General features: G+C 64.5%; 54 protein-coding genes (1 of these 54 running past the window's edge). 20 read left to right on the forward strand and 34 right to left on the reverse strand.

Annotated features, from left to right (window positions below):
- The 3 genes from dnaA (at window position 1) to recF (ending at window position 3,975) form a co-directional block, all read left to right on the forward strand.
- On the forward strand, window positions 1-1,473 hold the full coding sequence (gene dnaA, locus QAZ47_RS00005; RefSeq protein ID WP_278204918.1) for a chromosomal replication initiator protein DnaA: 1,473 nt from the start codon (window positions 1-3) through the stop codon (window positions 1,471-1,473).
- A gap of 175 nt (window positions 1,474-1,648) precedes the next feature.
- Window positions 1,649-2,767, forward strand: a complete 1,119-nt coding sequence (gene dnaN, locus QAZ47_RS00010) for a DNA polymerase III subunit beta (protein ID WP_278076118.1) — start codon at window positions 1,649-1,651, stop codon at window positions 2,765-2,767.
- A 68-nt stretch (window positions 2,768-2,835) separates the two neighbouring features.
- Window positions 2,836-3,975, forward strand: coding sequence for a DNA replication/repair protein RecF (gene recF, locus QAZ47_RS00015; protein WP_278232054.1), 1,140 nt, complete (start codon window positions 2,836-2,838; stop codon window positions 3,973-3,975).
- A gap of 159 nt (window positions 3,976-4,134) precedes the next feature.
- On the opposite strand, the gene QAZ47_RS00020 is transcribed toward recF, so the two are convergent.
- On the reverse strand, window positions 4,135-5,331 hold the full coding sequence (locus QAZ47_RS00020; RefSeq protein WP_278203348.1) for an IS256 family transposase: 1,197 nt from the start codon (window positions 5,329-5,331) through the stop codon (window positions 4,135-4,137).
- Between the two features lie 267 nt (window positions 5,332-5,598).
- Between QAZ47_RS00020 and QAZ47_RS00025 the strand changes: the two genes are divergently transcribed.
- Genes QAZ47_RS00025 through QAZ47_RS00040 form a run of 4 tightly spaced genes read left to right on the forward strand, consistent with a single transcriptional unit; the run spans window position 5,599 to window position 8,507 of the window.
- The gene (locus QAZ47_RS00025; protein WP_278232055.1) at window positions 5,599-6,354 is read left to right on the forward strand and encodes a molybdopterin-synthase adenylyltransferase MoeB; all 756 of its coding nucleotides are present in this window, start codon (window positions 5,599-5,601) and stop codon (window positions 6,352-6,354) included.
- Window positions 6,355-6,358: 4 nt separating this feature from the next.
- Window positions 6,359-6,847, forward strand: a complete 489-nt coding sequence (locus QAZ47_RS00030; RefSeq protein ID WP_278232056.1) for a GNAT family N-acetyltransferase — start codon at window positions 6,359-6,361, stop codon at window positions 6,845-6,847.
- Complete coding sequence (locus QAZ47_RS00035) at window positions 6,844-8,097, forward strand: aconitase X catalytic domain-containing protein (RefSeq protein ID WP_278232057.1); 1,254 nt, start codon at window positions 6,844-6,846, stop codon at window positions 8,095-8,097. The genes QAZ47_RS00030 and QAZ47_RS00035 overlap by 4 nt, the downstream gene beginning before the upstream one ends.
- A complete protein-coding gene (locus QAZ47_RS00040; protein WP_278232058.1) occupies window positions 8,094-8,507 on the forward strand; it encodes a DUF126 domain-containing protein in 414 nt (137 codons plus the stop codon). Before QAZ47_RS00035 ends, QAZ47_RS00040 begins: the two co-directional genes overlap by 4 nt.
- A 15-nt stretch (window positions 8,508-8,522) precedes the next feature.
- Here the strand turns inward: QAZ47_RS00040 and QAZ47_RS00045 are convergent, their stop codons facing one another.
- Window positions 8,523-9,524: a D-glycerate dehydrogenase gene (locus tag QAZ47_RS00045; RefSeq protein WP_278076112.1), complete on the reverse strand. Its 1,002-nt coding sequence runs from the start codon at window positions 9,522-9,524 to the stop codon at window positions 8,523-8,525.
- A gap of 169 nt (window positions 9,525-9,693) precedes the next feature.
- Between QAZ47_RS00045 and QAZ47_RS00050 the strand changes: the two genes are divergently transcribed.
- On the forward strand, window positions 9,694-10,251 hold the full coding sequence (locus QAZ47_RS00050; RefSeq protein ID WP_278076111.1) for an SH3 domain-containing protein: 558 nt from the start codon (window positions 9,694-9,696) through the stop codon (window positions 10,249-10,251).
- A gap of 201 nt (window positions 10,252-10,452) precedes the next feature.
- Here QAZ47_RS00050 and QAZ47_RS00055 read toward each other — a convergent pair whose 3' ends face one another.
- Window positions 10,453-10,812, reverse strand: a complete 360-nt coding sequence (locus tag QAZ47_RS00055; protein WP_278204924.1) for a DUF4260 domain-containing protein — start codon at window positions 10,810-10,812, stop codon at window positions 10,453-10,455.
- Between the two features lie 9 nt (window positions 10,813-10,821).
- Entirely contained in the window at window positions 10,822-11,253 is a 432-nt protein-coding gene (gene irrA / locus QAZ47_RS00060) for an iron response transcriptional regulator IrrA (RefSeq protein WP_278076108.1), read from the reverse strand.
- Between the two features lie 247 nt (window positions 11,254-11,500).
- Here irrA and fabA point away from each other — a divergent pair, with 247 nt between their 5' ends.
- From fabA to QAZ47_RS00080, 4 genes are all read left to right on the forward strand, one after another.
- Window positions 11,501-12,016, forward strand: coding sequence for a 3-hydroxyacyl-[acyl-carrier-protein] dehydratase FabA (gene fabA, locus QAZ47_RS00065; protein ID WP_278232059.1), 516 nt, complete (start codon window positions 11,501-11,503; stop codon window positions 12,014-12,016).
- Between the two features lie 127 nt (window positions 12,017-12,143).
- Window positions 12,144-13,364, forward strand: coding sequence for a beta-ketoacyl-ACP synthase I (fabB, locus tag QAZ47_RS00070; protein ID WP_278204925.1), 1,221 nt, complete (start codon window positions 12,144-12,146; stop codon window positions 13,362-13,364).
- Window positions 13,365-13,376: 12 nt separating this feature from the next.
- Entirely contained in the window at window positions 13,377-14,189 is an 813-nt protein-coding gene (fabI, locus tag QAZ47_RS00075) for an enoyl-ACP reductase FabI (protein WP_278232060.1), read from the forward strand.
- A 98-nt stretch (window positions 14,190-14,287) separates the two neighbouring features.
- Complete coding sequence (locus QAZ47_RS00080) at window positions 14,288-15,841, forward strand: bifunctional diguanylate cyclase/phosphodiesterase (RefSeq protein WP_278232061.1); 1,554 nt, start codon at window positions 14,288-14,290, stop codon at window positions 15,839-15,841.
- A 56-nt stretch (window positions 15,842-15,897) separates the two neighbouring features.
- On the opposite strand, the gene QAZ47_RS00085 is transcribed toward QAZ47_RS00080, so the two are convergent.
- The 11 genes from QAZ47_RS00085 to rimP form a co-directional block, all read right to left on the reverse strand.
- Window positions 15,898-16,113 (reverse strand): hypothetical protein, encoded by a 216-nt coding sequence (locus QAZ47_RS00085; RefSeq protein WP_278232062.1) that lies wholly within the window; start codon window positions 16,111-16,113, stop codon window positions 15,898-15,900.
- A 17-nt stretch (window positions 16,114-16,130) separates the two neighbouring features.
- Complete coding sequence (locus tag QAZ47_RS00090; protein ID WP_278232063.1) at window positions 16,131-17,138, reverse strand: class I SAM-dependent methyltransferase; 1,008 nt, start codon at window positions 17,136-17,138, stop codon at window positions 16,131-16,133.
- 72 nt (window positions 17,139-17,210) lie between these two features.
- Complete coding sequence (gene pnp / locus QAZ47_RS00095; protein ID WP_278232064.1) at window positions 17,211-19,361, reverse strand: polyribonucleotide nucleotidyltransferase; 2,151 nt, start codon at window positions 19,359-19,361, stop codon at window positions 17,211-17,213.
- Window positions 19,362-19,735: 374 nt separating this feature from the next.
- The gene (gene rpsO / locus QAZ47_RS00100) at window positions 19,736-20,047 is read right to left on the reverse strand and encodes a 30S ribosomal protein S15 (protein ID WP_347405196.1); all 312 of its coding nucleotides are present in this window, start codon (window positions 20,045-20,047) and stop codon (window positions 19,736-19,738) included.
- 148 nt (window positions 20,048-20,195) lie between these two features.
- On the reverse strand, window positions 20,196-21,290 hold the full coding sequence (gene corA / locus QAZ47_RS00105; protein WP_278232065.1) for a magnesium/cobalt transporter CorA: 1,095 nt from the start codon (window positions 21,288-21,290) through the stop codon (window positions 20,196-20,198).
- Between the two features lie 100 nt (window positions 21,291-21,390).
- Window positions 21,391-22,350 carry a tRNA pseudouridine(55) synthase TruB gene (truB, locus tag QAZ47_RS00110; RefSeq protein WP_278232066.1) on the reverse strand — a complete coding sequence of 320 codons (960 nt, stop codon included), beginning with the start codon at window positions 22,348-22,350 and terminating at the stop codon, window positions 21,391-21,393.
- Window positions 22,351-22,770 (reverse strand): 30S ribosome-binding factor RbfA, encoded by a 420-nt coding sequence (gene rbfA, locus QAZ47_RS00115; protein ID WP_278232067.1) that lies wholly within the window; start codon window positions 22,768-22,770, stop codon window positions 22,351-22,353.
- Between the two features lie 123 nt (window positions 22,771-22,893).
- A complete protein-coding gene (gene infB, locus QAZ47_RS00120; RefSeq protein WP_278232068.1) occupies window positions 22,894-25,467 on the reverse strand; it encodes a translation initiation factor IF-2 in 2,574 nt (857 codons plus the stop codon).
- Window positions 25,464-26,114 (reverse strand): RNA-binding protein, encoded by a 651-nt coding sequence (locus tag QAZ47_RS00125; RefSeq protein ID WP_278208013.1) that lies wholly within the window; start codon window positions 26,112-26,114, stop codon window positions 25,464-25,466. Before QAZ47_RS00125 ends, infB begins: the two co-directional genes overlap by 4 nt.
- Window positions 26,115-26,146: 32 nt before the next feature.
- The gene (gene nusA / locus QAZ47_RS00130) at window positions 26,147-27,742 is read right to left on the reverse strand and encodes a transcription termination factor NusA (RefSeq protein WP_278232069.1); all 1,596 of its coding nucleotides are present in this window, start codon (window positions 27,740-27,742) and stop codon (window positions 26,147-26,149) included.
- A 46-nt stretch (window positions 27,743-27,788) separates the two neighbouring features.
- Entirely contained in the window at window positions 27,789-28,421 is a 633-nt protein-coding gene (gene rimP / locus QAZ47_RS00135; protein ID WP_278232070.1) for a ribosome maturation factor RimP, read from the reverse strand.
- A 289-nt stretch (window positions 28,422-28,710) separates the two neighbouring features.
- On the opposite strand from rimP, the gene QAZ47_RS00140 reads away from it, so the two are divergent.
- Window positions 28,711-28,872, forward strand: coding sequence for a hypothetical protein (locus tag QAZ47_RS00140; protein ID WP_278232071.1), 162 nt, complete (start codon window positions 28,711-28,713; stop codon window positions 28,870-28,872).
- 49 nt (window positions 28,873-28,921) lie between these two features.
- Here the strand turns inward: QAZ47_RS00140 and QAZ47_RS00145 are convergent, their stop codons facing one another.
- From QAZ47_RS00145 to QAZ47_RS00230, 18 genes are all read right to left on the reverse strand, one after another.
- On the reverse strand, window positions 28,922-29,623 hold the full coding sequence (locus QAZ47_RS00145) for a tRNA (guanosine(46)-N(7))-methyltransferase TrmB (protein WP_278204936.1): 702 nt from the start codon (window positions 29,621-29,623) through the stop codon (window positions 28,922-28,924).
- Between the two features lie 20 nt (window positions 29,624-29,643).
- Complete coding sequence (gene metK, locus QAZ47_RS00150) at window positions 29,644-30,921, reverse strand: methionine adenosyltransferase (RefSeq protein WP_278232072.1); 1,278 nt, start codon at window positions 30,919-30,921, stop codon at window positions 29,644-29,646.
- Window positions 30,922-31,090: 169 nt separating this feature from the next.
- The gene (locus QAZ47_RS00155; protein WP_126086026.1) at window positions 31,091-31,513 is read right to left on the reverse strand and encodes a helix-turn-helix transcriptional regulator; all 423 of its coding nucleotides are present in this window, start codon (window positions 31,511-31,513) and stop codon (window positions 31,091-31,093) included.
- A gap of 140 nt (window positions 31,514-31,653) precedes the next feature.
- Complete coding sequence (gene lnt / locus QAZ47_RS00160; RefSeq protein ID WP_278232073.1) at window positions 31,654-33,243, reverse strand: apolipoprotein N-acyltransferase; 1,590 nt, start codon at window positions 33,241-33,243, stop codon at window positions 31,654-31,656.
- A 137-nt stretch (window positions 33,244-33,380) separates the two neighbouring features.
- Window positions 33,381-33,851, reverse strand: a complete 471-nt coding sequence (locus QAZ47_RS00165) for a VOC family protein (protein ID WP_278232074.1) — start codon at window positions 33,849-33,851, stop codon at window positions 33,381-33,383.
- A gap of 12 nt (window positions 33,852-33,863) precedes the next feature.
- On the reverse strand, window positions 33,864-34,940 hold the full coding sequence (locus QAZ47_RS00170) for a hemolysin family protein (RefSeq protein ID WP_278232075.1): 1,077 nt from the start codon (window positions 34,938-34,940) through the stop codon (window positions 33,864-33,866).
- A 28-nt stretch (window positions 34,941-34,968) separates the two neighbouring features.
- Window positions 34,969-35,466, reverse strand: coding sequence for an rRNA maturation RNase YbeY (gene ybeY, locus QAZ47_RS00175; RefSeq protein ID WP_278232076.1), 498 nt, complete (start codon window positions 35,464-35,466; stop codon window positions 34,969-34,971).
- 9 nt (window positions 35,467-35,475) lie between these two features.
- Window positions 35,476-36,468, reverse strand: coding sequence for a PhoH family protein (locus QAZ47_RS00180; protein ID WP_278076198.1), 993 nt, complete (start codon window positions 36,466-36,468; stop codon window positions 35,476-35,478).
- 133 nt (window positions 36,469-36,601) lie between these two features.
- Window positions 36,602-37,903, reverse strand: a complete 1,302-nt coding sequence (gene miaB, locus QAZ47_RS00185) for a tRNA (N6-isopentenyl adenosine(37)-C2)-methylthiotransferase MiaB (protein ID WP_278233926.1) — start codon at window positions 37,901-37,903, stop codon at window positions 36,602-36,604.
- A 182-nt stretch (window positions 37,904-38,085) separates the two neighbouring features.
- Window positions 38,086-38,898, reverse strand: coding sequence for a lysophospholipid acyltransferase family protein (locus QAZ47_RS00190; RefSeq protein ID WP_278232077.1), 813 nt, complete (start codon window positions 38,896-38,898; stop codon window positions 38,086-38,088).
- A gap of 119 nt (window positions 38,899-39,017) precedes the next feature.
- A complete protein-coding gene (gene rimI / locus QAZ47_RS00195) occupies window positions 39,018-39,512 on the reverse strand; it encodes a ribosomal protein S18-alanine N-acetyltransferase (RefSeq protein ID WP_278232078.1) in 495 nt (164 codons plus the stop codon).
- Window positions 39,512-40,219, reverse strand: a complete 708-nt coding sequence (gene tsaB / locus QAZ47_RS00200) for a tRNA (adenosine(37)-N6)-threonylcarbamoyltransferase complex dimerization subunit type 1 TsaB (protein ID WP_278232079.1) — start codon at window positions 40,217-40,219, stop codon at window positions 39,512-39,514. Before tsaB ends, rimI begins: the two co-directional genes overlap by 1 nt.
- 148 nt (window positions 40,220-40,367) lie before the next feature.
- Window positions 40,368-41,474 (reverse strand): DUF1513 domain-containing protein, encoded by a 1,107-nt coding sequence (locus tag QAZ47_RS00205; protein WP_278232080.1) that lies wholly within the window; start codon window positions 41,472-41,474, stop codon window positions 40,368-40,370.
- A 352-nt stretch (window positions 41,475-41,826) separates the two neighbouring features.
- The gene (locus QAZ47_RS00210; RefSeq protein ID WP_278232081.1) at window positions 41,827-42,906 is read right to left on the reverse strand and encodes an imelysin family protein; all 1,080 of its coding nucleotides are present in this window, start codon (window positions 42,904-42,906) and stop codon (window positions 41,827-41,829) included.
- On the reverse strand, window positions 42,906-44,495 hold the full coding sequence (locus QAZ47_RS00215; protein WP_278232082.1) for a di-heme oxidoredictase family protein: 1,590 nt from the start codon (window positions 44,493-44,495) through the stop codon (window positions 42,906-42,908). Before QAZ47_RS00215 ends, QAZ47_RS00210 begins: the two co-directional genes overlap by 1 nt.
- Before the next feature lie 12 nt (window positions 44,496-44,507).
- Window positions 44,508-44,993, reverse strand: coding sequence for a bacterioferritin (bfr, locus tag QAZ47_RS00220; RefSeq protein WP_278204948.1), 486 nt, complete (start codon window positions 44,991-44,993; stop codon window positions 44,508-44,510).
- A complete protein-coding gene (locus QAZ47_RS00225; RefSeq protein WP_278232083.1) occupies window positions 44,959-45,270 on the reverse strand; it encodes a (2Fe-2S)-binding protein in 312 nt (103 codons plus the stop codon). The genes bfr and QAZ47_RS00225 overlap by 35 nt, the downstream gene beginning before the upstream one ends.
- Before the next feature lie 60 nt (window positions 45,271-45,330).
- Complete coding sequence (locus QAZ47_RS00230) at window positions 45,331-46,632, reverse strand: imelysin family protein (RefSeq protein WP_278232084.1); 1,302 nt, start codon at window positions 46,630-46,632, stop codon at window positions 45,331-45,333.
- 72 nt (window positions 46,633-46,704) lie between these two features.
- Between QAZ47_RS00230 and QAZ47_RS00235 the strand changes: the two genes are divergently transcribed.
- The 4 genes from QAZ47_RS00235 (at window position 46,705) to QAZ47_RS00250 (ending at window position 48,911) form a co-directional block, all read left to right on the forward strand.
- Window positions 46,705-46,899 (forward strand): hypothetical protein, encoded by a 195-nt coding sequence (locus QAZ47_RS00235; protein ID WP_278232085.1) that lies wholly within the window; start codon window positions 46,705-46,707, stop codon window positions 46,897-46,899.
- A gap of 163 nt (window positions 46,900-47,062) precedes the next feature.
- A complete protein-coding gene (locus QAZ47_RS00240) occupies window positions 47,063-48,313 on the forward strand; it encodes an FAD-dependent oxidoreductase (RefSeq protein WP_278232086.1) in 1,251 nt (416 codons plus the stop codon).
- A 37-nt stretch (window positions 48,314-48,350) separates the two neighbouring features.
- Entirely contained in the window at window positions 48,351-48,581 is a 231-nt protein-coding gene (locus QAZ47_RS00245; protein WP_278232087.1) for a type II toxin-antitoxin system ParD family antitoxin, read from the forward strand.
- Window positions 48,582-48,584: 3 nt separating this feature from the next.
- Window positions 48,585-48,911: a type II toxin-antitoxin system RelE/ParE family toxin gene (locus QAZ47_RS00250; protein ID WP_278232088.1), complete on the forward strand. Its 327-nt coding sequence runs from the start codon at window positions 48,585-48,587 to the stop codon at window positions 48,909-48,911.
- 54 nt (window positions 48,912-48,965) lie between these two features.
- Here the strand turns inward: QAZ47_RS00250 and QAZ47_RS00255 are convergent, their stop codons facing one another.
- Window positions 48,966-50,243 carry a 4-aminobutyrate--2-oxoglutarate transaminase gene (locus QAZ47_RS00255; protein ID WP_278232089.1) on the reverse strand — a complete coding sequence of 426 codons (1,278 nt, stop codon included), beginning with the start codon at window positions 50,241-50,243 and terminating at the stop codon, window positions 48,966-48,968.
- Between the two features lie 253 nt (window positions 50,244-50,496).
- Here QAZ47_RS00255 and QAZ47_RS00260 point away from each other — a divergent pair, with 253 nt between their 5' ends.
- The 3 genes in view from QAZ47_RS00260 to QAZ47_RS00270 are tightly spaced (each overlapping or abutting the next) and all read left to right on the forward strand, a layout consistent with a single transcriptional unit that may run on beyond the window.
- Complete coding sequence (locus tag QAZ47_RS00260) at window positions 50,497-51,627, forward strand: efflux RND transporter periplasmic adaptor subunit (protein WP_278232090.1); 1,131 nt, start codon at window positions 50,497-50,499, stop codon at window positions 51,625-51,627.
- Window positions 51,624-52,697: an efflux RND transporter periplasmic adaptor subunit gene (locus QAZ47_RS00265; protein ID WP_278204956.1), complete on the forward strand. Its 1,074-nt coding sequence runs from the start codon at window positions 51,624-51,626 to the stop codon at window positions 52,695-52,697. The genes QAZ47_RS00260 and QAZ47_RS00265 overlap by 4 nt, the downstream gene beginning before the upstream one ends.
- Window positions 52,697-55,742, forward strand: partial view of an efflux RND transporter permease subunit gene (locus tag QAZ47_RS00270; protein ID WP_278232091.1) — the 5' portion only. Its footprint extends 59 nt past the window's final position; 3,046 of the gene's 3,105 nt are visible here — the first part of the coding sequence; its start codon is at window positions 52,697-52,699; its stop codon lies beyond the right edge, outside the window. Before QAZ47_RS00265 ends, QAZ47_RS00270 begins: the two co-directional genes overlap by 1 nt.

Here is a 55,742-nt window from a genome sequence, read left to right on the forward strand (position 1 = left end):
ATGGCGGCATCCAGCGACGCTGAACAGAAGTTCGAGCGGGTCAAGGCCCAGTTGAAGGCGCGTCTGGGAGCCGAGGTCTATTCGAGCTGGTTTGGCCGCATGAAGGTTGCCGAGGCGTCGCGCGGCATCGTCCGTATCTCCGTGCCCACGGCCTTCCTGCGGTCGTGGATCAACGGCCACTATCTCGACCTCATCGCCGAACTCTGGAGACATGAGGATTCCGACGTTCTCAAGATCGAAATCGTCGTGCGGACCGCCACGCGGCAGGGCCGCAACAATGTCGAGCCGGAGATCGCGCCGGCGCGCAAGATGACCAAGCAGACGCAGACGGCGCTCGCCGCCGGCACCGCGAGCGCCGGCCGGGTGGAACGGGCGCCGGCGCCTCGCCAAGGCGTGCCGGCGGAGACCGAGTTCCGCCACAACGTGCTGGGGTCGCCGCTCGACCCGCGCTACACTTTCGCTTCCTTCATCGAAGGGCCCTCGAACCGGGTGGCGTTCGCGGCGGCCAAGGCGGTGGCGGAATCGCAGTCGAGCGCGGTGCGCTTCAACCCGCTCTTCCTTCATGCGACCGTCGGATTGGGCAAGACGCATCTGTTGCAGGCGATCGCGGCGGAATCGCTGCGCCACAACCCGAAATCGCGCGTGGTCTATCTGACGGCGGAATATTTCATGTGGCGCTTCGCCACCGCGATCCGCGACAACAATGCACTCACCCTCAAGGAGCAACTGCGCGATATCGATCTTCTGATCATCGACGACATGCAGTTCCTGCAGGGCAAGTCGATCCAGCATGAATTCTGCCATCTCATCAACATGCTGCTCGACAGCGCCAAGCAGGTGGTGGTCGCCGCCGACCGGCCGCCGTCGGAACTGGAATCGCTGGAGCCGCGCGTGCGGTCGCGCCTCAATGGCGGCGTGGCGCTCGAAATGTCGGCGCCGGATTTCGCCATGCGCCTCGGCATGCTGAAGCTGCGCCTTGCCACGGCCAAGATCGACGATGCCTCGCTCGACATCTCGGACGAGATTCTCGATCACGTCGCCCGTACGGTGACCGGCAGCGGACGCGAACTCGAAGGCGCCTTCAACCAACTTCTCTTCCGCCAGTCCTTCGAGCCGCAGATCACCCTCGACCGCATCGACGAGATCCTCGGCCACATCTACCGTTCGGGCGAGCCGAAGCGGGTGCGCATCGAGGACATCCAGCGCATCGTGGCGCGCCACTACAACGTGTCGAAGACGGAGCTGCTCTCCAACCGGCGCACGCGTACCATCGTCAAGCCGCGGCAGGTGGCGATGTATCTGTCGAAGGTGATGACGCCGCGCTCGCTGCCGGAGATCGGACGGCGTTTCGGCGGCCGCGACCACACGACGGTGCTGCATGCCGTGCGCAAGATCGAGGACCTTTCCGGTGCCGACAACACGCTGGCGCAGGAGCTCGAACTGCTCAGAAGGCTGATCAACGAGCAGGCCTGAGCGCTTCACCGGCTTTATCCCCAGAAAGCCCGCGCAACCGGCCGGGACCGGTGCCGCGGGCTTGCGTTTGCAGGGTTTTTACTGTCAGCTTACATAGATTCTGAGCTTTTCGGAGCTTTCGCGGGACGCCGCTCCCTGGTGACCCGCTCATTCATTGAAGCGAGCCTGTTTCGTCATGCGTGTTATCCTGGAACGGTCCAACCTCCTGAAGTCCCTCAACCACGTTCATCGCGTGGTGGAGCGGCGCAACACCATACCGATCCTGTCGAATGTGCTGCTCAGCGCCGAAGGCGCCAGCCTCGAAATGAAAGCGACCGACCTCGACCTCGAAGTGACGGAAGCCACGCCCGCCAAGGTCGAGCGCGGCGGCGCGACGACGGTCCCGGCGCACCTGCTCTACGACATCGTGCGCAAGCTCGCCGACGGCGCCGAGGTGATGCTGAAGACCGACGAGGACGGCAATGCCATGACGGTGACGTCGGGTCGGTCCAGCTTCCGCCTGCAGTGCCTGCCGCAGTCGGACTTCCCCGAGCTTTCGGCCGGTTCCTTCTCGCACATCTTCCGGCTCGATTCGGTGGCGCTCAAGGGCCTGATCGAGAAGACCCAGTTCGCCATTTCGACCGAAGAGACGCGCTACTATCTCAACGGCATCTTCCTGCACACGCATGAAGCGGGCGGCAAGCTGAAGCTGCGCTCGGTCGCGACCGACGGGCACCGCCTGGCGCGCGCCGAGATCGACGCGCCGGCAGGCTCCGAAGGCATGCCCGGCATAATCATCCCGCGCAAGACTGTGAGCGAGCTGCAGAAGCTGGTCGACGATCCGGATGTGGCGGTGACGACGGAGCTGTCGGATACCAAGATCCGCTTCACCATCGGCAGCGTCATCCTGACCTCGAAGCTGATCGACGGCACCTTCCCCGACTATCAGCGCGTCATCCCGACCGGCAACGACAAGAAGCTGATCATCGACCGTCAGAGCTTCGCCGCCGCCGTCGACCGCGTCTCGACCATTTCGTCCGAGCGCGGCCGCGCGGTGAAAATGTCGATCAACGACGGCCAGCTCACGCTCGCCGTCAACAATCCGGATTCGGGCAGCGCCACCGAGGAGCTGGCGGCCGATTATTCGTCGGATCCGATCGAGATCGGCTTCAACGCCAAGTACCTGCTCGATGTCGCGGCCCAGCTCACCGGCTCGGAAGCGAAATTCATGCTGGCGGATGCCGGCTCGCCGACGCTGATCCACGACATGGCGGACGAGACCGCGCTCTACGTGCTGATGCCGATGCGGGTGTAGCCGCATCCGGTGTCGCGCCGGCTGGCGATGGAGCGATGATTGCGGCGGCTTGCACGGGCGGATAGCGGTTGCCGGAACAGACCCATATAAGTAAGCTTACGCTTACCAATTTTCGCAACTACGCGGGACTTTCGCTCGAGCTCGGCCCCGGCGCCGTGGTGCTGTCGGGCGACAACGGCGCCGGCAAAACCAATCTGCTCGAAGCCATCTCGCTGCTGACGCCGGGACGCGGGCTCCGCCGTGCGCCCTATGCCGACGTGGCGCGCGAAGGCGGCGATGGCGGCTTTGCCTTGCATGCCCGGGTCGAGGGACCGGAGGGCCAAGTCGAAATCGGCACCGGCATTTCCGGCGGCGACGGCGCTGGAGAAGGCGGCAGACGCGTTCGCATCAACGGCGCGCCGGCAAAGTCGGCGGAGGATATGCTGGAATGGCTGAGGGTCATCTGGCTGACACCGGCGATGGACGGCTTGTTTCCAGGGCCGGCCGCCGATCGTCGCCGCTTTCTCGACCGGCTTGTGCTGGCGATCGACCCCAGCCACGGCCAGCGGGCGCTGGATTATGAAAAGGCGATGCGCGGCCGTAACCGTTTGCTTACGGAGGGTTCCCGCGACAGCGGTTGGTTCGACGCGATCGAGACGCAGATGGCCGAAACCGGGGTGGCGATCGCGGCGGCGCGGGCGGAACTGGTGCGGCTGCTTGCCGCCATGATCGAAAAGCTGCCCGGCAGCGGCCCATTTCCGCAGGCCGACATAAGCCTCTCCGGCGACTTGGAGACCGAAATCGCCGTCGCGCCGGCGGTCGACGTCGAGGAGCGGTTCCGGGCGATGCTCGCCAATGGCCGCGAGCGCGACCGCGCCGCCGGCCGCACGCTCGACGGACCGCATCGCTCGGACCTCGTGGTCCGGCACAGGCCGAAGTCGATGCCGGCCGAATTGTGCTCGACCGGCGAGCAGAAGGCGCTGCTGGTCGGCATCGTGCTGTCACACGCAAGGCTGACCGGCGAGATGTCGGGACTGACGCCGATTCTGCTGCTCGACGAGATCGCCGCGCATCTCGACGGCGGGCGGCGCGCTGCGCTGTTTTCCATCCTCGAGGAGTTGAACTGCCAGGCCTTCATGACCGGCACCGACGCGGCGCTGTTTTCCAGCCTCGCCGGGCGGGCGCAATTCCTGACGGTCGATCACGGCAGCGTCGGACCGACCGGCTGACCTTGAAGAACCCAACGGGCGTCGGCGCCGGCCCTTCGAGACAACGCTTCGCCTTGCCCGTATCTGCCCTGCGGGACAAGGCTTCGCCTTGCCCGTATCTGCCCCGCGGGACAGGTTGTGTGCGTCAAGTTCTGCAAAAAGGGGCGGCCATGAGGCTGGTCATGCGGCTTGGCGCAGAGCGAGCTTCTTATGCTCGCGCAGGTCGTCCATGTTGATGTAGCGGTTGGCCTCCATCCAGTTTTCGTTGGTTTCGACGGCCAGCGCCCTGACCAGGCGCAGGCAGCTTTCGGCGTTGGGAAAGATGCGCACGACATAGGTGCGGCGCCTGATCTCTTCGTTGAGGCGTTCCAGCATGTTGGTCGACTTCAGGTGCTTGTGGTGCTGGCGCGGCAGGCGAAAGAAGGTCAGCGTGCGCTCGATGGTCTCCTCCACCCACGTCGTCAGCCGCGGATAGCGGCCCGACCATTTGGCCAGCCACGCGGCGAGATCGGCCTTGGCCTCGGCGAGATCGCGCCGGTCGTAGAGCCATCTGAGCTCCTGCAGGCAGTCGTCGCCGTGCTTGCGCGGCAGGTGATCGAGCGCGTTCCTGAGGAAGTGCACGTAGCAGCGTTGCCAGGCCGCTTCCGGAATCACCTCGCCGATCGCCGCGACCAGACCGGCATGGTCGTCGGAGACAACCAACTCGACGCCCCTAAGACCGCGCGCCTTGAGCGCCACGAGGAAGTCCTTCCAGGCCGAGCGGCTCTCGCGATTGGCCATCTCCACGGCCAGGATCTGGCGCCGCCCGTCCCAGTCGATGCCGACCGCGATCAGCACCGCCTGGCTCATGACGATGCCGGCCTCGCGCACCTTCTCGTAGCGGGCATCGAGCACGAGGTAAGCAAAGGGCTCTTGAAGCGGGCGCTCGGCAAAGGCCTTCAGGCTTTCGTCCAGCCGTTTGTTGATGGCCGAGATCGACGAGGCCGAGAAGGCATGCCCGCACAGCTCCTCGGTGATCGCCTTGACCTTGCGGGTCGACACGCCTTGCACGTACATCTCGGCAAGCGTCGCCACCAAGGCCCGCTCGGAGCGCTGGTAGCGCTCGAACAGCTCGGTGGAGAAGCGCCCCTGCCGGTCCTGCGGAACCCGCAGCTCCAGCTTGCCGACACGGGTGACAAGCGTGCGGCCGTAATACCCAGAGCGATAGCCGAGCCGCTCCGGTGTCCGTTCGCTCTTCGAAGCGCCCAGCGCCTCGTCCATCTCGGCCTCGAGGACCTCCTGCATCACTGCGCGGATCACTTCGTGCAGCCCATCCGGGTTCGAAAGCAGAATGTCTTTGACGGCAGCTATGGCGGATTTATCTTCGATCTTGGTCATGGTGGCGTTCCTTCGCGGGAATCAGGTGACGTGAACAATCACCAGCCTGCCATGACCGCCCTCTCTCAGCGAATTTGCAGAACTCTCAGCACACTACCGCGGGACAAGGCTTCGCCTTGCCCGTATCTGCCCCGCGGGACAAGGCTTCGCCTTGCCCGTATCTGCCCCGCGGGACAAGGCTTCGCCTTGCCCGTATCTTGCCCTGCGGGACAAGGCTTCGCCTTGCCCGTACATGACAAGGCGTTGCACCAGCTATAAGGTCCGGCCATGACCAATGCCGCCCTGACCGACGAAGAACTCGAACGCTACGCCCGCCACATCGTGCTGCCCGAAATCGGCGGCGCCGGCCAGCAGAAGCTGAAGCGGGCGCGAGTGCTGGTGATCGGCGCCGGCGGACTGGGGGCGCCTGTGCTCGAATATCTTGCCGCAGCCGGCGTCGGCACGCTTGGCATCGTCGACGACGACACGGTCTCGCTTTCCAACCTGCAGCGGCAGGTGATCCATGATACCGACACGGTCGGCATGGCGAAGACCGACAGCGCCTCGGCCGCGATCATGCGCATCAACCCCAATGTCGCGGTGGAACCGCATCGCCTCAGGCTGACGGCTGAAAACGCCCCTGCCCTCGTCGCGCGCTACGATGTCGTTGTCGACGGTTCCGACAATTTCGAGACGCGCTATGCGCTGGCCGATGCGTGCGCCCTGGAAAAGAAACCTCTGGTCACCGCCGCCGTCGGCCGCTTCGACGGCTCGGTGACGGTGCTGAAGCCGTACGAAACGGGCGCCGACGGCAAGCGCAATCCAAGTTACCGGGACCTTTTCCCCGAAGCGCCACCCGAAGGGCTGGTGCCATCCTGCGCCGTTGCCGGCATCGTCGGCGCGCTGACGGGCGTCGTGGGTACCCTGGAGGCGATGGAAGCGATAAAGCTGATCGCCGGGATCGGCGAACCATTGGTCGGCCGGCTGCTGCTTTACGACGGCCTCACCGCCCGCTTCGACACAGTCCGCTACAAGGCGGCCTGAACCGATGGACCAGCCCGCCGCTCTCCTCGTCACCGAGCTTCCGCCGGATTTCGCGCGGTGGGACGAGTTGCTGGCGCTGATCCTGCGCGCCTTCGCCTATATGGACGGCGTGATCGACCCGCCATCCTCGGCGCATCTGCTGACCCCGGAAGGCCTCAGGCGCAAGGCGGGGCAGGAGACGGCGTTCCTGGCCGTGGAGAACGGCCAGATCGTCGGTTGCGTGTTCGCGCTGGAGCGGGCGAAGGATTTCTATGTCGGCAAGCTTGCCGTCGAGCCCAGCCTTCAGGGGCGGGGCATAGGCGGACGGCTGATGCAGGCCGTGGAGGATCTTGCCCGCCGGCACGGCAAATACGTCATCGAGCTGCAGACCCGCATCGAGCTCATCGCAAACCACGCGGCATTCGCCCGGCTCGGCTTTCGCGAGACCGGGCGCACGGCGCATGCGGGATACGACAGGCCGACCTCGATCACCATGCGCAAGGTGCTGTCTTGAGCCTCGCTCTCAGCCCCGAGGAACAGGCAATAGCCGCCGGCAAGGACGGCGCGGGGACGGCGATGCGCATCGTCGCCGAGAGCGCGCGGCTGCTCGGGGCGCAGCGGCTGATCCCAATCGCTTCGGCGCATATCGACGGGGCGCTCTATCACGGCGATTCCGGCACGCTGTTCGCCGAGCGGCTGGTCGAAGGCGGCGCCAGGGTCGCGGTGCGCTCGACGCTCAATGTCGGAGCGCTCGACCTGATGGGCTGCTCGCGCATTCGCCTGGAGGAGCCGCAGCGCGGCATGGCGCGACGGATGATGGACGCCTATCGCAAGCTCGGCTGCGAGCAGAGCTGGACCTGCGCGCCCTATCAGGCCGGACACAGACCGGCGCAAGGCAGCGATGTCGCATGGGGCGAGTCCAATGCGGTGGTGTTTTGCAACTCGGTGCTGGGCGCCCGCACGAACCGCTACGGCGACTTCCTCGACATAGCCTGCGCCATCACCGGCCGGGCGCCGGACTATGGCCTGCACTGGCCGGAGAACCGCAGGGCGCGGCTGGTGTTCGACGTCTCCGGCCTTTCCCCTTCCTTCCTCGCTTCCGAGATCGCCTGGCCGGTGCTGGGCAGCCTCTACGGCCGCGAGGTCGGCAATGCGATCGGCGTCGTCGCCGGTATCGCCAATCACCCCGGCGAGGACGCGCTGAAAGCCTTCGGCGCCGCGGCCGCATCATCCGGCGCGGTCGGGTTGTTCCACATTGCAGGCGTCACGCCCGAGGCGCCTGATGTCGGAGCCATTCTGGCCGAACCGAAGCCGGACGCGATTATCCGCGTCACGTCCGAGATGGTGGCGAAGGCGCGCGCCGACCTGTCGACTGCCGCGGCAGCCAGGACGATCGACGCGGTCGCGATCGGCAGCCCGCACCTGTCCGATGCCGAGTTCGCCATGCTGGAGCGGCTGATCGCTGGAAGACGGCTCGCCGTGCCGATCTACGCCTGCACCGGCCGGCATGTTCTCGCCTCGCTGGAACAGGGCGGGCGACGGAAGCGGCTCGAAGCAAGCGGGGTCGTCATCGTCGCCGACACTTGCGTGGTGGTGACGCCGATCATGCCGGAGCTGGCCGGCGGCGTGCTGATGACCAATTCGGGCAAGTTCGCGCACTACGCTCCGGGCAACACCGGCTATGCGGCGCTCTATGCCTCGCTCGCCGATTGCGTCGAAAGCGCGGTTCTCGGCATGCCGCGCTTCACGGATATCGCCGCATGAGCGCCGCCGCCGAAATCCTGGTGCCGGGCAAGGCCGGCGAAGGCGAAGCGCTGGTGCTGACGGCGCCGATCAGCTTCTGGGGCGGTGTCGACCCGAAGACCGGCCGCATCACCGATGTCCGCCACCCGCAGCATGGCGAGGTGATTTCCGGCCGCGTGCTGTTCCTACCGGGCACGATCGGCTCGTCATCCGCTTCGGCGGTGCTGATGGAACTGGTCCACAATGGCCGCGCGCCGGCGGCCCTGGTGCTGCACGAGCCCGACGCCATTCTTCTGCTCGGCCTGATCGTCGCCCGGGAAATGGGCTGGGCGACGCCGATGGCGGTGCGGCTCGGACGTGGTGTGTTCGACACCTATCGCGGAGCCATGGTGAAAGTCGCCGGAGACGGCGCCGTTACCGTCGCCGCCTGATCAGCCGCGATGCTTTCAGGTCCTCAGCGGCAGCACGCGGTCCGGTGGGCGGTGGCCGTCGAAGAAGGCGCGGATGTTGATGATCACCTTCTCGCCCATGTCTATGCGGCCTTCGAGCGTGGCCGAGCCCATATGCGGCAGAAGAACGACCTTGCCCCTGGTGGCAAGTTTCAGGAGCTTGCTGTTCAGCGCCGGCTCATGCTCGTAGACGTCGAGGCCGGCGCCAGCGATCTTGCCGTCCTGGATCAGCTTGACCAGCGACTCTTCGTCGATGATATCGCCGCGCGCAGTGTTGACGATGTAGGCCGAGGGCTGCATCAGCGCCAGGCGCCGGGCGGACAAGAGATGGAAAGTCGCCGGCGTCGACGGGCAGTTGACCGAGATGATGTCCATGCGGGCGAGCATCTGGTCGAGGCTTTCCCAATACGTCGCTTCCAGCTCTTCCTCGACCGCAGGCAGCACGCGGTGACGATTGTGGTAGTGGATGGACAGGCCGAAGGCCTTGGCGCGCCTAGCTACCGCCGTGCCGATGCGGCCCATGCCGACGATGCCGAGGCGTTTGCCCCAGATGCGGCGGCCGAGCATCCAGGTCGGCGACCAGCCGGCCCATTTCTTCTCGCCGGTGAGCACATTGGCGCCTTCGGCCAGTCGCCGCGGCACGGCAAGCATCAGCGCCATGGTCATGTCGGCGGTGTCTTCGGTAAGCACATTCGGCGTGTTGGTGACGGTGATGCCTTTCTTGGCCGCCGCAGCGACATCGATCTTGTCGACGCCGTTGCCGAAATTGGCGATCAGCTTGAGGTTCTCGCCGGCCTGGGCGATCAACGCGGCATCGATATGGTCGGTGATGGTCGGGACCAGCACGTCGGCTTCCTTCACCGCCGCGACCAGTTCCGGCTGGGTCATCGGCCGGTCCTCGACATTGAGGCGCGCGTCGAACAGCTCGCGCATGCGGGTTTCGACCGGATCGGGCAGCTTGCGCGTGATGACGACGAGGGGCCGTTTTTTGCCTGCCATTGTATCCCCGAAGCTTCCTCGAAACCGATCTCGTTGAGACCTCTTTAACCAAGACCGGCGAAACTTGTAGCCGATCGCGGTATCAGCCCACTCCTGTAACAAGCGGTGCCGCCGAAGACAAAGAAAAAGGGGCGCTCATCCCGACGGACGGGCGCCGAAAGGAATGAAAGTGTCTGGTTTCGCGTCGCTTCGCCTGGCTTTCAGCGCAGCCGTTCTCGGCGCCCTGCTTGGTGCTCCGCAGGCATCCGCGCAGAGCGCGGCGGCACCGGCGCAAACGGTGACGCTCGGGCCAAGCGGACTGCCGCTGCCGCGCTTCGTCAGCCTCAAGCCAGCTCGCGTCAACTCGCGCGTCGGCCCCGGTGCCAACTATTCCGTCAACTGGATGTACATGAAGGCCGGGCTGCCGATGGAAGTCATCCAGGAATTCGACACCTGGCGCCGCGTGCGCGATGCCGACGGCTCGGAGGGCTGGATCAACCAGTCGCTGCTTTCCGGCCGCCGCACGGCGATCGTCGCGCCGTGGCAGCGCGGCAAGGGCGGGCGAATCAATCTGCTCGACGATCCCAACAAGGACGCCAACGTCATCGCCATCATCGAGCCGGGGGTGATAGGCTCGATCAAGAAATGCGACGGTCAATGGTGCGAAATGACCTTTGACGGCCATACCGGCTGGATGGCCCAGTCGCAGGTCTGGGGCGCCTATCCGGGCGAGAAGTTCAAGAACTGACTATTTTGTCTCGACCATGATCTTGTCCGAACCGTAGGTCAGCGCAGCAAAAACCGATTTCCACTTTTCCTGATGCGGTCCTTCGGTTCGGGATCATGGTCTAGATCAGGATGACGTTTCGTTGAGTCGCCATCCTGATCTAACTCTTTGTTGGAGCATGGTCTTCTCCGAAAACCGGTTCCCACTTTTCGGGACCATGGTCTAGCGCCCGATGCGGCCGAGATGCGTGTCCTGAAAGCCGGTGGACAGTTTCAGGCCGTAGCCCAGGGCACGGTCGATGGCGATGTGGGCGATCCAGATGAGCGCTACCGCAGTTGCGATGGGACCGGCAAACAGCACGCCCGCAAGCACCAGCACGAGCGGAGCTATCAGGATGTGCAGGGCGTTATAGGCGACGGCGCCGACCCGCGGCCCGGCGAGATAGCCCAGCATCGACAGGTCCGGCGCCAGGATGAGCAGCGCAAACAGCCACCAGGACACGCCCGTCATTGCGTAGACGACGATTGCCGCCACTGCGGCCGCGACCCATTCCAGGCGGATCGCGAGATCGACGGGCCGCATCGCCAGGGATCAATCAACGCGCTTTGGGCGCAGCCTCACGACTATGTCGACATTGGCGATCTCCATGCCTTCCGGAGGCTCCGGCAGGTTGGATACGCTCACCGGGCCGCTGGCGATGTCGAAGATCCGGTTCTCGCCTTCGACATAGAAGTGATGGTGATCCGAGGTGTTGGTGTCGAAATAGGTTTTGGACCCCTCGACCGCGAGGATGCGCAACAGCCCGGCCTCGGTGAACTGGTGCAGCGCATTGTAGACGGTCGCCAGCGAAACCGGCACGCCGGCGGCGATCGCCTCTTCATGCAGTTCCTCGGCCGAGAGATGACGGTCGCCCTTGGCGAAAAGCAGATCGGCCAGCGCAATGCGCTGGCGCGTCGGCCTCAGGCCGGCTTCGCGAACCCGCTTGTCCACAGCGACACTTTCCTTCCGGCAGTCCGAATCCATCTATCCCGTCGAAGCTCGTGGCTCAGCCCCATAGACAGGCCCAGAATGGCAAAAAGACGTCATCGCCAAAAACTGGACACCTCCCGACATATATTCTGTCGTCCAAATGCGATCAATAGCGCGCATTGACCCAGGCAGGCGCACGGGTTAAGCGCAAACGCCGGTTTCCGGCCACAAACAGAGTGTGTTAGGAAACCAACGACCGAGGGCGCCCTGCCGCCCGGAACGAAAACGGGGACGGAAGTTTATGGCGGGTCAAAAGTCCAGCTACGATTACGAGGAACTGCTTGCCTGCGCCCGCGGCGAGCTGTTCGGACCGGGAAACGCCCAGCTGCCCTACCCGCCGATGCTGATGTTCGACCGGATCACCGAGATCAGCAAGACCGGCGGCGCCTTCGACAAGGGTTTCATCCGCGCCGAATTCGACATCAAGCCGGATCTTTGGTTTTTCGCCTGCCATTTCATCGGCAATCCGATCATGCCGGGCTGCCTCGGCCTCGACGCCATGTGGCAATTGACCGGCTTCTATCTCGGCTGGCTCGGCGAGCCCGGCAAGGGCATGGCGCTGTCGACCGGCGAGGTGAAGTTCAAGGGCATGGTGACGCCGTCGGTCAAGAAGGTCGAATATGGCGTCGACTTCAAGCGCGTGATGCGCGGCCGCCTCGTGCTCGGCATCGCCGATGGCTGGCTCAAGGCGGATGGCGAACCCATATACGCGGCAACGGATCTGAAGGTCGGCCTGTCCAAGCAGTCGGCCGCTTGATCGCCATCGCCACGGAGCCTCGCGCGTCCGCCGGATGCGCAAGGACACCGCGGCAGTTTATTTTGCGTATGATCAAAGGCGAAAACCGGCTAGGTTTTTCGCCAAAATACGCCGGAAGGAGTTGCGAATGAGACGTGTCGTAGTGACAGGCCTCGGCATTGTGTCGTCGATCGGCAACAATGCCAATGAGGTGCAGGCCTCGCTTTACGATGCCAAGTCCGGCATCAGCTTTTCCAATTCTTTCGCAGAGCATGGCTTCCGCTGCCAGGTGTGGGGCGCGCCGACGCTCGACCCCTCGGCAATGATCGACCGCCGCGCCATGCGTTTCCTGAGCCAAGGTGCAGCCTGGAACCATGTCGCCATGGATCAGGCGATCGCGGACGCCGGGCTCGGCGAAAGCGACATCACCAACGAGCGGACCGGCATCGTCATGGGCTCGGGTGGACCGTCGACCAGGACCATCGTGGAAGCCGCCGAAACCACGCTCAAGAACGGCAGCCCGAAGCGCATCGGCCCGTTCGCGGTGCCGAAGGCGATGTCGTCGACCGCTTCGGCCACTCTTGCCACCTGGTTCAAGATCCATGGCGTCAACTACTCGATCTCTTCGGCCTGCTCGACCTCGGCGCACTGCATCGGCAATGCGTATGAGCTGATCCAGTGGGGCAAGCAGGACATGATGTTCGCCGGCGGCCACGAGGATCTCGACTGGACGATGTCGGACCTGTTCGACGCCATGGGCGCCATGTCGTCGAAATTCAACGACAAGGCATCGACCGCTTCCCGCGCGTATGACGTCAACCGCGACGGCTTCGTCATCGCCGGCGGCGCGGGCGTGCTGGTGCTGGAAGAGCTGGAGCACGCCAAGGCGCGCGGCGCCAAGATCTATGCCGAGGTGGTCGGCTACGGCGCGACTTCCGACGGCTACGACATGGTTGCTCCTTCGGGAGAAGGTGCGGTGCGCTGCATGCGGCAGGCGCTTGCCACGATCACGACGCCGGTCGACTACATCAACACGCACGGCACCTCGACGCCGGTCGGCGATTCCAAGGAAATGGGCGCCATCCGCGAGGTGTTCGGCGACAAGATGCCTTACATCACCTCGACCAAGTCCCTCACCGGCCATTCGCTCGGTGCCGCCGGTGTCCAGGAATCGATCTACTCGATCCTGATGTTGCAGGGCGGCTTCATCGGCGAGAGCGCCCATATCGAGGAGCTCGATCCGGAATTCGAGGGCATGCCGATCGTGCGCAAGCGCATCGACAACGCCAAGATCGACACCGTTTTGTCCAACTCCTTCGGCTTCGGTGGCACCAACGCAACGCTGATTTTCCAGCGCTATTCCGCATAAGGATTGCCTGACATGGACGGGCTGATGAAGGGCAAGCGCGGGCTTGTCATGGGTGTCGCCAACGATCATTCGATCGCCTGGGGCATCGCCAGGAAATTGTCCGAGCACGGAGCGGAGCTTGCCTTCACCTACCAGGGCGATGCCTTCGGGCGGCGGGTCAAGCCGCTTGCCGAAAAGCTCGGCGCTCCGCTGGTCGTGCCTTGCGACGTCGAGGACAGCGCCTCCGTCACCGCCACCTTCGAGACGCTTCGCGAGGCCTGGGGCGGGCTGGATTTCGTCGTCCACGCCATCGGCTTCTCCGACAAGAACGAACTCAAGGGCCTCTACGCCGACACCAGCCGCGACAACTTCGTCCGCACCATGGTGATCTCGTGCTATTCCTTCACCGAGATCGCCCGCAATGCCGCCGCCCTGATGGCGAACGGCGGCTCGATGATCACGCTGACCTATGCCGGGTCGGTGCGGGTCATGCCCAACTACAACGTCATGGGCGTCGCCAAGGCCGGCCTCGAGGCAAGCGTGCGCTATCTCGCCAACGACTACGGCCCGCGCGGCATCCGCGTGAACGGCATCTCGGCGGGACCGGTGCGGACGCTCGCCGGTTCCGGCGTGTCCGACGCGCGCCATATGTTCTCCTATCAGCAGCGCAATTCGCCGCTACGCCGCACGGTGACCATCGACGAGGTCGGCGGCTCGGCGCTCTACCTGCTGTCGGATCTGTCTTCGGGCGTCACCGGCGAAATCCACTATGTCGATTCCGGCTACCACATCGTGTCCATGCCGGCGCTCGCGGAACTGAAGCAGAACGACGGCGGCCGCGAATAATTCGCTAGCGCAAAAACTTCCAGTAAAATTGGATGCATTGGCGGAAACCCATTTTAAGGAGGTATCCGCTAAAAGGCCCTGCAGTTCAGGGACCTTGCATGTCTACAGTCAGCAACCCGAAGCGAACACCGCTGTTCCGGCTTATCACCATCGCCAGCTCGGGCATGGGCAGTTTCATCCTCGGGCTCTGGGGACTGCGTTTCGGTTTCGGCGACGGCCTGGCCGGCATGACGGCGGAGACGATGGCGGGTATCATCGCCGCGCTGTGCGCCCTTTCCGCCGGTGGCGCCGCCCTGTCCTTCTTCGCGGGCGTCGATGAATCGGCCGACTACGTCTTCAAGGAAACGCATTTCGACAAGATGACCGGCCTGCTGTCGCGCCCGGCCATCGTCGGCAAGGTCGCCGCGGCCGCGTCGGAAACGATCGAGACCGGCGAACCGGTCTACCTGATCGATATCGACATCGACCGCTTCAAGCAGATCAACGATGCCATCGGCTACAGCCATGGCGACGAGCTGATCCGCGCCTTCACCAAAAGACTGAAGGAGAGCATGCCGGAGGATGCCGTACTCGGGCGGCTCGGCGCCGGCGAATTCGCCGTGCTCTTGCCAGACCGCGAAATCCGTGGATCTCTCGAACGGTTCCTCGAAAAGCTCATCAACCAGATGATGGAGCCCTACCAGCTCCAGACACACCTGCAGTCCGTCAGCATGTCCATCGGTATCGTGGCGATGCCGAAGGACGGTGTCGACCCGGTTCTCATCCTTCGCCGCTCGAACCTGGCGCTGCAGAATGCGCGCGCAAGCGGCGTCGGCAACTGGTCGGTCTTCCACGCCGATATGGGACGGGTGGCGGACCACCGGCAATGGATCGAATCCGAGCTGAAGACCGCCTTCGACCGCGGCGACTTCAGCCTCCACTACCAGCCGCAATTCGACATGCCGACCGGCCGCGTGGTCGGTTACGAGGCGCTGATACGCTGGAAGCACCCGGAACGCGGCATGATCCCGCCGATGGAGTTCATTCCGATCGCCGAGGAGACCGGCATGATCAATCCGATCGGCGAATGGGTGCTGCGCAAGGCCTGCAGCGACGCTCAATATCTGCCGGAGGATTGCTTCGTCGCTGTCAACATCTCGCCGGTCCAGTTCATGACCAAGGACTTTGTCGGCATCGTGCGCGAGACCATGGCATCGACCGGCATCAAGCCGTCGCGGCTCGAGCTCGAAGTCACCGAGACGGCGATGATGCAGGACCGCGACCGTGCGGCCGTCATCCTGCAGCAGCTCGCCGACATGGGTATCTCGGTGGCCGTCGACGATTTCGGCACCGGTTATTCCAATCTGAGCTACCTGATCGACTTCTCGTTCGGCAAGCTCAAGATCGACCGCTCCTTCGTCAGCCGCATCGACACCGATTCCAGTTCGGGTGCGGTCGTGTCGACCATCGTCGGACTGTCGCGGGCGCTCGGCGTCGGCATCATCGCCGAAGGCGTCGAGACCGAGAACCAGGCAACGCTGCTGAGGGCCGCCGGCTGCGAGGTGGTGCAGGGCTATCTGTACGGCCGGCCGGCGCCGCTCAAGATCGAGCTCGGCCAGGCACGGCCCGTCTTTAGCACGCGCGAGCCGGCACGCATTGTCAGCCTGCAGTAGCGCGCGCATCGCGTTGGAGCCGTCCACCGCTTCACGGAAACGCTGAACCGCTCCAACTATTTGTTTTTAAGCAATTCCGGACGGAAAACCGCGCACTTTTCCTGGAATTGCTCTGTTTTCTTTGTCGCAATTCCGGGCGGAAAACCGCCGCGCACTTTTCCTGGATTTGCTCTGTTTTCTTTGTCGCAATTCCGAACGGAAAACCGCTGCGCACTTTTCCTGGATTTGCTCTGTTTCTTTGCCGCAATTCCGAACGGAAAACCGCTGCGCACTTTTCCTGGAATTGCTCTTACCGTCGCGCTGAAAACACCTTGAACATGCCATCGCTCGCGACCTCGGCGTGGCTGGAGAAGGTGGCCGCCAGCACCTGCTCGTAAGGAAGCTGGCGATTGGCGACCATGAACAGGCGTCCACCTGGTTTCAGCGCCTTCGACGCCGCACGGATCATGCCGGCGCCGATGCCCGGCTCCGCCGCCCGGCCGGTGTGGAAAGGCGGGTTCATGACGATCGCGTCATAGCGTCGTTCGACCGTTTCGGTCAGCAGATCGGTCCAGAAGAAGCGCGGCTCGACGGCACCGCGGACATTGAGCCTGGCCGCTTCCAGGGCTTCGAAATCCGCTTCGTAGAGATCGAGAGCGGAGAGTCCCGTCGAGCGTTCCGCCACTTTCGCCGCCAGGTAGCCCCAGCCGGCGCAGAAATCGGCGGCGTTGCCCGCAAGACCCTGCGGCAGGCTATCCAGCAGAAGCTTCGACCCCGCGTCGACGCGATCGAAGGAGAACATGCCCGGAGCGGTGCGAAAACGGCCTTCCACAACCAGATCGGGGTTGGAGACACGAAGCGCCTCGGCCGCCTCCGCGCCGGCCCGGCGGAACCAGAAGGCGACGCCGTGATGTTTCGGCAGGTGCGCTGCGAGCGGGACCAGGCCATCGATGCGTTTGCGCAGGCTGTCGACGCCGTCCTCCTTGCCGCCCGCGACGACGATCAGCCCGCCCGGCGACACGCGCTCGATCGCCTCGGCGATGCGCAGCTCGTTCTGGCCGCGATGCCGGCCGCAGAGCACCAGGGCGGCGTCGAAGGCAGAACCTTCCGCCCGCGGCGTGACCGTGTAGCCTGACGCCTGCAGGGCGCGGAAATGCGGCCGGAAGCCTTGCACGAGATGCAGCGCCGCATCGAAGCCGTCGGGCAGCCGGAAGCCCGGCTCCGCGCCCAGGAACAGGACGCGGGCCTGTTTCTGCGGCAGAGGCAGCGCCTCGGCCTCGAAGGGATGAAACAGGGTCTTCAGCGGCTCGGCGGCCATCGCCTTCAAACTCTCAAACAAAAACGGGCGCGACCTCGCGGCGCGCCCGTCCTGATTGTCAGGTCCAGCCGATCAGGCGGCGTCTTCCTCGCCTTCCGGCTTCTTCTTCTCCTGAACGATTTCCTTGCCGGTCGCCTGGTCGACGACCTTCATCGACAGGCGGACCTTGCCGCGCTCGTCGAAGCCCATCAGCTTGACCCAAACCTTGTCGCCTTCCTTGACGACGTCGGAGGTCTTGGCGACGCGCTCATTGGCGAGCTGCGAGATGTGGACGAGGCCGTCGCGCGGGCCGAAGAAGTTGACGAAGGCGCCGAAGTCGGCCGTCTTGACGACCGTGCCTTCGTAGATCTCGCCGACTTCCGGCTCGGCAACGATGGTGTGGATCCACTTGCGCGCCGCCTCGATCTCCTTGGCGTTCGCCGAAGCGATCTTGACCGTGCCGTCGTCCTCGATGTTGATCTTGGCGCCGGTCTTCTCGACGATCTCGCGGATCACCTTGCCGCCCGAGCCGATGACGTCGCGGATCTTGTCGGTCGGGATGTGCATGACCTCGATGCGCGGCGCGAACTCGCCTAGCTCGGCGCGCGAAGAAGAGATCGCATGCGCCATCTCGCCGAGGATGTGCAGGCGGCCGTCCTTGGCCTGGCCGAGCGCGATGCCCATGATCTCCTCGGTGATGCCATCGATCTTGATGTCCATCTGCAGCGAGGTGACGCCATTGGCGGTGCCGGCGACCTTGAAGTCCATGTCGCCGAGGTGGTCCTCGTCGCCGAGGATGTCGGAGAGCACCGCGAAGCGCTCGCCTTCCTTGATCAGGCCCATGGCGATGCCGGCGACGGGCTTGGCGATCGGCACGCCGGCATCCATCAGCGCCAGCGAGGTGCCGCAGACGGTCGCCATCGAGGACGAGCCGTTGGACTCGGTGATCTCGGAGACGACGCGCAGCGTGTAGGGGAACTGGTCGGCGGAGGGCAACATCGGGCGGATGGCGCGCCACGCCAGCTTGCCGTGGCCGATCTCGCGACGGCCCGGCGAGCCCATGCGGCCGGTTTCACCGACCGAATAGGGCGGGAAGTTGTAGTGGAGGAGGAACTTCTCCTTGTACATGCCGGTGAGCGAGTCGACATACTGCTCGTCCTCGCCGGTGCCGAGCGTGGCCACGACCAGCGCCTGGGTCTCGCCGCGGGTGAACAGCGCCGAACCATGGGTACGCGGCAGGACGCCGACCTCGGAGACGATCTTGCGGACGGTCTTCAGGTCACGGCCGTCGATGCGCGAGCCGGTATCGAGGATGTTCCAGCGCACGACCTTGGCCTGGAGCTCCTTGAAGACGGTGCCGATCTGCTCGGAGGCGTACTTGGCCTCCTCGCCCTCAGCCGGAGCGAACGCCGCCTTGACCTTCGCCTTGACGGCGTCGACGGCGGCGTAACGCGACTGCTTGTCGGTGATCTTGTAAGCCTCGCGCAGCTCGTCGCCGACGATCTTCAGCATCTCGGCTTCGAGCTCGGAATAGTCCGGAGCGGTGAAGTCGCGCGGCTCCTTGGCGGCGACCTCGGCCAGCTTGATGATCGCGTCGATCACCGGCTGGAAGCTCTTGTGGCCGAACATGACGGCGCCGAGCATCAGGTCTTCCGAGAGCTCCTTGGCCTCGGATTCGACCATCAGCACGGCGTCGGCCGTGCCGGCGACGACGAGGTCGAGCTTCGATTCCTCCATCTCGTCGATATGCGGGTTGAGCACGTATTCGCCGTTGATATAGCCGACGCGTGCGCCGCCGATCGGGCCCATGAAGGGCACGCCGGAGAGCGTGAGCGCGGCCGAGGTGGCGACGATCGACAGGATGTCCGGATCGTTCTCGAGATCATGCTGGACGACGGTGACGACGATCTGGGTGTCGTTCTTGTAGCCGTCGGCGAAGAGCGGACGGATCGGGCGGTCGATCAGGCGGGAAACCAGCGTTTCCTTCTCGCTCGGACGGCCTTCGCGCTTGAAATAGCCGCCCGGGATCTTGCCGGCGGCATAGGTCTTTTCCTGGTAGTTGACGGTGAGCGGGAAGAAGTCGAGGCCGGGCTTCGGCTCCTTCATCGAAACGACGGTGGCAAGCACCACGGTCTCGCCATAGGTGGCGAGCACCGCGCCGTCAGCCTGGCGGGCGATCTTGCCGGTTTCCAGGATGAGCGGACGGCCGCCCCACTCGATTTCCACTTTGTGCTGATTGAACATATCTTGTCCTTCATATGCGGAAAGGGCCGCGCCGTCTCGACGGTCGCATCCCTTCCCTGGCTTCCTTCGGGCAGCCACGGGCAAGACAACGGGAAGCTCGATAAGTCCGGCCCCATAAGCCGAGCGAGCATCCTGCAATCCTGCCCCATGACCGTCCACGGGCGGTTCCGAATGGCCCTCTGCACTTCCGGAACCGGTCTGGCCGACCGGTCGGCCAGCCTTGCGCATGACGTCGAAAACCCCTGTTTCCGAGACGCGCCACGCGCGAATTTCCCGGAGCGTATTCGCTCCATTTCAGCATCGAAACACCGGACCATCCGATGCGCCAATGCGCGACCGGCGGACCCTCCGGAGAGAGCCCGCCGGTCAATTCGTCAACGACGCAGACCGAGCTTGTCGATCAACGTCTGATAGCGCGCGTCGTCCTTGCGCTTGAGGTAGTCAAGCAGGCTGCGGCGCTGGGAAACGAGAGCAAGCAGGCCACGGCGGGAATGGTTATCCTTCTTGTGGTCCTTGAAGTGCTCCGTCAGGTTCTTGATGCGCTCGGAAAGGATGGCAACCTGGACTTCCGGGGATCCGGTATCGCCCTTCGCGGTCGCGAATTCAGTCATCAGTTCCTTCTTGCGCTCGGCAGTAATCGACATCGTGTTTTTCCTTATCTGTTCGAGGAAACGGGACGCCCACAGCCGGGATGTCGTCCAGCAGGGGCCGGTGCAAGCAACGCGTCAGGGCGCGAAGCTGCGGCGCATATAGTGCAATTCCGGGCAAAACACCAGCCCAATTGTCAAGCCGGCTTGTCGCAGGTTCTTGCCGCAAAAACAGAGGGTTCAGCCGCTACAGCCACTTCTTCCATTTGAAGAAGGCAACGAGCCCGACAGCGACGATCAACATGAACACCAGTGCTGCCGGGTAGCCGTAGTAAGCCTTCAGCTCCGGCATGTTCCAGGGCGAGCTTTCCGGCTCGAAGTTCATGCCCCAGACACCAACGAGGAAAGTGAGCGGCATGAAGATGACCGACACGATCGTCAGATAGGAAATGACATCGTTGGTGCGCGCCTGGGTCAGCGACAGGTGCATCTCGATCTGGCCGGTCAGCATGTCGCGCTGGTTCTCGACCAGCTCGATCAGCCGCAGCGAATGGTCGAGCGTGTCGTTGAAGAAGATCTTGGTCTCGGCCTTCACGAAGGGCACGTCGTTGCGGATCAGCGTCGCCAGCGCATCGCGCATCGGCCACAGCACGCCCTTCAGCACGTTGGCGTCGCGCCGCAACTCATGCAATTGCCGCATCTGGTGCTTGTGCGGCGTGTTCAGCATCTGATCCTCGATGCCGTCGACCAATTCGCTGGCCGTTTCGATCGGCGGGAAATAGCTGTCGACGATGGCATCGATCAGCGCATAGGCAAGGTAGTCGGCGCCACGCGAGCGCAGGCGATTGGGCATGGCCGCCGCGATACGCTTGCGCACGGGGTCGAACGGATCGCCCTCACGTTCCTGGAAGGTGACGACAAAGTTCCTGCCGAAGAACACCGCGATCTGCTCGTAGCGATGGGCGGTGACATCGTCGATCATGCGCATGACGACGAAGGCATGATCCTCGAAGAAATCCACCTTGGGTCGCTGGCCGGTGTTGACGACATCCTCCAGCGCCAGCGGGTGCAGATTGAAAATCCGCCCGATCTCCTCGATCAGCTGGATGTTGGCGAGGCCGGTGCAGTCCAGCCAGACGACCGGCCAGCGGTCGCAATGGGTATTGAGCTCGTCGATGCTGGCATTGTCGATGGTCTTGAATTTCTCGGGCGAGATCAGCGTCAGCCGAAGCTCGCTGCGCCGCGCCGCCGGATCGGCAATGAGCGTGCCCGGCGACGCCCCGACCGGCGGTCGGCGGATGTTCAGCGGCGCCCGTTTCCTGACGGTATCAGCCTTTGCCATGAGCTCCTCGGACGCGAAATCGAAACCGAAACTACTCTACGCAATTCCAGGCCGAGAACCGTACGCACTTTTATCCTGGAATTGATCCAGCCGAGCGCCGTCAACCGGCAAAGACCCGCTTGGGCTTGAACATGCCCTGCTCGATGGCGCCGATGGCGACGAGTTTGCCGCGCGCTGTGGCGCATGCCTCGTCGGCCTCGACCGGCGCATCGCGGCCGCGAATGATGACGGGATTGCCGAGGCGGATCTTGGTCGCCGCGTCGTCGCTGACGGCGACCTGCGGCAGGCAATCGAGCGCGACGGCGGTATCGACCAGCAACGCGTCGATGGCGCTGAAATCGATCGGCGCCCCGGCCTCGTCCTGGCCTTCATCAGTTTTGCCGCCGAAGCGCGCCGCTTCGAGCTCGGCGACGGTGACGAAATCCTCCGCCGTGAACGGCTCGACCTCGACGCGGCGCAGTTCGGCTATATGGCCGAAGCAGCCCAGATCGCGGCCCATGTCGCGCGCCAGCGAGCGTACGTAAGTGCCCTTGCCGCATTCGACCTCGAAGACGCTGCGGTCGCCACCATGCTCGACGAGATCGAGACGTCCGATCTCGATCTCACGCGCAGGGATATCGACCGTCTCGCCGTCTCGGGCGAGGTCGTAGGCGCGTTCGCCGGCGATCTTGATGGCCGAGAATTGCGGCGGCGTCTGCATGATGACACCGGTGTATTTCGGCAGCAGCGCTCTCACCTCGGCCTCGTCCGGGCGCTGGCCGGAACTATTCGTCACCGGGCCTTCGAGGTCGTCGGTCGAGCGTTCCTCACCCCAGGCAACGGTGAAGCGGTAGACCTTGGCGCCGTCCTGAACGTAAGGCACGGTCTTCGTCGCCTCGCCGAGCGCGATCGGCAGCATGCCAGAGGCCAGCGGATCGAGCGTGCCGGCATGGCCGGCCTTCTCCGCCTGGAACAGCCATTTGATCTTCGAGACCGCCTCGGTCGAGCCCATGCCGACCGGCTTGTCCAGCACCACCCAGCCGGAAACCGGCCGGCCCCTCTTCTTGCCGCGACGCGCCACTTAGCCCTCGTCCTCGTCGTTGTTCTCATTCTGGTCGTCGAGATCGCGCGCGACTTCGGGCGACTTCAGCAACTCGTTGATCCTGGCGAAATTGTCGAAGGAAGTATCGAGCCGGAAGCGGATCTCCGGCATGTACTTCATCTGCCGAAGCGCGCCGGTGATGCGGCCGCGGATGAATTTCGCATGCTTGTTCAGGGCGCCCACCACGGAATCGGCGTCGCCGACGCCCAGCGGTGAAACGAAGGCAGTAGCGATTTTGAGGTCGGGCGACATGCGCACCTCGGAGACCGAGACGACGGTGTTCTCGATCACCGGATCGATGATCTCGCCGCGCTGCAAGGTCTCGGAGAGGGCATGGCGCACCTGCTCGCCGACGCGCAGCATGCGCTGGGAGGGGCCTGATGTTGTTGGACGGGACATTTTCTTCAATCCTGAAATCGTGAAGCGCGGGATGGGACCGCGCCACATGTCTCAAATACGAATAAGGTCTGGGCGGCAGCCTTTCGGCCGCCGCCCGGGTCATTCCGGCTAGTATATCCGAATTTAGAGCGTCCTGCTCACCATCTCGACGCGGAAGCACTCGATGACGTCGCCGACACGCATGTCCTCGTAGTTCTGGAAGGCCATGCCGCATTCCTGGCCGACCGGCACTTCCGGAACCTCGTCCTTGAAGCGCTTGAGTGTCTTCAACGTGCCTTCGTGGACCACGACGTTGTCGCGGACCAGGCGGACGCCCGCACCACGTTCGACCTTGCCTTCGGTGACGCGGCAGCCGGCGATCTTGCCGACCTTCGAGATGTCGAAGATCTCGAGGATCTCGGCATTGCCGATGAAGGTCTCGCGCCGCTCCGGCGAGAGCATGCCCGAGAGCGCCGCCTTCACATCGTCGACCAGGTTGTAGATGATCGAGTAGTAGCGGATCTCGATGCCCGCGGCGGTCGCCGCGGCACGCGCCTGCGCATTGGCTCGGACGTTGAAGCCGATGATCGCGGCACCCGAGGTTTCGGCCAGCGACACGTCGCTTTCGGTGATGCCGCCAGCGCCGGCGTGCACGATGCGCGCGCGCACCTCGTCGTTGCCGAGCTTTTCGAGCGCGGCATTGATCGCCTCGATCGAACCCTGCACGTCGCCCTTGATGACCAGCGGGAATTCCTTAAGCCCGCTCGTCTGCAACTGCGACATCATCTGCTCGAGCGAGCCGCGCTGGCCAGCGTGCTTGGCCACCGCCTTCTCGCGCGCCAGGCGCTGACGGTACTCGGTGATTTCACGCGCGCGCGCCTCGTTGTTGACAACGGCGAAGCGGTCGCCCGCCTGCGGCGTGCCCTGCAGGCCGAGCACCTCGACCGGCATCGCCGGCGGCGCCTCCGGCACATGCTCGCCGCGATCGTTGACGAGCGCGCGGACACGGCCCCATTCGTTGCCGGCGACGAGAATATCGCCCGGCATCAGCGTGCCGGTCTGCACCAGAACGGTGGCGACCGGACCACGGCCCTTGTCGAGCTTGGCCTCGATGACCGCGCCTTCTGCGGTGCGGTCGGGGTTGGCCTTGAGGTCGAGGATTTCGGCCTGCAGCAGGATCGCCTCGAGCAGCTTGTCGATGTTGGTGCCCTTGGTCGCCGACACTTCGACGTCCAGCACCTCGCCGCCCATCGATTCGACGAACACTTCATGGCGCAGGAGTTCGGCGCGCACCTTCTGCGGGTCGGCGTCGCGCTTGTCGATCTTGTTGATCGCAACGATGATCGGGACGCCGGCTGCCTTGGCGTGATTGATCGATTCGACCGTCTGCGGCATCACGCTGTCGTCGGCCGCCACCACCAGCACGGCGATGTCGGTGACCTGGGCGCCGCGGGCGCGCATGGCCGTGAAGGCAGCGTGGCCGGGCGTATCGATGAAGGTGATCTTCTGACCGTTCTTCTCGACCTGATAGGCGCCGATGTGCTGGGTAATGCCGCCGGCTTCGCCGGAGACGACATTGGCGTTGCGGATGGCGTCGAGCAACGAGGTTTTGCCGTGGTCGACATGGCCCATGATCGTCACGACAGGCGGACGCGACACCAGGTCTTCCGGACGGTCGGCGATATTGAACAGGCCTTCCTCGATGTCGGACTCGGCAACGCGGCGAACCGTGTGGCCGAATTCCGAAGCGACCAGCTCAGCCGTGTCGGCGTCGATGACGTCGCCCGGCTTCAAAATCTGGCCTTGCTTCATGAAGAACTTGACCACGTCCACAGCGCGCTCGGACATGCGCTGCGCCAGTTCCTGGATGGTGATGGTTTCGGGCAGGATCACTTCACGCATGACTTTCTCGCGCGGCTCGTTGTGCAGCGCGCGTTTGAACTTCTCCTGGCGGCGTCGCATCGACGACAGCGAACGGCCGCGCGCATCCTCGTCGGAAAGCGCCGAATTCAGCGTCAGCTTGCCGCGGCGGCGGTCTTCCTCGCCCTTGGTGGGCTTGGCCGGACGCGCCACCTCGGGCGTGGCGAGACGGCGAGCGGGTGCACCGGCGCCAGCACCGGCACCGGCACGCCTCGGTTTGACCTCCTCGTCGTCGTCGGCCGTGGCGACGTCCGCGGCCTGCGGCGCGCGGCGGCGGGCCTCTTCCTCGGCACGACGGCGGGACTCGGCCTCGGCCTGGAGACGCGCCTCTTCCTCGGCCTGACGGCGCGCGGATTCCTCGCGCTCGCGCTTGCGGCGTTCTTCTTCCTCGGCGCGGCGCTTGCTCTCTTCCTGAGCGCGCTGACGGTCCTCGATCTCGCGGGCCTTGGAACCTTCGAGCGCCCTGCGGCGCGCTTCCATCTCGCCACGCGACAACTCGTTCAGCACCATGCCCGAGCGTTCCGGCTGCGGCGGCGCCTTCGGCGCTTCCTGCACGGCAGGCGTCGGCGCCGCTGCGGCTGTGGGCTTCGGCGTGAAGACGGACGGCGCCACCGGTTCCGGCTTGTCGCCAGGCAGCGAGAACTTGCGCTTCTTGGTCTCGACCACGACCGACTTGGTGCGGCCGTGCGAGAAATTCTGGCGCACAGTGCCCTGCTCGAGGCCGGGGCGCTTCAGCGTCAAGGTCTTCTTCGGCGTAACGCTCAACGTCTTGTCGTCGCCCGATTTCGTATCACTCATTCCATATCCTCTGCGGCATCATCTTCGTCAGCAACGGCCGCAAGCATTGCCAAATCGTCCGGGGTCCCGCCCCGATACCGGTCGAGCGCAACCATGCGCTTCTCGACCGCTTTTCCTGCGTCCTGCGCGAGGACGGCAGCATGTATCACATTTGTACCCCCCAATGCCAAGCTCAACTCGGCCTCGGGGAAAAGTTTGTAGGCAAGGATGGCGGGGCCGCCGAGATGGACGGTTGCCCGCCGTGCCTGACTGATCTTGCGGACGCCGTCGTCCGAGGCCTCGGCCGCGTGCAGCACCAAGAGCGCCTGCCCGTCGCGCACGGCAGCCTCTACCTTGGCGGCGCCGAGAACGACCGCCCCGGCCTTGCGAGCAAGACCCAGCATGCCCAGAGCGGATCGGGAAAGCAGTCCGTCGACCATTTCGCCGAGATCGGCGGGGACCGCGACCTGCGCCTTGAAGGCGCGGGCAAACAGGTTCTTCGCCGCTGCCTTGTCGATATGTAGGCGATCAGCGGTGACCCAGCAACCGCGGCCAGGCAGATTTCTCTTGATGTCCGGAACGACGGCCGAATCCGGGCCGACGACGAAGCGGATCAGTTCATCCGCTTCGGTCTGCCTGCGCGTGACGATGCAAGTGCGATCGTTCATCTCGTCCACGGGCTTTTCGACTGGTGGTCACCTCACGCACCGACGGTTTCGCCGGCCGATTGTTCATCAGCGGCCAGTTCTTCCTCGGAAATCCAGCCAGCCTTCTTGCGAGCGGCCAGCACCATCTGCTCGGCATCGGCGCGCGAGATGCCGTGATCGGCGAGCACGCCGGGATAGACCTTGGTCTCCCCGTCCTTGCGTTCCTTCCAGCCGATGAGATCATCGGCGGCATAGCCGGCGAAGTCCTCGATCGTCTTCACGCCGTCCTCGCCGAGCGTCACCATCATGGCCGTGGTGATGCCGGGGATCTCGCGCAGCTCGTCCTGGACGCCGAGCGCCTTGCGCTTCTCGTCGTGCTCGGCCTCGATCTTCTCCAGATATTCGCGGGCGCGCGACTGGATTTCCGACGCGGTGTCCTCGTCGAAACCGTCGATCGAGGAGATCTCGCCCGAGTCGACATAGGCGACTTCCTCGACGCTGGTGAAGCCTTCGGAGGCGAGCACCTGGCCGACCATCTCGTCGACGTCGAGGGCTTCCATGAAGAGCGCCGAGCGCTCGACGAATTCCTTCTGGCGACGCTCGCTCTCTTCCTGCTCGGTCAGGATGTCGATGTCCCAGCCGGTGAGCTGCGAGGCGAGGCGCACGTTCTGACCGCGGCGGCCGATGGCCAGCGACAGCTGGTCGTCCGGCACCACCACCTCGATGCGCTCGGCATCCTCGTCGAGCACCACCTTGGCGACTTCCGCCGGCTGCAGGGCGTTGACGATGAAGGAAGCGGCCGAAGGCGACCACGGAATGATGTCGATCTTCTCGCCCTGCAATTCGCCGACCACCGCCTGGACGCGGCTGCCGCGCATGCCGACGCAGGCGCCGACCGGATCGATCGAGGAATCGCGCGAGATGACTGCGATCTTGGCGCGCGAGCCCGGATCGCGGGCGACCGACTTGATCTCGATGATGCCGTCGTAGATTTCCGGCACTTCCATGGTGAAGAGCTTGGCCATGAACTGCGGATGGGTGCGCGACAGGAAGATCTGCGGACCGCGCTGCTCGCGGCGCACGTCGTAGACATAGGCGCGGACGCGGTCGCCGTACTTGTAGTTCTCGCGCGGGATCAGCTCGTCGCGGCGGATGATCGCCTCGCCGCGGCCAAGGTCGACGATGACGTTGCCGTATTCGACGCGCTTGACGGTGCCGTTGACGATCTCGCCGATGCGGTCCTTGTACTCGTCATACTGACGATCGCGCTCGGCCTCGCGCACCTTCTGGACGATGACCTGCTTGGCCGACTGGGCGGCGATGCGGCCGAAATCCATCGGCGGCAGCTGCTCGGCGATGAAATCGCCGATCTGGGCATCGGGATTGCGCTCGCGCGCCGTGGAAAGGGCGATCTGCGTGGCGTAGTCCTCGACCTTCTCGACCACCTCCATCAGCCGCTGCAGCTTCATCTCGCCCGTATTGGGATTGATGTCGGCGCGGATGTTGGTTTCCTGGCCGTAACGCGAGCGCGCCGCCTTCTGGATCGCATCGGCCATGGCGGCGATGACGATCTGCTTGTCGATCGACTTTTCACGCGCGACCGCGTCGGCGATCTGCAGCAGTTCGAGCCTGTTGGCGCTTACAACCATTGTCTTTCTCCCGACTTCGCACCGGGCACACGGCCCGAAAGCTCAATCAACTTTCCTGTTCTGTTTCGTTTCCTTCACCGGCGGCGGCATCTTCCGCTTCACCCCGGCGTTTCTTTGCTTCCTTGCGGGCCCTGTTGTCCTTCGACAGTGCCTCGCGGATGAGGTCGTCGGTCAGCACGAGCCGCGCCTCGGCAATCGCATCATAGGGCACGCGCACCGTCGGCTCTTCGCCATAGGCCGCCTTATCGCGCTCCAGCAGGATGCCGTCGGCGTCCGCCTCGGCGATCTTGCCCTTGAAGCGCTTGCGGTCGCCAATGAGGACCGAGGTCTCCATCTTGACCAGATGGCCGGTCCAGGTGGCGAAATCCGGCTTGCGCACCAGCGGCCGGTCGATGCCGGGCGACGACACTTCGAGATGATACGCCTTTTCGATCGGATCCTCGACATCAAGTGCGGGCGAAACCGCGCGGCTGACCTCTTCGCAATCCTCGACGGTCATGGTGCCGTCCTCGCGCTCGGCCATGATCTGCAGCGTCAGCCCGTTCTGTCCGGTCAGCTGCACCCGCACGAGGCGAAAGCCGATGGCTTTGAGCACCGGCTGCACGATCAGCGCAATGCGCGCATCGATGCCGCTTTCGCGGATGATACGGTCGTCGGCTTCGCTTGCCGCTGCGGTCATCGGATCCCTGTCGCTTTGTCGCTCCGGCCGGCAGGTAATAAAAAAGAGCGGGACCGGGTGGACCCACTCTTCGTCTTACCGACCAAGAATTTGAAGCCGATATAGACGATCCCGGCCGGCGTTTCAAGCCTGACTGTGACAGCAGACAAAGTTGACCGCAGGATCAGCACTGCCTCTGGAGCATGGCGGCCATGCGCCAGCGCCACTGTGATTTCCGTCTGCCAGCACCCATCTATGTTGCAGTGCAAAAAGAAAGGTCGCGGGCGGTGGCACGCGAAAGGTATTTTTCATGGACCGCGGATTGTTCTTCGTAATCGGTGATTTTTTAACCACGTTCGGCAGCGCCGCAGCCGCATCGCGCGCCGTCGAGGCCGGCCGCAAGCCGCGCCGCGGCGATCTGAAGAAGCTCGGCATCGACCCTACCGCCTTCGACAAGATCGGGCGCTTCTAAATTAGTCGGTAGATGACCGGGGCGCTTCGCCCTCTGAGATTTCCGAGGGCTACTTCCGGATAAAGGTCAAATAGGCAGGCCGCCTTCCCTCGCGGATGGCCTTGGCCTCGTAGCGCGTGCCGGGCCAGCCCTGATAGGGGGTGTGCCAGTCGGCGGCCTCGTTCGCCTGCCAGGCGAAGTTGCCATTGGCGCGGCAGGCGAGCAGCGTCCAGTTCACATAGCTGTCGATATCGGAGGCGAAGCGGAACCTGCCGCCCGCTTTCAGCACCCGGACGAACCGCTCGAGATTGGCCGCGCTGACGAAGCGCCGCTTCCAGTGCTTCTTTTTCGGCCAGGGATCGGGATAAAGCAAATCGATGCCGTCGAGCGAGGCCGACGGCAGCCAGTCGAGCAGGCGCGTGGCATCGTCGTCATAGACCCTCAGATTGGCCAGCGGCGTCTTGGCGAGCGCCGTCATCATCTTGGCCATGCCGTTGACGAAGGGCTCGACGCCGATGAAGCCGATCGCCGGCGCCTCCGTCGCGCGATGCAAGAGATGCTCGCCGCCGCCGAAGCCGATCTCGAGTTGAAGAGCCGAAACATCCGCCTTGAACAGCGTCCTGGGATCCGCCGGAGCCTCAGCCATCAGGTCGAGCCTGTAGGCGCGCAGGCCGCTTTCAAGCGCCGCGGCCTGCTGCGGGCGAATAGTCTTGCCGTGCCGGCGGCCGAAAAATCCTTCGGTCGCGCGGCTCGGCCTGTCGTTTGGCACCATGAACAGGCTTGGCGACGCCGTCAGGCGGCAATCGCATCGGCAACCGCGTCCTTGAGGGCCCTGGCGAGGTCCGTCTTCTCCCAGGAGAAGGAACCGTCGCGGCCGGCCTTGCGGCCGAAGTGGCCATAGGACGAGGTTTTCGCGTAGATCGGCTTGTTGAGGTCGAGATGACGGCGGATGCCGGAAGGCGACAGGTCCATCACCTTGCGCAGCGCCTCCTCCAGCCTGGCCTCGTCGACCCTGCCGGTGCCGTGCAGGTCCACATACACCGACAACGGCTGGGCGACGCCGATGGCGTAGGACAGCTGGATGGTGCAGCGGTCGGCGAGCTTGGCCGCCACCACGTTCTTGGCGAGATAGCGTGCCGCATAGGCGGCTGAACGGTCGACCTTGGTGGTGTCCTTGCCCGAGAAGGCGCCGCCGCCATGGGGTGCCGCGCCGCCATAGGTGTCGACGATGATCTTGCGGCCGGTGAGGCCAGCATCGCCGTCGGGACCGCCGATCACGAACTTGCCGGTCGGGTTGATGTACCAGTTGCAGTCTTCGGCGACCTTGAGATCGCCAAGCGCCTCGCGGATATAGGGCTCGACGACCTTGCGGACCTTCTTGGAATCCCAGCTCGAATCGAGATGCTGGGTGGAAAGCACTATCTGCGTCACTTCCGCCGCCTTGCCGTCGGCATAGCGCACGGTGACCTGGCTCTTGGCGTCCGGGCCGAGCTTGCCGGCCTCGCCATTGCCTTCATGGCGCGCGGCGGCCAGGAGTTCGAGAATCTTGTGGCTGTAATAGATCGGCGCCGGCATCAGGTCCGGCGTCTCGCGGCAGGCATAGCCGAACATGATGCCTTGATCGCCGGCACCTTCCTCGCCCTGGCGGTCGGCGGCATTGTCGACGCCCTGGCCGATATCCGGCGACTGGCCGTGCAGCAGCACTTCGATCTTGGCCGTCTTCCAGTGGAAGCCTGCCTGCTCGTAGCCGATCTCGCGAATTGCCTTGCGGGCGACCGATTTGAACTTGGCCGGATTGACGACAGGGTGGCCCGACGCATCCTTGAGGACGTTGCCGGCCTTGTCCTTCTTCAGCAGGGTCTCGGGAACCCTGACCTCGCCGGCGATGACGACGCGGTTGGTGGTGGCCAGCGTCTCGCAGGCGACGCGCACCTTCCACGGGTCCATGCCCGTCTTCTTGGCTTCGCGATAGACGAGATCGACGATTTCGTCGGAGATACGGTCACAGACTTTGTCGGGATGGCCCTCGGAGACCGATTCCGAGGTGAAGAGATAGTTCTGCCGCGTCACGGGTGTCCCCTCTTGAAAAAAGATCGGCAGGGCTGCCGATTTTTGGCGCGCCACGTGTTAGCGGTGCCGGGCGCCGCTCGTCAAGCGGTGCGACGGATCTGGCATGAATGTCGGCACAAGTGGCTTGTGCCACCGGCGGCAGGGCACCGCCGGTAGCCAGAGCCTGGAATTACTCGGCGTCATCCGGGGAAAGGGACTTCACAAGATCGATGATCCTACGCCGCACCTTGACGTCGGGAATCTTGACGAAGGCGCGATTGAGCTGAAGTCCCTCCGGGCTGCCGCAGAATTCGATGGCGAACGCCATCGAAGCATCTTCGGCGAATCCTCGATTGCCGGCCCCGGCCTCCTGCCCCGGGGCATCCTCGAAGAAGAACGCGACGGGCACGCTCAGGATCGAGGCGATCGCCTGCAGACGACTGGCCCCCACCCTATTCGTCCCCTTTTCGTACTTCTGGATCTGTTGAAACGTGATACCGAGATTTTCACCCAGCTTTTCCTGGCTCATTCCAAGCATATTGCGACGCAGCCGAATACGACTCCCGACATGGATGTCGATCGGATTCGGCTTCTTCTTGTTCTCTTCTGTCATTTTTTTCCTCGCCGAATTTTTCCGGCTTTTTCTATTTTTGCCGCCCAAACGAAGCCGGAGCCACCTGCCCCAACAGACCCCTCCAGCCGACTTCGAGAAAATTTTAGGCGTTACAGTATGAGTTTCTAATGTGCCGACTGTCAATTCACCCGTAGCCGCTGCCTTACATTCAATGTGAAGGCGGCCAGGGCAAACAGCAACATGATCAGCAATCCGTTAATGCGCCGCTGATCGGCGGACAGCAGGGCGCGCCCGGAAATCGGTACGTGCGCATCGATGGCGCCGCGCGCGTCGACCGCCAAGGCATCAACGATGCGTCCCCGCGAATCGACAACGGCGGAGATGCCGTTGTTGGCCGCACGCAACAAAGGCAACCCGTTCTCCACCGTGCGAATCTGCGCCTGCCTGAAGTGCTGGTACGGGCCTGGCGTATCGCCAAACCAGGCATCGTTCGTGACGTTCACAATAAGTTCAGATGACGCTGCGTCAACCGCCACAAGGTCAGGAAAAATGACCTCGTAGCAGATGAAGGGAGCGGCGCTGAGGCCGTTCGGCACCGCGATCGGATGCCGCTCGTTGCCGGCGGCGAAATTCATCGGTCCGGCGACGAGCTGACCTATGCCGAAACGTTCGAACAGCTCGGCAAAAGGCAGATACTCGCCGAACGGTACCAGATGCACCTTGTCGACGGCATCGACGATCTCGCCCTTGTCGCTGATCGCCACCACGGAATTGTAATAGCGGCTGCCGGCGTTCCCTGCGCCGCCCTCCTCGCGCACGACGCCGGCGACCAACATCTGGCCGTCGCCCAGCATGTCGCCCAGCGCCGTCAGCGCGTCCGAACGCTCGGTGAACAGGAACGGCACGGACGTTTCCGGCCACAGGATCAACTGCGGCTTGGCGTGGCCCTGCTCCGGCGCCTTTGCCGATATCCCCATCAGCGTGGCGAAGATGCGGTCGCGCACCGAGGCATCCCATTTCTCGCTGAGGTCGACAGCGGGCTGGACGATGCGAACGTCGATCGAGCGGGTGGCCGGCTCGGTCGGGGTTGCGAGCCTGAAATAGCCGAAGCCGACATCGGCGGCGACAAGGATGACGAACAGGGCAAGGCCCAGCCTCAGATGTCGGCGCGCGGCGACAAGAGCGGGAAGTGAAAAGACGAAGACGGCAAGCGCGTTCATGCCGATCATGCCGGTCACCGACACGCTCTGCATCAGGAGCGGAACCGGCATCGCGGCATAGCCGACGGCGTTCCAGGGAAAGCCGGTGAAGAGGAAGTCGCGCAGCCATTCGGCGAGGCCGAAGCCGAATGCGAGCGCCGCGATGCGGCCGATATCGCTGCTCCAGAAAAGCCGCGCCACAACCGCCGCAAAACCGTAGAAAAAGGCGAGCGCGAAGGGAATGCCGACTACGGCCAGGGGCAAAGCCCAGGCGAAGGTGTCGGCCTCGATGAGAAGCGCCTGGCCGATCCACCAGAGGCCAGCGAGGAAATAACCGAAACCGAACCACCAGCCGATGGCGAAAGCCGGACGAAGGCGACGCAACCAACCGTCGGAGGCCTCACCCGTCGAGCCGTCGAGCAGCCAGACCAGTACCGGAAACGAGACGAAGCAGACGGCGAAGAAATCGTAAGGCGCCTGGGCGAGGACCGCGAGCGCTCCGGCGGCAAACGCCACCAGCGCCCGCCGCCACCCCCAAAGCAGAATTATCCGGCCGGCAAAGCGCTGCATAAAGCTTCCCAAGTCGCGCGAATCAGGGTGCCAGAGATTTAACAGGCCGCGCCGCCTGCTCCAAATGGCGGTGATTTGAGGGACGGCTTTCTAACGCGCGTAGCATCGAAACCGCCGCACACCTTGGGCGACATGCATCAGCGGTGCCAGCCCTCGATCCGCAGACCGCTCAGCCGCTCGGCCTCCTCTTTGGGCACCACCCGCATGGTTTGCGTGAAGGTCCATATATGCCCTTCGGGATCGCGGGCACGGTATTGCCGCTCGCCATAGAAATGGTCGGTGGGTTCTTCGAGAATTTCCGCCCCCGCCGCGCGCGCCTTCTCGCAATGGGCGTCGAGGTCTTCCTGCAAGCGGATGTAAACCGACTGGGTGTTCCTGCCGCCGACCGAAGCCGGGCTGGCAATATGCTCGGCCCATTCGGAATCGACGATGATGTAGCCATCGCCAAACCGCATTTCGGCATGGACGAGCCGTCCATCCGTATCGCTGACCAGCATGCTCGGCTCGAAGCCGAACGCCGCCTGAAGCCAGACCAGAGCCGTACGTGGATTTTGATAGAAGACGCCGGAACCGAGGACGGCATGCTTGAACGGATCGTCGACCGGCATGACGCGACGAAATCAGGCCTGCTCGGTGCGCGCAGCGCGGCGGCGCTGCCGTTCGCCCTTCGGGCTCTGAACGATGCGCACACGCTTGACGCGGCGCGGATCGGCGTCGAGCACGTGGAATTCGAAGCCCGGTATGGCCTGCACCACTTCGCCCCTGGCCGGGACGCGGCCGAGCGTGTTGAAGATCATGCCGCCGATGGTGTCGACATATTCGCCATGCTCGCCGGCGGCGAAATCCTCGCCGATCATCTTGGCGACCTCGTCGATCTCGGCCTTGCCGTCGACCACGAAGACGCCGTCGCCGGCCTGGGTGATCATCGGCTCGTCGTCATCGTGCTCGTCCTCGATGTCGCCGACCACCATCTCGACGATGTCCTCCAGCGAGGCGAGGCCGTCGGTGCCGCCATATTCGTCGATGACGAGCGCCATCTGGGTGCGCGTCGTCTGCATGCGCCCCATCAGGTCGGAAGCAAGCATGGAGGGCGGCACGAACAGCACCGGTCGGATCAGGTCGAGATCGCCGATGGTGCGCGCAAGGTCGACCTGGGCGAGATCGAGAACGGTCGGCGCCTGGGTCTTCCTGTTGGCGCGGCCCTTCTTGACGCGGGCGACCTTGGTGATGTGGGCAAGAACGTCGCGGATGTGGACCATGCCGCGCGGATCGTCGAGCGTTTCGGAATAGACCGGCATGCGGGAATGGCCGGATTGCTCGAAGAGGCCGAGCAGATCGCCGAGCGAGGTGGTGATCTCGACCGCCTCGATGTCGGCGCGCGGCACCATCACATCCTCGACGCGCACCTCGCGCAGGCGCAGGATGTTGTTGAGCATGGCGCGTTCGCCGGGCGAGAAGGATTCGGCATCGCTCGCCGTCTCGGCCAGCGCGTCGGCGATCTCCTCGCGCAGGTTGGTGCCGTTGCGGTGCCGGAACAGGCCGAGCACGCGATCGAAGAGCGAAGGACCGGCATGCGAAGGCTCAGCGGCCGCGCTGCCGGTCGGAATACTCGGACTGGAGCCTTCTTCCGACTTTTCGGAAGGCTTGGCCGCACTGCCGGCGTCCGGACGGGCGGCAGTTTCTGGTTTGTCGTTCATCGCCATCAAGGTCAATTGGTCTTTTTTGTTACGCGTAGGGATCGGGAATGGCAAGCCTCGCGAGCGCCGCGCGCTCGATCGCTTCCATCTCCTCGGCCTCGGCATCGGTCTCGTGATCATAGCCCAGAAGATGCAGCAGGCCATGAATGACGAGATGGGTGATATGGTTCGCCAGCGGCTTGTCTTCCAGTCCAGCCTCGCGCGCGACCATCTCGGAGGCCAGCACGATGTCGCCCAGCATCGGCGGCAGCGGACCGCCTTTCGGGAAGGAAAAAGCCGGGAAAGACAAGACGTTGGTCGGCTTGTCCTTGCCGCGCCACTCGGCATTGAGGGTCTGGATATGGGCGTCGTCGGAAAAAACGATGCTGAGCTCGGAGGCGCCGCTTGCGCCGGTTTCGGTAAAGGCGGCCGCGACGGCGCGGTCGACGAGGCGCGTCAGCTCGGCCTCCGCGGGCCAATCGCCGGCCTCGACGAAAATATCGATGTCGACCGGCGTCCCGCCGCTGGATTCCGGATTTTCAGCCATATGGCTTGATCAGTTCTCGGCGCCGAGGCCCCTGGCCAGCTTGCCGTCGCGGTCATAGGCCTTGACGATCTCGGCAACCAGCGGATGCCGCACGACATCGCCCTCGTTGAAGCGGACCGTGACGATGCCCGGCACGCCGTCGAGGATGCGCAGCGCCTCGACCAGGCCCGACTTGGTGTTGGGCGGCAGGTCGATCTGGGTCGGATCGCCGGTGACGATCATGCGCGAGTTCTCGCCGAGGCGCGTCAGGAACATCTTCATCTGCATCGGCGTGGTGTTCTGCGCTTCGTCGAGGATCACCGCGGCATGCGCCAGCGTGCGGCCGCGCATGAAGGCAAGCGGCGCGATCTCGATGACCTCGGCGGCGATCGCGCGCTCGACCTTGTCGGCCGGCATCATGTCGTAGAGCGCGTCATAGAGGGGCCGCAGATAAGGATCGACCTTCTCCTTCATGTCGCCGGGCAGGAAGCCCAGCCGCTCGCCGGCCTCGACGGCCGGGCGCGACAGCACGATGCGCTCGACCATGCCGCGCTCCAGGAGCATCGCCGCATGAGCCACCGCCAGATAGGTCTTGCCGGTGCCGGCCGGGCCGATGCCGAAGACCATTTCGGACCGCTCCAGCGCGCGCATATAGGCGTCCTGGTTGAGCGAACGGGCATAGATCGTGCGCTTGCGCGTCGCGATCTGGGCGGCCGAAACCTTGCCCTTGCGCTCCATGGTCGGCAGCGTCAGCTGGTCGTCGGCGGCGATCGCCATGCGCACGGCGCCGTCGACGTCGGACTGGCCGATGTCGGCGCCCTTCTGGAGAATGCCGTAGAGCGTGTCCAGCGCGCGGCGCGCCTGCTCGGCCGCCGAAGCCGACCCCTTGATCGCAAGCTGGTTGCCGCGCGAGCGGATGTCGACGCCGAGCTTCTGCTCGAGCCGGGCCAGGTTCTCGTCGAACTGGCCGTAAAGGGCGCTGGCAAGCTTGTTGTTGTCGAAGGTCAGTACGATGTGCGCCATGTCGGAGGCCCCGGATGCCTGGTTCTGGGGCGGGTTCTTCAGTTCAGCAGCGCTCAACCGTCTCTCCTCATCTGCCGAGGCTCGTGGCTATGCATGTCGCTGTCCCAAACCGCGAGCACTTGGGCGACATGCATCAGGCCAACTCGGCGAACAGGCTGTTTTGACCTGTCTTCGTGATTCGTACGTCAATAATGTCACCGATTCCGCCGGCCTTGTCGTCAACAATAACCGGCTGCAGCCATGGCGATCTGCCGACTTTCTGGTGGGGACGGCGGCCCGGCTTCTCGATCAGCGTGCTGACCGTGCGGCCGACCATGCCGGCGATGAAATCCTTCTGCTGCTCGTTGATCAGCGCCTGCAGGCGCTGCAGCCGCTCGTCCTTCACGGCTTCCGAGACATGGCCGTCCATCTCGGCGCCCGGAGTGCCGGGACGCGGCGAATATTTGAACGTGAAGGCCGAAGCGTAATTCACCTGTCGCACCAGCTCGAGAGTCGCCTCGAAATCCTTGTCCGTCTCGCCGGGGAAGCCGACGATGAAGTCGCCCGACATGGCGATATCGCCGCGCGCGGCGCGGATGCGCTCGATGAGGTTCAGATAGTCGCGTGCCGTGTGCCTGCGGTTCATCGCCTTCAGTATCCGGTCGGAGCCCGACTGCACTGGTAAATGCAGATAGGGCATCAATGCCGGCAGGTCACGGTGCGCGGCGATCAATTCATCGTCCATGTCGCGCGGATGGCTGGTGGTGTAGCGCAGCCGCGCCAGGCCGGGGATTTCCGCCAGGCGGAAAAGCAGGCGGCCGAGACCCCATTCCTTGCCGCTCCCGCCCTCGCCGTGCCAGGCGTTGACATTCTGCCCGAGCAGCGTCACCTCGCGCACGCCGGCCTCGGCCAGGCGCTCGGCCTCGGCGACGATCTGGGCAACCGGCCGCGAGACTTCCGAGCCGCGCGTATAGGGCACGACACAGAAGGTGCAGAACTTGTCGCAGCCTTCCTGGACGGTGAGGAAGGCGGTGACGCCGCGCCTGGCCACCTCGGCGCGCTTCGGCTGCGGCAAATGCTCGAACTTGTCCTCGATGGCGTAGTCGGTCTCGACGATCTTCTGCCCGCCCCGGACCCTGGCCAGCACGTCGGGCAGACGGTGATAGGTCTGCGGGCCGATGACGAGATCGACCGCCGGCGCGCGGCGGATGATCTCCGCGCCCTCGGCCTGCGCCACGCAGCCGGCGACGCCGATCAGCAGCTCGCGCCCGGCCTCGGCGCGCACGGCCTTCATGTCGCGGATCCGGCCAAGCTCGGAATAGACTTTTTCCGCCGCCTTCTCGCGGATATGGCAGGTGTTGAGCAGCACCAGATCGGCGTCGTCGACGACATCAGTCGCGACATAGCCGTCGGCGGCCAGCGCATCGGTCATGCGCTGGGAATCGTAGACATTCATCTGGCAGCCGTAAGTCTTGACGAAGACTTTTTTCGGCGCCGGGACAGTGCCGGCCGAGTGCTCGGGCGCCGTGCCGATGTCGTGGCTTTCAATCGCGTTCAATTCCATCGGGCGGCTTCTAACGCCTTTCCGTGACAAAAAACAGACGATTCTGGCGGGTTACGGCGCCGGGCGTTCGGTCTTCAGGCTATGCGCTGACGACTGGGACGCGGATCGGCGAGTGCGGCCTGCATCATCTCGCGCACCTTGGCTTCCATCAATCTTGCCGTTTCCTTGCGGTTCGAGCCCTTGGCGAACGGCACCGGATCGCCGAAATGCACCTCGGCATCGACCGCGCCTTCGGCAAGCAGGACCTTCAGATGCGGCATCAGATCCTGGTCGCCGATCCATGCGGCCATCGGCCGATGGCGGCGGCCCATCGGCACGCCGTGCACGCGCGTGTAGGCGATCGCCACCGGCTGGATGAACACCTGCTCCGCGGCCCCTTCGGAAATCGCCATCGATGCCGCGCCGAACAAAGTGCTCTTGAACGGCAGCACCAGATTGCCGTCACCGGTCGAGCCCTCGGCGAACAGCACCATGGCATCGCCCTTGGCCATGCGCCTGGCGATCTCGCTCGCCTGGTCGCCGGAGGTGCGCTTGCGCTCGCGCTCGATGAAGACGGTGCGCTGCAGCTTGGACAGCATGCCGATCATCGGCCAGCCTTCCATATCGGCCCGGGCGATGAACTTCACATCGACAAAGGAGCCGAGCACCATGATGTCGGTCCAGGAGATGTGATTGGCCGCGATGAGCAGGGGGCGCTGCTTGGCCAGTGCGCCCTTAACGTGCACGCGCATGCCGAGCGCCTTGAGGATCATACCGTGCCAGATTTTCAGGACGACCGTCTCCGGCCAGAGCCCGGTCTTCATCGACAGGAGCTGCAGCGGCACCATCACCAGCGTGCCGGCGGCGACGAGGCCGAACGACATGAAAATCCGCAATCTCTTGATCATTCGCTCCGGCCCTATCATTACAGCGCCGCGCGCCCTCTCGGGCGCAAACGACGCTGTAACACCCCAATTTGGCGCATGATCCTTTCCGAACCTCCGGTTCGGGGTCATGTGCCGTGTCGCTAGCGAAGATCGCGGCGCATGACAAGCGCGCCCGTCGGGCCGTGCTCGGTCGACCGGTAGTAGTTCGGACGCTGGCCGACCTGGCGGAAGCCGAGCCTGCGGTAGAGCGCGATCGCCGGCTGATTGGTCTCGTCGACTTCGAGGAAAAGCGCCTCGGCGCGCTGCGCGTGCAGTTCGCGCAGCACCGCATCCATCAATTGCCAGCCGAGCCCCTGGCGGCGATGCGCGCGGGCCACAGCAACCGTCAGGATCTCGCCCTCGCCCGCCGCCAGACGCGCCAGAACGAAACCGACCGGAGGCTTCGATCCCTGTCCTGTCTCGCGCGCTGCGTAACCGAACACGGCGTCCTGTTCGAGCAGCGCCGCGAATTCGCCGTCCGTCCAGGGCCGGACAAAATCCTCGCGATGCAACACCGAAACGGCGGCGCTGTCGGCAACCGTCAGCGGCTCCAGCGCATAGTCCCTGCGGCGCGGTTGAAGGAAAGGTATGCGCATCAGGACTGTTTTCCCCTCGGACCGCGATCTCTTCGGTCTTGTCTTGGCAATATGAACCCGGCCTGCGGCTTGGCGTCGGCGCCGCGCAGATAGAGCGGCTTCGGCTTTTCGCCTGGCCCCTTGGCGGCGGCCAGCCGGGCATAGGTCGCGATGTCCGCCGTTGCGGAAACCGGCCCGACGTCGAAGCTGTTTCCGGCGGCCGCGGCAATCTGCGGCGCGGCGGTGCCGGCCAGGATCGCGGACGCGTTGACCGCCATTGCGGTCGCTTCGGAAAGCGTGACCACCGCAGGACCGTAAGTCAAGACTAACGCTTTGTCGAAAAGAGCCGCGTGGATCTCCTCGCGGCCGGCGTCGAGCGCGGCAAGTACGTCGCGGCCTGGAAAGGCATTCTCTGTCTCCGCCGCCAGCGCTTCCAGGGTCGTCACGCCGATGGCCGGGATCTTCAAGGCCAAAGCCAGACCGCGCGCGGTGGAGACGCCGACGCGCAGGCCGGTGAAGGAACCAGGGCCGATCGAGACGGCAACGGCGCCCAGCTCCTGATAGCCGATCCCGCCGGCCTTCAAGGCGGCCTCGACGACGGCCATCAGATGCTCGGCGTGCTCCTTGCCGAGGTCGAGCACCTTGCGGCCAAGTTCAGTGGCCGCACCCGCGTCGTAGACGCAGGCGGCACAGAGACTGGCGGCGCAGTCGATGGCAAGCAATTTCATGCGGGCAACTTCATACGGGCAGCTTCATGTGGCCGGTTGACGAACGCCTTCCCTCTGCCCGGCATGGCCCGCCGCCGCAAGTGCCAGGCCGCATAAATGTTAAGCGGCTTTGCTTCCGTGCGACACCAGGGACAAGGCCCGTCGGCAGTCAGGCAGCGCCCGTGATGCGCAGCATGTGGTTGTCCCAGACGTAGTCGGGCTCGGAGCGCGCGGCACCGGCGCCGCCGACGATCTCACCGGCGCCCGTCGTTGCCATGAAGCCGGCGCGATCGGGAGCCAGGCCGCAGACTTCGACAAGCGATCTGGTCGCGACAACGCGCCCGCTGGCGGCATCAATGATCGCCAGCGAGTTCCCTTCCGGCGAGGTGACGGCGACCGTGCCGGCGACGGGATTGGCGGCTACGGAGCCGATATAGTTGCGGAGGCCGGAGAGCACGTCCTGCGGCATCTCCAGCAATTCGAGTTCCTTGCCGCGCACGGCGCGCCCGACCAGAGCCGGACTGTCGGTGGCCGGTCCGCGATACTGGCAGCCGAACCAGACGGTGCCGGCCTGGTCGCGGTCCATGTGGCGGATCGAGAGCTGGTGCAGCGCCGGCGGCAGCTCATGCTTTTCGATCAGGTCGCCGGTGACGCGGTCGACCAGCGTGTAGGAAGGCTTCATCGTCGCGATGTTCAGCTCGGCGCGACCATAGTCCGGATGGGTTTCGATGCCGCCATTGGCGATGGCGAGTGTGCGGCCATCGCCAAGCAAAAGCAGTTCATGCGGCCCCATGCCGTAGGTCGGGAACTCGCCGATACGATCGAATTTTGCCCGCGCGTCATAAACGCCGACGACGCCCGCGGCGTCATCAAAATCGTTCTCGGTCGCATAGAGCAGCGCGCCGTCGGGAGAGAACACGCCGTGGCCGAAGAAATGCCGGCCGGCGATGCTGGCGATGGTCAATGGCTTCTCGCGACCGGCATGGTCGAAGACGACGGCGAAGGTGCCGGGCTGGCGGGCAAAGACGACCGAACGCTTCGACACGGGATCGAAGGTGACGTCATGGCCGCGGTCGGGCAGATCGAGGGTGCGCAGGATCTTGCCGGCCTCGGAGAGCACGGCGGCGCCGAAGCCGCCGTCGCGCCTGACGAAGGCGGTGGCGAAGATCGCGTCCGCTGCCAGCGTGTCCGCCCAGGCGCGCGGCGCCATGGCGGCGGCGAAGCTCGCGCCGGCAGCCTTCAGGAAATCGCGGCGATCGATGAGCGCGGTTTTCAAGAGACGATCCTCCTGAGTATCGGCTCATTGCAGGACACGACAATTTCGACGGACCGGAGCTGACGCTTGGTACCTACCAATTGTTGGGATAGGTCATCGCAGACGTTGGAGATTGGCCGAAGCCTACCAACCTTCGTCATCCTTGGGCGAAGCAGGAGCGAAGCTCCGTCGCGAAGACCCAAGGATCCATGCCGTGACCTTGGCCGAAGGGTGCAGCGGAGCAGAATTCTGCACCGTGGCGGCGCCTCAAAGTCACGGCATGGATCCTCGGGTCTTCGCCGCGTCGCTTCGCTCCTTGCTTCGCCCGTGGATGACGACTGGAGAAGCGTCCCAACCAATCTCAAAATCATGCTTAATCCCCGTCAAGCGACGAAAAGCCGGCGGTCAGGCCGAACTCGGCGGTCATCCTGGTGCCGATCAGGGTCGAGAGGCTGGAGGTGATCAGGGCGAAGTGCTCGAGCTTGGCGCGCAATGCCGGATCGGCGAGCGCCTTGTCGATCGGGCCGGCGACGGACTTCGCCGTCGCCACGCCATTGGTAAGCTGGATATGGATGGACTCTGCCATCCACCGCGCATCGGCGGGCAGCGCATCGCCAAGTTCCGAGGCCTGGAACAGCTGGTCGATGCCGGACAGGTTCCCGGCCAGTGAATTCGTCGTGTTCTGCGAGCGCCAATAGATCGCCTGCTTCGGCTTGTCGGCGTCCGGCCTCGCGCCGAGGAAGCCTTTGAGCCGCACGTCGCGGATCATGTCCAGCTCGTTGATGAAGACGCCGACCAGTTCCGTCACCGCTTCGGTGCCGTCGCGATAGAGCGGGTTCTTCGGCCCCGGATTGGCCCAGAGCGAGGCAAAGCCTTCAGGCTTGTCCCAGGCGTCGCGGGTCTCGCCGGCGATCGCCTCGATGTTGCCGGCCACCGCAGACCCATACGCGCATCGATAGGGCTCGTCCTTGCCGGCAAGCGTTTCGGCGCCATCGCCGAACAGCACATATTCGAGCGCGCCGAGCCCCTGCATGGCGACGCTCTTATCGGCAAGCTGCGCCGGATCGGTGGCGGAGGGATCCTTGGCGGCGAGCGTCGCCTGCATCTGCCTCAAGCCGATGCTCTTGCGGTCCGGCCAGTAGAGCATGCGCTCCAGCCGGTTGTTCTCCTTGACCGGTCCGAAGGCAATGATCTCGGCCACCGACCAGGCTTCGACCGTGGCGGAAAAGTCCGCGCGCGCCGCATCCAGATTTTGCCGGGATGGAGCATCGCAAAGCTGGTGCATCGCCTTGGTCAGGCTCGCGGCATGATCGTCAAGCCTGGCATAGGCAGGGCGGACGAAGCCGTCGATCGCGCGCCCGATGACGTCGGAGGCCTTGACCGCGGCCGAGGCCGGCAAGGCAGCGGCAAGAAAGAGCGGAAGGACAAGCGCGGCGGCCAGGCGTTTCGACATCAGAGCGACTCCAGGAATTTGATCAGCGCATCGCGATCGGCGGCGGCGGCGCCGGCAAAGCGGTCGCGCGCCTTCCGGCCCTCGCCACCATGCCAGAGGATCGCCTCTTCAAGCGTGCGGGCGCGCCCGTCATGCAGGTAGAAGCTGTTGCCGTTGACCGTCGCGGTCAGGCCAATGCCCCAGAGCGGCGGCGTGCGCCATTCGCTGCCGCTCGCCTCCCCGACATGCTGCCCGTCGGCAAGACCCTCGCCCATGTCGTGCAGCAGAAAGTCGGAATAGGGCCAGATCAATTGGAAGGCCTGCGCCTTGTTGGGCGTGCCGCGCATGGTGACAAATTTCGGCGTGTGGCAGGAAATGCAGCCCATCTCGTAGAATTGCCTCTTGCCGGCAAGGACCTCCGGCTTGTCGAGGTCGCGCCGCGCCGGCACGGCGAGGTTCTGCGAATAGAAGGTGACGAGGTCCATGACCGGGGGCGGCGCTTCCGCACTGCCCAGCCGCTGCTGCACGCCGTTCGGCAGGGCTAGGCAATCCTTTTGCGCTTCGGTGCAGTCGCCCCAATGCTTCGGCACGTCGGGCGTGGAAATGCCGATGTCGCCGGCAAAGGCGTCGGCCGCCTGCTGGCGGATCGAGGCGGCCTGCGCCTTCCAGCCGAAACGGCCGATCGTCAGTTCGTCGCGAACGATGTTCGGCCTGCCGGAGATGCCATCGCCATCGCGATCGTCCGGATCGGCATGGGCGAGAATGTCGGCCGGAGCGATCTGCTCGATCAGGCCGAGCCCGATCATCGGCGGCGTCAGGCGCGGCGACAAAGTCGTGCGCGGATCGAGCGGGCCATAGCTCAGATCCTCGACCGAGTAGCTGGGCTTGCGCAGCGAAACGACCGTGCCGTCGCCGAGTGTGACCTTCTGCTCGGAATAGTCGACGCGCATGCGGCCTTCACCCTTGAGGCCCGGAACCGCCAGATCCTGCAGTTGCGAGCCATAGACCGAATCGGGCAAGTTCAGCAGCTTGTGGTCGGCGAGCGCCGCCGTCTCTTCCGCGCTGCTCGCGTCGCGCGCGAGACGCAAGAACATCGATGTGGAGCCCGTGCCGCCTCCCGGGGGCCGCCCGCGACCGTCCTTCAAATGGCAATTCTGGCAGGCACGCTCGTTGAACAGCGGACCTAGCCCGTCGGAGGCCTGCGTGGATGAGGGCGACGACACCCAGTTCTTGCGGAAAAGCGCGTTGCCGAGCTTGAAGGTCGCCTCTTCCTCGAAGGTGATGTTGGCGGAGGATTGCGAGAAGGCATCCCGGTTGATGTCTTTCCTGGACGTTCCGGCGCCGCCCTGCATCAGCTCGAACGGCTCGGGTTTGGTAAAGTCGCCGGTTGGCTTGGTGACGACCAGAACCCGTGCCTGGTCTTTCGGGGTCAGGTCGGTGCGGCTCGTTGGCAGACCGGCCGGCTCGCCAGCCGAGACGGATGCAACGAGCGTGACCGCCAGCGAAAGCCAAGCCCCGCGACTGGTCCGGTATCGCGGGTTCTTCGGAAGCGGCAGGCCAACACCTTTGGCCCGCCACGAGCGGCGCGAAAAATCTATGGGGCGCCGCATTCCCGCATGTCCTTACTCCGCCTCGTTGGCCGAGTCGGCGTTGAGCTGGCCGTATTTTTCCTCGCCGATCGAGGCGAGCAGGTCGAGTTGCGTCTCCAGGAAGTCGATGTGGCTTTCCTCGTCGGCAAGCAGGTCCTCGAAGAGCTTCATCGACACGTAGTCGCCCTCATCCTGACAGATCTCGCGCGAGCGCTTGTAGGACGTGCGCGCGTCATATTCGCCGGCGAGATCGGATTCGAGCACTTCCTTCACGTTCTGGCCGATGCGCAGCGGCGCGACGGATTGCAGGTTCGGATGCCCTTCGAGGAAGATGATGCGGGCCACCAGCCGGTCGGCATGATGCATTTCCTCGATCGATTCCGCCCGCTCCTTCTTTGCCAGCCTGGTGTAACCCCAGTCCTCGAGCAGACGATAATGGACCCAGTACTGATTGACAGCTCCGAGCTCCAGAAACAGGGCTTCGTTAAGCCGCTCGATGATCTGCGGTTCGCCTTTCATGGAATCTGCTCCCGTATTGGACGCGCAGGTTTCTCACGCGATCCAGGTGTGAAACGATGTCCGCGCCGCTCCCCTCTGAACGGGCGTGATAGGTCTCGGTGACCCGAATGATCGTTTCCACCACATTTAGGAAGCAGCCGCAACAGCGGCCGCGCTTGCTCATGGCATGATAGACCTTGGCCGGCACGATAAGCTGCCAGGGATCTTCATCCAGCAGACCGACGATCGTCTGCTCGATTTCCTTTTCAGTGATGATGTTGCAATGGCAGATCAGCATTTACTTGCTCTGGCTGACGGCGCCGCTCCGGCGCCGTTGGCTGTTACTGGCCCGACAATCCTACTTGAACACCTTGTCCGGCGCATCGAGGCTGTCGGAGCCTTCGAAGGCGATGGCGTTGAGCTTGAGCGAACCGACGGCGCGCTCGATCGACTTGGTCTGGTCGATCAGCGCGTCGATCGCCGCCTGCACCGTGGCATTGCCCTCCGCATTGCCCTCGGCGATCTGCTGGTCATAGGCCTCGCCGGCCAGCGCCCGCGCCTTGATCGCCTCCATCTTGGCGACAGTGACGTCGAGCTTGTCGGACAATTCCTTGTCGATCGCCGGATCGGCGGCCTTCACCATATCCGCCACCGACGGGCCGGAAACCACGGTGCCGTCGAGACGCGTGTAGCTGGCGTGATAGGCGGCGCGGATGCCGACGGCGTCGTAGAGATGCGAGTTGTAGGTATTGTCGGAGAAGCAGTCGTGCTCTTCCTCGGGGTCGTGCAGCAGGAGACCGAGCTTCATGCGCTCGCCGGCCAGTTCGCCGTAGGAGAGCGAGCCCATGCCGGTGAAGATGGTGGAGATGCCGGCATTCGGCTCGCCCTCGATAAGGTTCTTGCGCGCCGCGCCGCCTTCCTTCCAGTTGTTGACCATCTCCTGCAGGTCGGACACCAGCAGGTCGCTCGCCGACTTCAGATATTCGGCACGCCGGTCGCAGTTGCCGCCGGTGCAGTTCTTGAGATCGTAGTCGGTGTAAGGCCGCTCGCCGGCGCCGGGGCCGGTGCCATGCAGGTCCTGGCCCCAGAGCAGGAATTCGATGGCGTGATAGCCGGTCGCCACATTGGCCTCGACACCGCCGGCCTCCTGCAGCGTGCCGGAGAGGAATTCGGGCGTCAGCTTCGAGGCGTCGACCTTCTTGCCGTTGATCTCGATCTCCTTGTTGGCGATGACGTTCGCCGTATAGAGCGAATTCTCGTCCGACTCCGTGCCATAGCTCTTTGCGACATAGTCGATCAGGCCTTCGTCCAGCGGCCAGGAATTCACCCGGCCTTCCCAGTCGTCGACGATCTTGTTGCCGAAGCGATAGACCTCGGTCTGCTGGTAGGGGACGCGCGCCGCCTTCCAGGCCTCGCGAGCGGCATTGAGCGTCGCGGCCGAGGGTGTGGCGATGAGCGCGTCGACGGCCTTGTCGAGCGCCTGCGCGGTGGTCAGCGAGTCCTCGTACTTGGCCAGCGCGATGTCGGCATAGGTCTTGATCACAGCCTTCGCGTCGGTTTCGGCTTTCGCCGGCAGCACGAACACGGCGGCCGTCAGCGCCGCGGTGGCGCCGATCGCGGCCAGCCTGCCGCCGAAACGCGCCGTGATTATCGCTTTCATCAATCCCATCTCCTCAGAAATTCAACGACATAGGTGTACGGCCGCAGGCGAGCGGCGCCAGCGCGAGCACGAATGACCGGAAAGGCAAAGTTGCCGCGCAATGGCGCGGCCAATCAGCAAAAGACACCGAAATGCCTCCAATCGAAAGGGTTCAAGGCCCAGACATCAAAGGATGCGCCAGCAGAGGCGCAGGCTCTCCATAAAGCGGCGGAAAGGCCGGAAGTCAACTGGCGAGGCAGAGAAAATTCAATTGAAACAACAGTTTAGAATTATTCTAAACTACAATTATCAACTTTAAGCCGGCGACGCGCCGAACATCCGGATTGACAGGCGGCCATTCTGGGTGCGACCCGGACCAAGGCTCTTGCGGCGGCGGCAGGCAATCGCCACTTGCCGGAAGATACTAGATTTCAAAGAAAAAAGGGCTGCCATGAGGAACGGGGTGGTGATTGTCGGTGCGGGCCATGCCGGCGTGCAAGCGGCGGCGAGCCTGCGCGAGGAAGGCTATGACGGACCGGTCATCCTGATCGGCGACGAGAACGAGCTGCCCTACCACAAGCCGCCGCTGTCCAAGACCTTCATCAAGGATGCGGAAGCCAAACCGCAGCCTTTGCGCGGCGAAGCCTTCTATTCGGGCAACGCCATCGATTTCCGGCCGGGCGTTTGGATCGACAGGATCGATATCGGCGCGCGCAGGCTCGAGGTTTCCGGCGGCGCAATTCCCTTCGACCGGCTGGTGCTTGCGACCGGATCGCGGCCGCGCCTCATCAAGCTCGATGGCGCGGAGCTCGCCGGCGTGGTGTCGCTGCGCTCGCTGGCCGACGCGCGGCTGATCCGCGAGCTCAGCACGGAGAGCGAGGACGTCGTCATCCTGGGCGGCGGCTTCATCGGCCTGGAGATTGCGGCGACGCTGAGGGCAGCCGGGCGCAAGGTCACGGTCGTCGAGGCTCTCGACAGGCTGCTCGGCCGTGCCGTGGCGCCGGTGATAGCGGCTCATGTGCGACAGCGCCTCGATGCGATGGGCGTGCGCATCCTGACCGGCACCACGATTGCTCGACTGGAAGGCGAAGGCGGCCGCGTCTCGGCCGCGATCACCTCGAGCGGCGAGCGCCTGGCGGCGCAGATGGTGATCATCGGCATCGGCGTGGTGCCCAATGTCGAGCTGGCGGAAGCCGCCGGCATCGTGATCGGCAACGGCATCCGCGTCGACCAGCATATGCAAAGCTCGATCCCGGAAATCCTCGCGGTCGGCGATGCGGCTTCCTACCGGCACTGGTTCACCGGCGCCGACGTGCGGCTGGAATCGGTGCAGAACGCCACCGACCAGGCGCGGCTTGCCGCGCGCACCATTCTCGGCCATGCCGACCCCTTCTCCGCCGTGCCGTGGTTCTGGTCGGATATCGGCGACATGAAGCTGCAGATGGTCGGCCTGACGCAGGGCGGCGACAGCCATGTCGTGCTCGGCGAGCCGGCCGAGAACAAGTTCTCGATCTATCACTATACGGGCAACCGCCTGCTCGGCATCGAATCCGTCAACCGCCCGGCCGACCACATGCTCGGCCGCAAGATGCTCGGCGCCGGCTTCTCGCCCTCGCCGCAGATGGTCGCGGCAGGGCCGGATGCGCTGAAGGCGGCGCTTGCCGGGTTTCAGACCACGGAGCCGGCCAAGGCAGATGCGTAGAGTTGCCAATTTTTGCCATACGCCATAAAATGGCAAAATGAGCACCATGAACATCTCACTGCCTGACAGCCTGAAGCATTATGTCGATCAGCAAGTGGCGGATCGCGGCTATGGCACGAGCAGCGAGTATGTGCGTGAATTGATCCGGCACGATCAGGATCGTCAACGTCTGCGCCGTTTGCTCCTCGAGGGCGCTTCATCCGCGCCGGGCGCTCCAGTTGACGACGACTATTTCGCAGCGCTGCGAAAACGAGCCCAGGGCCAATAATTAGTGGCCACAAAGGCGATCATTCCTCGAAACCTTGCTTTGCGGGATATCGAGGACGCTATCGATTACTATGCGCGCGAAGTCGGTTCGCACATGGCGTTGGGCTATGTCGAGGATCTTCAAAATGCCTACGAACTGATAGCCAACCATCCGGCATCGGGCTCGCTGAGGCACGGCTACGAAATTGGATTACCCGGTTTGCGCAGCGTGCAATTCAAGCGCTATCCGTACCTGATTTTCTGTCTCGAACAGGCTGACCATATCGATGTGTGGCGGGTTCTGCACGCCAAGATGGATATTCCAGCCTGGTTGCAGAATCCGGACTCCTGACGGCACGCTCGCCCGGCTCCGTGAAAGCCGTCAGGAGAAACGCGAGGCCGCCCTTCAGGCCGCGCGCACTTCGCGGATCGAGCTCTCCAGGATATCCAGCGCCTCAGTCATCACGCCGTCCTGGATGGTGATCGGCGACAGGAAGCGGATGACGTTTCCGTAGACGCCGCATGTGAGCAGGATGAGGCCCTGGTCGAGCGCCTTCAGCCGCACCGCATTGGCGAATTCTGCGGAGGGCAGGCCTTTGTTCACGTCGTTGAACTCGACGGCGTTCATGAAGCCCGGGCCGCGAATGTCGACGATCTCCGGCACATCCTCGCGGATCGAAACCAGGCGCTGCTTCAGCCTGGCGCCAAGCGCGTTGGCGCGGTCGCAGAGTTTTTCCTCTTCGATGACGTCGAGCACCGCATGGGCCGCGGCGACTCCGATCGGGCTGCCGCCATAGGTGCCGCCAAGGCCGCCGGGACCAGGCGCATCCATGATCTCGGCGCGGCCGGTGACGGCCGAGAGCGGGAAGCCGCCGGCGAGGCTCTTGGCCATGGTGGTCAGATCGGGCGCCACGTCGTGGTGCTCCATGGCGAACATCTTGCCGGTGCGGGCAAAGCCGGTCTGCACCTCGTCGGCGACAAGCAGGATGCCGTGCTGGTCACAGACCTTGCGCAGCGCCGTCATGAAGTCGCGCGGCGCCTCGTAGAAGCCGCCCTCGCCCTGCACCGGCTCGACGATGATGGCGGCAACCCTGGCCGGATCGACATCGGCCTTGAACAGCTTGTCGAGCGCCGCAAGCGAATCCGCAACCGAAACGCCATGCAGCGCGACCGGGAACGGGGCATGGAAGACATCGGCCGGCATGGCGCCGAAGCCGACCTTGTAGGGTACGACCTTGCCGGTCAGCGCCATGCCCATGAAGGTGCGGCCGTGGAAGCCGCCGGAGAAGGCGATGACTGCCTGGCGGCCGGTGGCGTTGCGCGCGATCTTTATCGCGTTCTCGACCGCCTCGGCGCCGGTGGTGACGAAGATCGTCTTCTTGTCGAACTTGCCGGGCAGCATGCCGTTCAGACGCTCGGCGAGGCGCACATAGCTCTCATAGGGCACGACCTGGTGGCAGGTGTGGGTGAAGCGGTCGAGCTGCGCCTTGACCGCCTCGATCACCTTCGGATGGCGGTGACCGGTGTTGACCACGGCGATGCCGGAAGAGAAGTCGATGTAGCGGCGGCCCTCGACGTCCCAGATTTCCGAATTCTCGGCGCGATCGGCGTAGATCTGCGTGGTCATGCCGACGCCGCGCGAGATCGACTGGTTCTTGCGTTCGGAAATGGCTGAATTTTTCATGTCGTCCCTCATCGGGCCATCCCTCATCGAGACTGGACCCGTCCGTTTGATGGAGCTCTTCTCGCCTTATTTCACGTTTTCCTCAAGTTGGCACCATGGCCCAGTCGATTGGGCCTGCCGCAGGGCCGAAATCCATCTTAACCAGCCGGTCGATCACGGAGCAGAAACGGTTTCCTTTTCCCGCCGATCGATTATCCTCATTTCATCCGCGACGTAGCGCCGTCAGGAGCGGCTCCCGCGGCCGAGGGGAACCATGAGCAGGATCGCGACGTCCGCCTTGCCGTCTTCGCCGCCCCGTCTTTCGTCTCGTCCAAACGTCCTGCTGCTCTTCATCTGCGCCGCAGCCCTTTCAGTGGCCGGCTGCCAGAAGCAGCAGGTGGCGGAAAAGAGGCTGCCGGTGATGGTCACCACGCAGACGGTCGCACTCGCCGACTACGCGCCGAGAACCTCGCTGACCGGCGTGATCGCTGCCCGCACGCTCAACAATCTGTCGTTCCGCGTCGGCGGTCGGGTCGCCGAGCGGCTGGTCGATGTGGGCCAGCATGTCGACCAGGGCGCGGTGCTTGCCCGCATCGATCCGCAGGAACAGGAATCCGACCTGCGCTCGGCGCAGGCCGATCTCGACGCCGCGCAGGCGCAGCTCACCCAGGCCGCGGCCACCTACCAACGGCAAAAGACGCTGCTTTCGCAGGGTTTTACCACCCGGCGCGATTTCGACAGCGCCGACCAGACGCTGAAAGTGGCGCAAGGCAGCGTCGAGGCCGCGCAAAGCGCCCTGGCCAACGCCAAGGAAAACCTGTCCTTCACCGAACTCAAGGCGGGTGCCGCAGGTGTGATCACCGCGCGCCAGGTCGAGGCCGGACAGGTGGTGCAAGCGGCGCAGACCGTCTTCACCATCGCCGAGGATGGCGACCGCGATGCGGTGTTCAACGTGCATGAGACGCTGGTTGCCCAGACGCCTTCGGCGCCGGCCGTGACCATCACGCTGCTCTCCGACCCGCAGGTCAAGGCGACGGGCAAGGTGCGGGAAATCTCGCCGGCAGTCGACACCGCGTCGGGATCGATCCGGGTCAAGGTCGGCATACCCGACACACCTACAGCTATGCCACTGGGTGCGGCCGTCATCGGCACCGTCAGCGCCAAGGCGGTGAAAGCCGTGCTGCTGCCCTGGCAGGCGCTGACGTCCACCGCCGGCAAACCGGCCGTCTGGATCGTCGACCCGTCGAGCAAGGCAGTGACGACGGCGCCGATCGAGGTGCTTGCCTTCGAGTCCGGCGTGGTCGTCGTCGACAAAGGGCTCGAGGCCGGCCAGAGCGTCGTCACCGGCGGCGGGCAATTGCTCAGCCCCGGCCAGACGATCGATATAGCGGGAACCGATCAATGAACCCACGGCTCGGCGTTTCCGCTCTTGTTCTGCTCGCGTCGCTCGCCGCCTGCTCGCGCTCGGAAGAGAAGCCGCCCGAGATCATCCGGCCGGTGCTGTCGATGGTCGTCGAACCGAAGTCCGTGGAAACTTTTGGCTTTGCCGGGACTGTCGAGCCGCAATACAGCGCCGACCTTGCTTTCCGTCTGCTCGGCCGCGTCGTCTCGCGCGACGTCAAGGTGGGCGACATCGTCACCAAGGGAACGACGATCGCGGCGCTCGATCCGACGGCGCTCGAGCTCGCCCTCCAGGCGTCGAAAGCGGATTTGTCGAACGCGCAGGCGCAGTTCGCCAATGCGGCGGCGAGCGAGGAGCGGCAGCGCGCCCTGCTTGCCTCCGCCAACACTCCGCAGTCCGTCTTCGACGCCGCGCAGCAGGCCCGGCAAGCGGCGGCGGCCAGCGTCGAGCGGGCCAACGCCGCTTTGGCCAAGTCGCAGGAGCAGCTCGGCTATGCGCGGCTGTTCTCCGACTTCGACGGCGTCGTCACGGCGACAGGCGCGGAAGTCGGCCAGACGGTATCGCCGGGCCAGACGGTCGTCACCGTGGCGCGCACCGATCCGCGCGAGGCGGTAGTCGACATCCCCGACCAGCTGACCGGCGATCTCGCCGTCGGCACCCCGTTCCACATCATCCTGCAGTCACTGCCCTCGATCACCACCGAGGCCAAGCTGCGCGAGATCGCACCACAGGCCGAAGGCTCGACCCGCACCCGCCGGGTGCGGCTGACGCTCACCGATCCGCCGCCGGCGTTCCGGCTGGGCTCGACCATCACCGCAACCCGCATGACGAAGGTGGCGCCCACGATAGAGCTGCCGATGTCGGCGCTGCTCCAGGAGAACGGCGCCGACAAGGTGTGGATCGTCGATCCGCAGTCATCGAGCGTGAGCGCGCGCGAGATCAAGGTCGCTTCGAAGAACGGCGCCGCCTTCACGGTGGCGCAAGGGCTGGAGGCCGGCATGCGCGTGGTCACCGCCGGCGTCCACAGCCTCGTCGAAGGCCAGAAGGTCAAGGTGCCGGAGGGAGGGGTCTGATGAAAGGCTTCAACCTCTCCGACTGGGCCCTCAGCCACCGCTCGCTGGTCTGGTATTTCATGCTGGTCTTCGTCGTGGCCGGCATCTTCTCCTACCTTCACCTCGGCCGCGAGGAAGATCCGGCCTTCACCATCAAGACGATGCTGATCCAGGCGAACTGGCCGGGCGCTTCGGTCAACGAGACCGTGCGCCAGGTGACCGACCGCATCGAAAAGAAGCTCGAGGAGCTCGACAGCCTCGACTACACCAAATCGGTCACGACCGCCGGCAAGACCGTCATCTTCGTCAACCTGAAGCCGACCACCAAGGCGCGCGACGTCGTGCCGACCTGGCTGCAGGTGCGCAACATGGTCAACGACATCTGGGCGCAATTCCCGCAAGGTGTGCAGGGGCCGTTCTTCAACGACCGCTTCGGCGACGTCTACGGCAACATCTACGCCTTCACCGCCGACGGACTGACGCCGCGCCAGCTGCGCGACTACGTCGAGGATGTGCGCACCAAGATCCTGACGGTGCCGAATGCCGGCAAGGTCGATCTCGTGGGCGCCCAGGACGAGGCGATCTATCTCGAATTCTCAAGCCGCCAGATCGCGGCGCTCGGCCTCAACCAGCAGCAGATCGTCGCCAGCCTGCAGGCACAGAACGCCATCACGCCGTCGGGCGTCATCCAATCCGGGCCGGAGCGCGTCAGCGTGCGCGTCGGCGGCCAGTTCACCTCCGAGGAAAGCCTTCGCGCCATCAACCTGCGCGTCAACGACCGCTTCTTCCGGCTGAGCGACGTGGCGACGATCACGCGCGGCTATGTCGACCCGCCGACGGCCTTGTTCCGGTTCAACGGCCAGGATGCAATCGGGCTCGCCATCGGCATGAAGCCCAACGCCAACCTGCTCGAATTCGGCGAGGCGCTGCACAAGGAGATGGAAAAAGTGCTGGCCGACCTGCCGATCGGAGTCGGCGTGCACCTGGTGGCGGACCAGCCGGTCATCGTCGAGGAGGCGGTCTCCGGTTTCACCCGCGCGCTGTTCGAGGCGGTGGCGATCGTGCTTGCCGTGTCCTTCATCAGCCTCGGCCTGCGTGCCGGCTTCGTCGTGGCGCTGTCGATCCCGCTGGTGCTGGCCATCACCTTCACGGTCATGGCCTATCTCGGCATCTCGCTGCAGCGCATTTCGCTCGGCGCGCTGATCATCGCGCTCGGCCTTTTGGTGGACGATGCGATGATCGCGGTGGAGATGATGGTGGCGCGGCTGGAGGTGGGCGACAACCTGCGCAAGGCGGCGACCTATGTCTACATCTCGACCGCCTTCCCGATGCTGACCGGCACGCTGGTGACGGTCGCCGGCTTCATCCCGATCGGCCTCAACAACAGCGCCGCCGGCGAATACACCTTCACGCTGTTCGTCGTCATCGCCGTGTCGCTGCTCGTATCGTGGATCGTGGCGGTGCTGTTCGCCCCGCTGCTCGGCGTCACCATCCTGCCGGCCAAGATGAAGGCGAAACATCATGACCAGCCTGGACGCTTCACCTCGCTGTTCCGCCGCGTGCTCGTCTTTTCGGTGCGCCGCCATTGGCTGACCATCATAGCGACCGTGCTTTTGTTCGCGGCCTCCATCGCCGGCTTCGGTCTCGTCCAGCAGCAGTTCTTCCCGCCCTCGGATCGGCCGGAGCTGATTGTCGACTGGAACCTGCCCCAGAACTCATCGATCGCCGAGACGCGCGACCAGATGGAGCGCTTCGAGCAGCGCGCACTGATCGGAAACCCCGACATCGATCATTTCTCGTCCTATATCGGCCAGGGCGCGGTGCGTTTCCTGCTCGCTTTCGACGTGCAGCCGGCCAATCCGTATTTCGGCCAGACCGTCATCGTCACCAAGAGCATCGAGGCGCGCAACCGCGTCAAGCCGGCACTGGAAAAGCTGCTGCGCGAGGAATTCGTCGGCACCGATGCCTTCGTCAAGCCGCTCGAGCTCGGGCCACCGGTCGGACGCCCCGTGCAGTACCGCGTCGGCGGCCCGGATATCCAGACCGTGCGCGAACTGGCGCAGCAGTTTGCCGGCGTGGTCTCGGCCAATCCGAAGCTCGCGGCACCCACCTTCGACTGGAACGAGCCGCAGCGTATGCTGAGGGTCGACGTGCTGCAGGACAAGGCGCGCCAGCTCGGCATCACCTCGTCCGACATCGCCAGCGCGTTGAACAGCACGGTAGGCGGCGCGACGATCACGCAGGTGCGCGACGCCACTTACCTGATCAATGTCGTGGCGCGCTCGCGCGAGGCGGACCGCAGCTCGATATCGACGCTGCAGAACATGCAACTGCCGACCGGCAATGGCGACGCGATCCCGCTCGCCGCGGTCGCCAACATCCGCTACGACCTGGAGCAGCCGACAGTGTGGCGGCGCAACCGCACGCCGACGATCACCGTGCGCGCCGGCATGGTCGGCGACGTTTTGCCGGCAACCATCGTCAACGAGCTGAAGCCATCGGTCGACGCCTTCATCGCCAAGCTGCCGCCCGGCTATTCGGTGCAGACCGCCGGGTCGGTCGAGGAGAGCGCCAACAGCCAGGGACCGATCGCGGCCGTCGTGCCGCTGATGCTGTTCATCATGGCGACCATCCTGATGGTGCAGCTACAGAGCTTCCAGCGCCTGTTCCTGGTGGTGGCGGTGGCGCCGCTCGGCCTGATCGGCGTGGTGGCGGCGCTGGTGCCGAGCGGCGCACCGCTCGGCTTCGTCGCCATCCTTGGCGTGCTGGCCCTGATCGGCATCCTGATCCGCAACTCGGTCATCCTGATCGTGCAGATCGAGGATCTCGTCGCCGAAGGCAAGGAGCGCTGGGCGGCCGTGATCGAGGCGACCGAGCACCGCATGCGGCCGATCGCGCTGACCGCGGCCGCCGCCGGTCTCGCGCTGATCCCGATCGCGCGCGAAGTGTTCTGGGGGCCGATGGCCTATGCCATGATGGGCGGCATCATCGCGGGCACGGCGATCACGCTGCTCTTCCTGCCGGCGCTCTATGTGACATGGTTCCGGATCAAGGAGCCGCCAAAGC

This window comes from Mesorhizobium sp. WSM4904 (assembly GCF_029674545.1).
GTDB lineage: Bacteria > Pseudomonadota > Alphaproteobacteria > Rhizobiales > Rhizobiaceae > Mesorhizobium.

Bases quoted from the DNA above. Each gene is read 5' to 3' on its own strand.
- dnaA (WP_278204918.1), top strand. From the start codon at position 1: ATGGCGGCATCCAGCGACGCTGAACAGAAGTTCGAGCGGGTCAAGGCC.
- dnaN (WP_278076118.1), top strand. From the start codon at position 1,649: ATGCGTGTTATCCTGGAACGGTCCAACCTCCTGAAGTCCCTCAACCAC.
- QAZ47_RS00020 (WP_278203348.1), bottom strand. From the start codon at position 5,331: ATGACCAAGATCGAAGATAAATCCGCCATAGCTGCCGTCAAAGACATT.
- QAZ47_RS00025 (WP_278232055.1), top strand. From the start codon at position 5,599: ATGACCAATGCCGCCCTGACCGACGAAGAACTCGAACGCTACGCCCGC.
- QAZ47_RS00030 (WP_278232056.1), top strand. From the start codon at position 6,359: ATGGACCAGCCCGCCGCTCTCCTCGTCACCGAGCTTCCGCCGGATTTC.
- QAZ47_RS00040 (WP_278232058.1), top strand. From the start codon at position 8,094: ATGAGCGCCGCCGCCGAAATCCTGGTGCCGGGCAAGGCCGGCGAAGGC.
- QAZ47_RS00045 (WP_278076112.1), bottom strand. From the start codon at position 9,524: ATGGCAGGCAAAAAACGGCCCCTCGTCGTCATCACGCGCAAGCTGCCC.
- QAZ47_RS00055 (WP_278204924.1), bottom strand. From the start codon at position 10,812: ATGCGGCCCGTCGATCTCGCGATCCGCCTGGAATGGGTCGCGGCCGCA.
- irrA (WP_278076108.1), bottom strand. From the start codon at position 11,253: ATGGATTCGGACTGCCGGAAGGAAAGTGTCGCTGTGGACAAGCGGGTT.
- fabA (WP_278232059.1), top strand. From the start codon at position 11,501: ATGGCGGGTCAAAAGTCCAGCTACGATTACGAGGAACTGCTTGCCTGC.
- fabB (WP_278204925.1), top strand. From the start codon at position 12,144: ATGAGACGTGTCGTAGTGACAGGCCTCGGCATTGTGTCGTCGATCGGC.
- fabI (WP_278232060.1), top strand. From the start codon at position 13,377: ATGGACGGGCTGATGAAGGGCAAGCGCGGGCTTGTCATGGGTGTCGCC.
- QAZ47_RS00080 (WP_278232061.1), top strand. From the start codon at position 14,288: ATGTCTACAGTCAGCAACCCGAAGCGAACACCGCTGTTCCGGCTTATC.
- QAZ47_RS00090 (WP_278232063.1), bottom strand. From the start codon at position 17,138: ATGGCCGCCGAGCCGCTGAAGACCCTGTTTCATCCCTTCGAGGCCGAG.
- pnp (WP_278232064.1), bottom strand. From the start codon at position 19,361: ATGTTCAATCAGCACAAAGTGGAAATCGAGTGGGGCGGCCGTCCGCTC.
- corA (WP_278232065.1), bottom strand. From the start codon at position 21,290: ATGGCAAAGGCTGATACCGTCAGGAAACGGGCGCCGCTGAACATCCGC.
- rbfA (WP_278232067.1), bottom strand. From the start codon at position 22,770: ATGTCCCGTCCAACAACATCAGGCCCCTCCCAGCGCATGCTGCGCGTC.
- infB (WP_278232068.1), bottom strand. From the start codon at position 25,467: ATGAGTGATACGAAATCGGGCGACGACAAGACGTTGAGCGTTACGCCG.
- QAZ47_RS00125 (WP_278208013.1), bottom strand. From the start codon at position 26,114: ATGAACGATCGCACTTGCATCGTCACGCGCAGGCAGACCGAAGCGGAT.
- nusA (WP_278232069.1), bottom strand. From the start codon at position 27,742: ATGGTTGTAAGCGCCAACAGGCTCGAACTGCTGCAGATCGCCGACGCG.
- rimP (WP_278232070.1), bottom strand. From the start codon at position 28,421: ATGACCGCAGCGGCAAGCGAAGCCGACGACCGTATCATCCGCGAAAGC.
- QAZ47_RS00140 (WP_278232071.1), top strand. From the start codon at position 28,711: ATGGACCGCGGATTGTTCTTCGTAATCGGTGATTTTTTAACCACGTTC.
- QAZ47_RS00145 (WP_278204936.1), bottom strand. From the start codon at position 29,623: ATGGTGCCAAACGACAGGCCGAGCCGCGCGACCGAAGGATTTTTCGGC.
- QAZ47_RS00155 (WP_126086026.1), bottom strand. From the start codon at position 31,513: ATGACAGAAGAGAACAAGAAGAAGCCGAATCCGATCGACATCCATGTC.
- lnt (WP_278232073.1), bottom strand. From the start codon at position 33,243: ATGCAGCGCTTTGCCGGCCGGATAATTCTGCTTTGGGGGTGGCGGCGG.
- QAZ47_RS00165 (WP_278232074.1), bottom strand. From the start codon at position 33,851: ATGCCGGTCGACGATCCGTTCAAGCATGCCGTCCTCGGTTCCGGCGTC.
- QAZ47_RS00170 (WP_278232075.1), bottom strand. From the start codon at position 34,940: ATGAACGACAAACCAGAAACTGCCGCCCGTCCGGACGCCGGCAGTGCG.
- ybeY (WP_278232076.1), bottom strand. From the start codon at position 35,466: ATGGCTGAAAATCCGGAATCCAGCGGCGGGACGCCGGTCGACATCGAT.
- QAZ47_RS00180 (WP_278076198.1), bottom strand. From the start codon at position 36,468: ATGGCGCACATCGTACTGACCTTCGACAACAACAAGCTTGCCAGCGCC.
- miaB (WP_278233926.1), bottom strand. From the start codon at position 37,903: ATGAATGTCTACGATTCCCAGCGCATGACCGATGCGCTGGCCGCCGAC.
- QAZ47_RS00190 (WP_278232077.1), bottom strand. From the start codon at position 38,898: ATGATCAAGAGATTGCGGATTTTCATGTCGTTCGGCCTCGTCGCCGCC.
- rimI (WP_278232078.1), bottom strand. From the start codon at position 39,512: ATGCGCATACCTTTCCTTCAACCGCGCCGCAGGGACTATGCGCTGGAG.
- tsaB (WP_278232079.1), bottom strand. From the start codon at position 40,219: ATGAAATTGCTTGCCATCGACTGCGCCGCCAGTCTCTGTGCCGCCTGC.
- QAZ47_RS00210 (WP_278232081.1), bottom strand. From the start codon at position 42,906: ATGTCGAAACGCCTGGCCGCCGCGCTTGTCCTTCCGCTCTTTCTTGCC.
- QAZ47_RS00215 (WP_278232082.1), bottom strand. From the start codon at position 44,495: ATGCGGCGCCCCATAGATTTTTCGCGCCGCTCGTGGCGGGCCAAAGGT.
- bfr (WP_278204948.1), bottom strand. From the start codon at position 44,993: ATGAAAGGCGAACCGCAGATCATCGAGCGGCTTAACGAAGCCCTGTTT.
- QAZ47_RS00225 (WP_278232083.1), bottom strand. From the start codon at position 45,270: ATGCTGATCTGCCATTGCAACATCATCACTGAAAAGGAAATCGAGCAG.
- QAZ47_RS00230 (WP_278232084.1), bottom strand. From the start codon at position 46,632: ATGAAAGCGATAATCACGGCGCGTTTCGGCGGCAGGCTGGCCGCGATC.
- QAZ47_RS00235 (WP_278232085.1), top strand. From the start codon at position 46,705: ATGACCGGAAAGGCAAAGTTGCCGCGCAATGGCGCGGCCAATCAGCAA.
- QAZ47_RS00240 (WP_278232086.1), top strand. From the start codon at position 47,063: ATGAGGAACGGGGTGGTGATTGTCGGTGCGGGCCATGCCGGCGTGCAA.
- QAZ47_RS00245 (WP_278232087.1), top strand. From the start codon at position 48,351: ATGAGCACCATGAACATCTCACTGCCTGACAGCCTGAAGCATTATGTC.
- QAZ47_RS00255 (WP_278232089.1), bottom strand. From the start codon at position 50,243: ATGAAAAATTCAGCCATTTCCGAACGCAAGAACCAGTCGATCTCGCGC.
- QAZ47_RS00260 (WP_278232090.1), top strand. From the start codon at position 50,497: ATGAGCAGGATCGCGACGTCCGCCTTGCCGTCTTCGCCGCCCCGTCTT.
- QAZ47_RS00265 (WP_278204956.1), top strand. From the start codon at position 51,624: ATGAACCCACGGCTCGGCGTTTCCGCTCTTGTTCTGCTCGCGTCGCTC.